We start from the raw sequence: 57,671 nt of genomic DNA on the forward strand, positions 1-57,671 counted from the left end.
TTGCCGCCGAGCACGGGGTCCTTCTCGAGCACACGGACTACGTGCAGGTTCATCCCACCTCGCTCTGGAGCGAGAAGCCCGGGCGGGCCTTTCTCATCTCCGAGTCCTCGCGCGGGGAGGGCGCGATTCTGCTGAACGATGCCGGCGAGCGCTTCACCGACGAGCTGCAGCCGCGCGACGTGGTCTCCGCAGCCATCTTTGCGGAGATGCGGCGGACGGGCGCGCGACACGTCTGGCTCTCCTTTGAGCGCGTCCCACGCGAGGTCATCGAGGGGCACTTCTCGCACATCCTGGAACGCTGCCTCGAGGAGGGCTACGACATTCGCGAGCGGCCGATCCCCGTGGTGCCCGCCCAGCACTACTTCATGGGCGGGATCCACGTGGACTCCGATTCCCAGACCACGCTGCCGCATCTCTTTGCCTGCGGCGAGACCTGCTGCAACGGCGTGCACGGCAAGAACCGGCTTGCCTCGAACAGCCTTCTTGAGTCGCTCGTCTTTGCCCAGCGCGCGGCCGACAAGATCATGCGCGACCGCTTTGCCGAGGACACCGCGGCACACCTTGCGACCGCTGCCAGGGCGCGCTCCCGCTTTGTTGCGGGCTCGCGCGACGTGACCGACGTGGCGCTGCTCACCGGCGCCGTGTAATGATGACAAGTTACCCTGTCACCTTTGTCATCATTCCGAGAGGAGAGAGCATGACCGACCCGATGATCAAGATGCAGATGGACGAGCACATCCGCGCCGCCCTGCGCGAGGACATGCCCTTTGGCGACGTCTCCACCGCGGCGGTGATGCCCGAGGCGCGGCCCGGGCGCGTGCGGCTCATCGCCAAGGCCGAGGGCGTCATCGCGGGCCTCTCGGTCTTCTCGCGCGTCTTTGAGCTTCTCGATTCCGCCACGCGCGTGGTGGCCGAGGTGGCGGATGGCGCGCGGGTGAGCGTCGGGCAGCTCGTGGCCACCGTTGAGGGAGACGTGCGCGTCCTGCTGGAGGGCGAGCGCACCGCCCTCAACTACCTGCAGCGCATGAGCGGGATTGCCACATACACCGCCGGCATTGCCGCCGCGCTCGAGGGCACGTCCACCACGCTCGTCTGTACGCGCAAGACCACGCCCGGCATGCGCCTCTTTGAGCGCGAGGCCGTGCGCCTGGGCGGGGGCAGCCTGCACCGCTACGGCCTCTCCGACGGCGTGCTGCTCAAGGACAACCACATCGACGCTGCGGGCGGGGTGGCTCAGGCCGTGGCCATGGCGCGAGCGACGGCTCCCTTTGTGGACAAGGTTGAGGTGGAGTGCGAGAGCCTGGAGATGGTCCGCGAGGCCGTGGAGGCGGGCGCGGACATCATCATGCTCGACAACATGACCCATGACGACATGGCCGCCGCCATCGCGCTTATCGACGGGCGCGCGCAGACCGAGGCCTCCGGCAACGTGGACGCCGCCAACGTGGGTCGCTACGTGGACCTGGGCGTGGACTTCGTCTCCTGCGGCGCGCTCACGCACTCCGCCCCGATCCTGGATCTCTCGCTCAAGCACCTGGAGGTTCTGGGTTGAGCGCCGGGGCGGGGGAGGACCGTCGCGAGAAGATCCTCGAGGCGCTTCGCGGGGCCGCGTCACCGCTTTCCGGGGGCGCCCTTGCCAAGAGGTGCGGCGTGAGCCGCCAGGTGGTGGTGACCGACATCGCCCTCCTGCGGACGCGCGGCGAGAAGATCGTCTCCACCAACCGCGGCTACGTCCTTTTCGCCGGCGATGCGCCCTCGCGCCCCACGCGCCTCTTCAAGTGCCGGCACACCGCGGAGCAGACCGCCGACGAGCTCACCTGCGTCGTGGATCTGGGCGGGCGCGTGGAGGACGTCTTTGTGAACCACCGGGTCTACGGCAAGGTGTCCTCCGACCTGGGCATCTCCAGTCGTCGCGACGTGGAGCGCTTCATGGCAGAGCTTGCCTCCGGCGTGTCCGCGCCGCTCTTGGAGGTCACGAGCGGCTACCACTTCCATCACGTGAGCGCGGAAAGCGAGGAGGTGCTCGACGAGGTGGGACGGGCGCTCGCTGATCGCGGCTACCTCGTTGAGCCCACCGACTACGAGGCCGTGACCTTCGCCTGACGCACGCCCGGGGTTTCCGGGCTCGTTCTCCGGCTCCGCCTGCCGCCCTTCTCCCTGTCCGTAAAAGCGGGGTTTTGGGTTTTCGTATGCCGCTGCGTTGCGGCGACGTCCCGTCCTGCGCGTTTCTCGAGGTTTTGGGGCACATTTTATATATGGACGCCCTGCTTGGTGATATGTCGTCAGCGTTTTCCCAGTTGGCGTTTGCGAGAAGGGCGCGCGGCAGTCGGTTTTGGCTCCATTTCATCAAAAGTTTTGCCCAAAACCCGTCTCCCGAGCGGTCCCGCGCTGCCGCCCCTGCGCAGCGATTGCGGCACATGCCCTACCGGGCTGTCCCGCCCCCGCGGCGGCGTGGTATGGTAGCTCAAGGAAGGGGGCGGCCATGACGCCAGACGAGAGAAGAGAGGTGCGCGAGGCCATTCTCGCGGGCCGGCGCGCGCTCGAGAGCCTCGAGGTTGCTGCCGACGCGCTCGACAGCGCCGACAACTGGGGCATCTTCGACATCTTCATGGGCGCGGGGATCACGAGCCTCATGAAGCACACGCGCCTCAACAAGGCCCAGGCGGCCCTTGGCGAGGCCCGCGCCTACCTGCGCGCCTTCACGCGCGAGCTCTCGGACGTGAGCGTCATCGATAACCTGCGCGTTGACGTTGGGCGCGTGCTCACCGCCGTGGACATCTTCGTCGACAACCCCCTCGTGGACATCTTCGTCCAGAAGCAGATCGATGACGCCCGGGACAACGTCGACGCGGCGATACGGGCCACCCGCACCGTGCTCGCTCGTCTCGAGGCGCTGTGACATACGCTGATGACTGTCGCCCGGCGGCCCATCAGTGCCCCGGCGCGACGGAAGGGAACTTCGCATGAGGGACCTCGAGCTCTCGACCCCGCGCACGCCCGCCCAGGCGGTGCTGCGCATCGTCTCGATTCTCATGGGCGGCATGGGCGCGCTCGTTCTTGTCGGCGGCCTGATCGTGCTCATCCCCAGCGTGATCGGCGGCTCGGACTTCTGGGCGGCCGTCACCTTTGGCGTGATGATTCTCGTGGTGGCGGGCCTGCTCATCCTCACGGCGGCACTTGGCATCGCCGCCTCAAACAACTCCGCGCGCGTGGGGCCCTATCGCTTCCTCTGCTACCTCGTGGGGCTGGGCGTGCTCGTTGCCATCGCCTGGGGCTGGGGCGTGGGGACCTTCATCCTCTTCGACCCGGTGGTCCTCACCACGACGATCGTCTACGTGCTCATCTGCTCCCGGCTTGCGGACAAGGTCAAGGAGGAGCATGACAACGGCGTGCGCGGCGAGACGTTCCTGCGCTCGCGCCACCAGCGCGCGCTGCACCTGCTCTCCGAGGTCATCATCTTGAAGGGCGTGCTCACCATCGTTGTGGTGGGCGTGCTCGGCGCGGCGCTCGTCGTCTACGGGGAGGGGGAGCGCGCGCTCATCTCGGGCATTCCCGTTACGGTGAGCGGGACGCTCTATGCCCTGCTCGTCGTGGGCGGCCTTTCCGCGGGGCTTGCCGTGCTCGTGGGCTGCCTGGGCATTCGCGGCTCAAACCGACCCGAAAAGATCGTGCCGTTCCTCGTGCTTGCGAGCATTGCGCTTGCCTTTGACGTGGTGCAGGTGGCGGGCATGTTCGTTGAGCGCGGCATCCAGGGGGTGACCTTTGACCTCATGCTCGACCTGCTCTTCATGGGGTCGTGCGTCTACCTCGCCGTCCGCGTCCTGCGGCAGCCCTCGCCGGAGGAGCTCATGGCCGAGGCGGTTGGCGCGGCGATGGTCTCCGCCGAGGAGTAGGGGCGCCGGGTCCTTCTCGCCGCCCCTCTGGCCGTGCCGCGGGGACCCTTGCCGACACTTTGAGGCGGAATTCTGTCGGCGGGCGTCCCCGGGGTAGAATGTGTGGACCGCGGCCGACAGATTCTCCCGACAAAGTGTCGGCGCGCGTCCCCGCATGAGTCGCACCCGCCGGAGCGCGGGCGCGTGTCACGAGAAAGGACCACATGAACGGAACCATGCTCCAGGGCTTCTCCTGGTACCTTCCCGCCGACGGATCTCACTGGCGGCGCATTGCCGAGCAGGCCCCGACCTTTGCCTACGAGGGCATCACCGCCGTGTGGCTGCCGCCCGCCTATAAGGCCGAGAAGGGCGCCGAGGACGTGGGCTACGGCGTTTATGACACCTATGACCTGGGCGAGTTTGACCAGAAGGGCTCCGTGCGCACCAAGTACGGCACGCGCGCGGAATACGAGGCCGCCGTGCGCGCCCTGCAGGCAAACGGCATCCAGGCCCTGGCGGACATCGTGCTCAACCAGCGCCTCGGCGCGGACGGCTGCGAGGACGTGCTCGCACAGGAGGTCTCGAGCGCCAATCGCGGCGAGAAGATCGGTGCGCCCCAGACCATCTCCGCGTGGACGCGCTTCACCTTCCCCGGACGCGCGGGCGCGCACTCGGACTTCACCTGGGACTGGACGTGCTTCCACGGCGTGGACTGGGACGACCGCGCCAAGCGCAAGGCCATCTTCCTCTTTGACGGCAAGCACTGGGACAACGCCGTCGGCCGCAGCGAGAACGCCAACTACGACTACCTCATGGGCGCCGACGTTGACGTCAACGACCCGCGTGTCTTTGACGAGCTCGTGCGCTGGGGCTGCTGGTACGTGGACTCCTGCGGGCTGGACGGATTTCGCTTGGACGCGCTCAAGCACATTGACCGCGGCTTCTACCTGCGCTGGCTTGACGCCATTCGCAAGCACGCGGGGCGCGAGCTCTTCACCGTGGGCGAGTACTGGGGTCGCACGGCTGACGAGCTCACGTCGTATCTGGGCACCGAGAAGTGCATGTCGCTCTTTGACGTGCCGCTTCACTACAACCTCTACCGCGCGAGCTGTTCCAACGGCGACGTGGACCTCTCCAAGATCTTCTCGGGCACGCTCGTTGAGCGCGACCCCGTGCACGCCGTGACCTTTGCGGAGAACCACGACACGCAGCCCGGCCAGGCGCTGCAGTCCTTTGTCCAGACCTGGTTCAAGCCCGCCGCCTATGCGCTGATCCTGCTGCGCGAGGCGGGCTACCCCTGCGTCTTCTACGGCGACCTTTACGGCATGCCCAACGACGGCAACATTCCCGCGGTGCGCGAGCTGCCGCTCCTGATGGAGATCCGCCGCCGCTTTGCCTACGGCGCGCAGCACGACTTCCTCGACGCGCCGGACGTGATCGGCTGGACGCGCGAGGGCGACGCCGAGCACGAGGGGAGCGGCGTGGCCGTGGTCCTCACCGACCGCGACGGCGGCGAGAAGCGCATGTTCGTGGGCGAGAGGCACGCCGGCGAGACCTGGGCGTGCGTGGTGGGCGAGCAGGACGACGTGGTCGTGGACGCCGAGGGCTGGGCCACCTTCCGCACGCTCGGCGGGCGCCTCTCGGTCTACCTGCCGGAGAGGACGGCCGACGCGCTGGAGAACGACCGCCAGCTCCACCGCATCGCCCGCGAGATCGCTGTCGACACCGAGGAGATGCGCGCGTAAACGGTCTGTGCAGACAAACCGTCCACAACTTGCCCGCATCAGAAGGGCGGGCGGCTCTCGGACGGTTTTTCTCGCTAAACCGTCCGAGAGCCGCCCGTTATGAATGAGAGATGCCGGCGCGGGCCGCTACAGCTCGAGCTCCATCAGGCGGGCGATCGAGACGATGTAGATCTTGAGCGCGCGGCGCAGGCTCTCCTCGGAGACTCCCTCGTCGGGGCCGTGCTCGCCGCCGACCCACTCGGGCAGCTTGTCGGCGGGGTCCTGCGGGCCAAAGGCGCAGGCGCGGGCAAAGTGGCGCGCGTAGGTGCCGCCGCCGATGGTGAACGCCTTGCCCTCGCGGCCCGTGTACTCGGCATACGTATCGAGAAGCGCGTGGATCTCCGGGCTCTCGGGGCTCACGTAGAAGGGCTTCTCGCCGCGTCCGGCCTCGTAGGTGCAGCCGTGGGCGGAGGCGAGCTCGGTGAGCTGTGCGGTGATCTTCTCGGCCGTTGTGGTGGTGGGGAAGCGCGAGTCCACGGTCTGCGTGAAGCGGCCGTCAACGGTGCGCACGACGCCGGCAACGAGCGTGAGGTCGCCGAACTTGTCGTCGGTAGCGGCGACGCCGGCGGCGCACCCGTACGCGTCCTCGGTGAGCGTGACGAGAAGATCGAGGAAGTCGCGCTCGCCCTCGCCTGCGAGGTCGTTGGCGAGCAGGTAGCGCGCGAGCACGCCGATGGCGTTAACGGTGCCGGCGGGCATCGACGCGTGCCCGCCAATGCCGGCGGCCGTCACGCGGGCGAGGCCGTCGCCGGCGCCCTCGACCGTGATGCGCTCCGCTGCGGGCAGCGACGCGGCGTCGGCGCGCACGAGCGCCACGGCCTTGCCGGGGATGGCGTTGGAGACCGTGCCGCCGGAAAGCTCCACGATCTTCTCGCCCGCCACGGCGCCGGACGTGAACTCTCCGCCGTAGAGGCCCTTCTCGCCGCAGATGAGCGGGAACTCGGCGTCGGGGGAGAAGCAGAAGAGGGGCTCGGGGTAGCGCTCGAGGTAGTACGGCACGTCGCCCATGCCCGTCTCCTCGTTGTTGCCGATGATGCAGCGCAGCGTGTAGGGGAGCTCGTGGCCAGCCGCGGCGAGGCGCGCGAAGAAGGCGGCAGCGTAGAGCGAGAGCACGAAGGGGCCCTTGTCGTCGGCCACGCCGCGACCTATGAGCATGCCGTCCCTGCGCGTGACGGCGAGCGCCGGGAAGCTCCAGCCCTCGCCGGTGGGAACGATGTCGGTGTGGGCGATCGTGGCAACGTAGCGCTCGGGGCCGGAGGCGCCGGGAACGTCGGCAAAGCCCAGGTAGCCGTCGAGGTCCATGACCTCGAGGCCCAGGCGCTCGGCCATGCGCTCGGCCTCGACGAGGGCGCCCCAGGCCGCAGCGCCCCAGGGCTTGCCGGGCTCGGCGGTCGCGAGGTCCTCAACGGAGTCGTGGCGCACCAGGCGGTCGATGTCGGCCACCACGTCCTCCCAGACCTCGTCCACGTATGCGTCAACGTTGCGCTTGAACTGCTCGTCTACCATGTGCCCTCCTCGGGGTCGCGGTTCTTCTCGCCGACCATCTTAGCGCCAACTGCCGCCGAGAAGGACGTGCCGCCGCTACACCACAAAGAGGAGCGCCGAGAGCGTGATGCAGACGCTGCCGGCCAGCACGAACAGGTGAAAGACAAAGTGCAGGTAGGGGACCTTCTTGATGGCGTAGAAGACGGCGCCCACGGTGTAGCTGAGGCCACCGGCCAGAAGCAGCCAAAACGCCGGTGGCGCCAGCAGCTCCCAGAGGTCGCCGATGTGAAAGACCACGAGCCAGCCCATGAGGACGTAGATGAGAGCGGTGAGCCAGGCGGGCTGGCGCTCGCGCAGCAGGCACTCGGCAACGATGCCCACCACGGCGACCGCCCAGACGGCCACGCACAGCGCGAGGCCGCCGCGCTCCGCCAGCGTCACCAGCGAGAAGGGCGCGTAGCTGCCGGCAATGAGCAGGTAGATGCCGCAGTGGTCGAGCACGCGGAAGACGGCCTTGGCCTTCTCGGGCGCGAGCGCGTGGTAGAGCGTGGAGAAGAGGTACTCGATGATGAGCGAGATGCCCATGATGAGGGCCGCGGCGAGCCTCACGCCGCCGCCGTGCGAGACCGCCATCACGATGAGCAGGACGAGCGCCGCAATGGCAAGAAGGACGCCCACCCCGTGGCTGACCGAGTTGGCGATCTCCTCCCCGAGCGAGTAGAGCCGCTTGCGCACGGTCTTGGTGGAAGTCGTGCTGAGCTTTGCCTTCGCCATGCCTGCCCCCCCAACGACCGAGTGCTTTTGCGCACGGTGGGTATAATCTCAAACGTTGCCCGTCGGGGACAGCATACCCTTCCCCGAACCAAGAGAGGACCCCATGAAGAAATCTATGTTCATCGGTAACCTAGTTGCCGCCATTGTGCTCGCTGTCATCACGACGGCGTTTCTCGCCTGGTACCACCAGTCCGACGCGGGCGCGGTGCTCGACGCCATCACCACGGTTCCCGCCGCGCAGATCGGCGTGGTCCTCGCCGCGCCGGTGCTGCTCTACGCCATCGGTATCATTCTCGGGCTCATGGTGGCCTGGTTCAAGAACATCTCTCTGGGTCGCGGCACCCGGCTCGTCTTTCGCATTGTGAGCGCGCTGGTCATCGCGCTCTTCCTCACGGCCATCATCCCCGTCTTTGCCCCCGACGCCGGAAGCGCGCTCATGGGCCCCGTCGTGGTGGTGTTCTACGTCTCGCGCCTTGCTCCGGTCTTCATCGTGCTTCTCGGCTTCCTCTATGCGATGGGATGCGTTCCCGTGAACAAGGAGAAGCGGGGCCCGTTTGCAAAGTACCTGCCGGACGACCACTTCGAGTAGCGCCGCAATGGCGGCTCGCGGGGCTGCCCTCAAGAATGCGTTGAGGAGCGCGCCCGCGTCGACGGCTATCATGAACAGGTTCTTTTCCCTGTTGAAAGGTTGCTCATGGAGCTTGTGGTCATCTATCTTCTCGTCAACGTGCTCATCGGCGCTGCGGCGTGCTTCTTTGGCAAGAAGCTCTTCTACGTCATGCTCGGCCTGCTCGTGTTTCTCGGCGTGTTTAACATCGCCCTCTCCTCGACGGACGGCTCGGCGCTCTCCTTTGTGATCGCCGCCGTGCTCGGCGTGGCCGCGGCGCTGCTCTCCAAGTATGTCTACAAGGCGGGCGTCTTCCTGGTGGGCTTTCTCGCCGGAGCGGCGCTCGGCTTTGTGGTGACGATGCTGCTCCCGCAGGAGGCCGCGGACTTCCTCGGCGTGATCATGGTTGTGGCCGGCCTGCTCCTCGGCCTTGCCGCCGCCCACTGGACCGACCTCGCCGTGCGCCTGGGCACCGCCTGGAGCGGCGCCTCCTTCCTCGTGCCCAACGTGCTTGCTGCCGTGCTCGCCTTTGGCACGCTGACCTCGATTGCCGTTGCCGGCGACGCCATGGGGAGCTTTGACGCGCTCACCTCCTACATCGGCGGCGAGTTCTCCGCGCTCCACAGCACGTCGATTCTCATCGGCACCGTGGTGTTCACCATTGTCGGCGCCGTCGTTCAGTCCCGCCTGGAGGACTAGCGAGAAGCGCGGCGCTCATTTGCTTGCGTGCGGGGTGCGCCCGGGGGCATCCGGGCGCGCCCCTTTGTGACTTTTCGAGAATGTAACGCCATTCGCGGCGTGACGCCCCTCCCGCGCGGACTCTGCTACCGTAGTCGGCATGGATTATGCTGCCGCACAGATCGCGATGATGGCCATGATGGTCATGGAGATGCCCAAGCCCGGGCACTCTGATGCGCTGTGCCTCGAGGCCGTGCGCTAGGAGACCGGGCGCCTTCACGGGTCACCTCCGGCGGGAGAGGGCCCACCCTCATCCCCACTCATCGAGCGGAGCCTTTCGCATGATTCAGATCAAGAACCTCTGCAAGTCCTACGGCGCGCAGCCGGATGCGCCGCACGCCCTTGACGACGTCTCCATCGACATCGCCGACGGAGACGTCATGGGCATCATCGGCATGAGCGGCGCCGGCAAGTCCACGCTCGTGCGCTGCATCAACCTGCTCGAGCGGCCCACCTCCGGCCAGATTCTCGTGGACGGCCAGGACGTCACCGGGCTCACGGGCGCCGCGCTGCGCGCGTATCGTCGCCGCGTGGCCATGATCTTCCAGAACTTTGGCCTTCTCGCCCAGAAGACGGTGCTCGCCAACGTGTGCTTCCCGTACCTGGCCGCCACGGGCCGCGTCACCGCGCAGAACCGCGAGCGCGCCCTCCAGCTGCTCGACCTCGTGGGCATGGCGGACCGGGCGGACTCCTACCCGAGCCAGCTCTCCGGCGGGCAGCAGCAGCGCGTCGCCATTGCCCGCGCCCTCGCGTGCGAGCCGGAGTACATCCTCTGCGACGAGGCGACGAGCGCCCTCGATCCGGCGAGCACCAACACCGTGCTCAAGCTCCTGCGCCAGATCAACCGCGAGACCGGCGTCACGGTCATCGTGATTACCCACTCGATGGGCGTGGTCGAGAAGATCTGCAAGAACGTCGTCGTGCTCGAGCACGGTCGCGTGGTGGAGCGGGGCAGCGTTGCCGACGTCTTTGCCGCGCCGCAGTCGCAGGCCGCCAAGGTCCTGCTTGAGAGGGTTGATTGGGATGCCTAGCCTTTCCGAGTTCTTTGCCGAGTACGGCGAGCTGCTGCTCCAGGGCACCGGGGAGACGCTCGTGATGCTCTTTGTGCCCACGCTCATCTCGTATGTGCTGGGCATCGCCCTGGGTGTGGTGCTCTACCTCACGGCTCCGGGCTCGCTTCGCCCCGTGCCGGCGCTCAACGCCGTGCTGGGCTGGGCGGTTAACATCTGCCGCTCGTTCCCGTTCATCGTGCTCATGGTGTCCATCATCCCGCTCACGCGCCTCATCATGGGCACGGGCTCGGGCATCCTGGGCACCATTCCGCCGCTCGTGCTCTCCGCCACGCCCTTCATCGCGCGCATGGTGGAGCAGTCCCTCGCCGAGGTCCCGCACGAGAGCGTGGAGGCCGTCGAGGCCTGCGGCGCCTCGGTGCCCCGCGTGGTCTTCTCGGCCCTTCTGCCCGAGGCCCTGCCGTCTTTGGTGCGCGGCGTTGCCGTGGTGCTCATCGCGGTTCTTGGCTACACCGCCATTGCGGGCGCCGTGGGCGCGGGCGGCCTGGGTGACATTGCCGTCCGCTACGGCTACTACCGCTACCAGTCCGACGTCATGATCGCCGCGGTGGTCATCCTCGTGGTCATCGTGCAGCTGATCCAGAGTGCGTGCGACCTCTTGGCCCGCCGCGTCGACCATCGCTCCAACAGCTAATACATCACGTCTTTCTGCAGGTCGGAGGCACCCTCCTGCAGGGTAAGGAGAAGAACCATGAAGCTCGCAGATGCCAGCGTCTCCCGTCGTGCCCTTCTTGCCAGCCTTGCCGTCGCTGCCGTCGGCTCGCTTGCTGCCTGTGGTGGCGAGGAGAAGCCCGCGCACGAGCACGGCACGCTGAGGATTGGCGCCTCACCGAGCCCACACGCGGAGATCCTGAACGACTTTGCCGCCCCGCGCCTCGAGGAGAGGGGCATCGCTCTCGACGTGGTCGAGTACACCGACTACCTCAAGCCCAACGAGGACGTGATCTCCGGCGAGCTTGACGCCAACTACTTCCAGCACATCAACTACCTCAACAACTACAACGAGGAGAACGGCTCTGACCTCGTGAACGCCGGAGCCATCCACTACGAGCCCTTTGGCATGTTCCCCGGCCGCTCTGACAGCCTCGACCCCATCGCCGACGGCGCCACGATCTCCGTGCCCAACGACCCCACCAACGAGGGTCGCGCACTGCTTTTGCTGCAAGACCTTGGCCTCATCGCGCTCGACGAGGCGGCCGGCGTCACCGCAACGGTGAACGACATCACCGACAACCCCCATAACCTGCAGTTCCTCGAGCAGGAGGCAGCGGTTTTGCCCTCGACGCTCGCAGACGTGGACTTTGCCATCATCAACGGCAACTACGCCATCGACGCCGGCCTCTCGCTCGCCGATGCCGTGGCGACCGAGAACGCCGACTCCACGGCCGTTCGCGAGCAGTACGTCAACATCATCGCCACGCGCCCCGAGCTCGAGGACGACGAGTGCGTCGTCGCTCTCGTGGAGGTCCTCAAGGGTGACGACTTTGCGGCGTACCTCCAGCAGACCTTTGGTGAGTCCGTCCAGGCGTTCTAACGCGCGACGAAGGCGTTGGCGGGCAGGAGCGTGACGCCCAGATAGATGAGCATGGGCACGCTGAGCGCGAAGAGGAGCACCGGTATGATGACGAGCTTCCCGAGCGTCCTTCCCTCTGCCCGCCGGCGCTCCGCCGTGGCGGCAAAGTAGATGCTCACGACCACGCCCGCCACGAAGAGCGTGATGGCGATACCCACCACGAGGTAGAGAATCATGCCGATCATCCCTATGCCAGCAAGGAGCAGCATGAAGGTATAGCAGCCGCTTTTGCCCGTCATGGTTGCCCTCTCGGGGAATCCCTGGCCCGTCAGTTGTCGCTGCGGGAGAAGCCGTTTCTCATGCGCATGCTCGTCTCGTAGAGGACCTTGTCGAGAAGGTCCTCGGTCTGACGGCGGCACTCGTCGGCGATTGCCTGGTTGCAGGCGACGAGGTCGCCGTCCTCGGCGTCGCAGGCGCGCACGAGCGCGGCGCAGCGGGAGGTGAGCGCCTCCTGGTAGCGCTCCACGTGCGGAAGACAGGCGCCGTAGGCGGCGTCGGCGAGTGCCCCCACGAGACGATTGGCCCAGTAGAAGTTCTCGCTCGTCACGCGCGTGGTGGTGTCCTCAAGGTACGCCGGCGTCTCGCAGACGTTGGCGTAGAGGGGGACGAGGGCGTTAAAGGCGTTGCTGCCGTAGGCGATCCACTGCAGCGCGGCGCGCTCGGGCGCGACGTGCGGGCGCAGCTGCAGCACCGCGAGCTGGCTGTTGCGGTTGATGCCAATGGGGCGGTAGCGACCGGCCTTCTCGCCGCCGGCATAGGGATCGTAGGGCGTGCCCTGGTAGTGGAGGGAGAGAACGTACTTCACGTCCTCGATGGTGAGCTTGCGCTCCGGCTCGCGGCACCAGGGGATGGTGTCGCTCTCGGGGCCAAAGTCCGCCGCAGGCGCGGCGGTGTCCCAGGGGCCGGCATGCGGGTTGAGCACGCGCTGCATGGCCCAGGCACGGGGCGTGTTGTAGACGTGGTCGGAATCCGAGTGGCTGCCAAAGGCGTCGCGCGGGTTGAAGTGCGTGCCGCGCAGCCCGATCGTGAGGTCGAGGTGATTCTCGGCCATCCACTCGCGAAGATCGGCCGAGCACATGCTCTCCACCTGCTCGCCAAAGGCATCGTCGAGGTCAAAGTCATCGATACCGAGCTGGTTGGGCATGGTGACGTAGCAGTCGTCGGGAACGCGCCTCGCAATCCAGTGGTGGCCGCCCACGGTCTCCATCCACCAGATCTCGTTGGCGTCGGAGAAGGCGATGCCGTTCATCTCGTAGGTTCCGTAGCGTTCGAGCAGCGCGCCCAGGCGCTCCACGCCGTCACGGGCGCTCGTCATATAGGGGAGGACGAGCGTGACCATGTCCTCCTCGCCGATGCCGCCGGGTGCGCCGGTCTCCTTGTCGTAGCGCACGAGCGGGTCCGCGGCGAGGACGCGCTCGTTTGAGGTGAGCGTCTCCGTGGCGCTCATGCCGACGTTGCGGGCGCTGAAGCCCGCCTCCTCCCAGAGGCCCTCCTTGAGGTCGGCGTTGGGAAGGGCGGTGTAGCGGACGCCGCCCTCGGGAAGCTCGATCCTGAGGTGGGAAATAACGCTTTCATAGACGTCCCCCGCCTTGGGCGCCTCGCGCGCGACAAAGCGCTTGGGACAGAACTCGCCGTTTGCGGAGTCCTCGTTGCGGGCCACGATGGTCGATCCGTCGTAGCTGGCCCTCTTGCCAATGAGGATGGTGGTGCAGGGCATGGTGCCTCCTCGTCTCCGTCTCGTTTTGTGGGCTAAGGTACCACAGCGGCATCCTCCACGCATGAGTCCCGCGTGCGGGAGGTCTCTTGTGGGGATTCCGCTGCGCAAAATGTGGCACGAGCGATCTTTTTTCACATCGCGTTACGGGTCGTTGTGCGCGAGGGGGCCAGGCGCGATAATGCGATGGCACGCAAGCGAGTTACACGGAGGAACGTCGCATGTCGATGAAGTTCAAGCGCCTTCTGCCCATTCCCAAGGACATTCGAGCCGAGATGCCGCTCTCGCCCGAGACGGCCGAGCGCAAGGCGAGCTTTGACGCCGCGGTCTCTGCGGTGCTTCGCGGCGAGGACGACCGCCTGCTCCTTATCATTGGTCCCTGCTCGGCGGACCGTGAGGACTCCGTGCTCGATTACGTCACGCGTCTTGCCAAGCTTGCTGAGACGGTGAGCGAGCGCCTTGTCGTCATCCCGCGCGTCTACACCAACAAGCCGCGCACCAAGGGCACTGGCTACAAGGGCCTGCTCCACAACCCCGATCCCGAGGCCGCCGACGACATGCTCGGGGGCGTCAAGGCCATTCGTCGCATGCACCTGCGCGTTGTGGAGGAGACCGGTCTCTTCACCGCCGACGAGATGCTCTATCCCACCAACTATCAGTATCTCATCGACCTCCTGGCCTACATTGCGGTGGGCGCGCGCTCCGTCGAGAACCAGGAGCATCGTCTCGTGGCCTCCGGAGTTCCCATGCCCGTGGGCATGAAGAACCCCACCGGCGGGTCCACCGACGTCATGCTGAACTCCATCTACGCGGCCCAGCAGCCCCAGACCTTCATCTTCCGAAATTGGGAGGTCCAGACCACGGGCAACCCGCTCGCGCACTCCGTCCTTCGCGGCTACGTTGGCCTCGACGGAATCAACTACCCCAACTACCACTACGAGTACCTCGAACGTCTTGCCGAGAAGTACACCGAGGACAAGTTCCGCAACCCCGCCGTGGTCATTGACTGCAACCACGACAACTCGGGTAAGCGCCCTCTTGAGCAGATTCGCATCTGCCACGAGGTGCTCGACTCCGCGCATCGTTCGACGGAGATCAAGCGCCTGGTGCGCGGCTTCATGGTGGAGAGCTATCTCGAGGACGGCAACCAGCCCGTAAACGGTGGCGTGTATGGCAAGTCCATCACGGACGCCTGCCTTGGCTGGGAGAAGACCGAGCGCCTCGTGAAGGAGATCGCAGAGCGCTCGTAGCGGATGCCGTCCGTCGGCAATGACGACGCATCCCCTCGACAACGCCCCCCGGGTACGGGGATAATCGGACGGAGAGACAGACAGGCCGTCGGAAAGGGGCTTGATGATGACTTCCGCTGTTCGCTCGCTTTGTCTGAGCGCCTGCGCCCTTGTTGCCGCCTCCTCCATGACCGTTGCCCTTGCGGGTTGCGGTCCCACGCAGTCCTCGCCCCAGGGTGAGGAGGGCTCCCAGGTTGTCGAGCCGAGCGGTCAGGGCGAGGCCGACGACGCCCCCGCAATCGCCTCATCCTTCATCGCGGAGGGCAACGGCTTTACGATCGAGGTGTTTGACCTCGCGGTCGACGAGAATGGCTGCGGCGTGGCGTCCTTCTCGCTCACCAATCCCGACGGGCTCCTTGGCACGCTGGGAGCCTCCGGCGAGTTTGTCCCGGAGGATGGCACCGCGTCCGGTCTGGATGCGGTCCAGCTCCGCGTGGGGGCGGAGGGTGCGGCAAACGCCCGCTATGCGATTGACGAGACCGCCACGACGGGCACCGCGCTGGGCGGGACGGTGTACTTTGACGCGCGCGGCCCGGAGGCTCTCTCAGACGGGTTGGCTTGGGTTCTGACCTGGCACGAGGGCGAGGGCGATGACTACGCGGGCTTTGAGGGCACCGCCGACGCCTTTGTCCCCGAGAGCGTGACGAGCTCAACAGCCCTTTCGGACGAGACGGGTGCCACGGGCTCCCTCAGCGCCCTCGGCGTTGTGATCAATGCCGGCGTGAATCCCGAGGAAGGTCAGTTTGTCGACGGGCGGGTGTCGCTTCAGCTGACGGACGGCTCAGAGGTCGTTGTCTACGGCGACGAGGGAGCCATGTCGGCCACGCAGTCAGCCCGCGCGGACGGCTCCTCGTCCTACGCGTTTGCCGAGAAGGTCGACCCCGCCTCGGTGGCGAGCGTCACCCTCGAGGGGACCCGCCTCGGGGCGAACGGCGCCGAGCAGGCGGAGACGCACGTGCTCAGGCCGAGTGCCTAGCCGCTCCTACCTCCCGCGCTCTGCGCGACGCTGGGCGCGGGCTCGCAGGGCTATCGTGCGGAGCTCCTTGGCGCGCGCGGCGTCCATGGCCTTGACGCCCTTGAGCGGATACTTGATGTCGAGCTTGTCGTATTTGACCTTGCCCATGGTGTGGTAGGGGAGAAAGTCGAGCCCTACGACGTTGTCCCAGTTTCCGATGATGCGGCCCACTGCGGCGCACTCCTCTTCCGAGTCCGTGAGGCCGGGGACGACGACATGACGGATGAGGGTGGGGATGCCCCTTCGCGCAAGCTCGTCGCCGAGCTCGAGGGCGTGGCTCGCCGGCATGCCGCAGAGCGTCTCATGCAGGGCGGGGTCAGACGTCTTGATGTCGAGAAGAACCATGTCCGTGGCATCGAGAAGGGCCGAGAACCGCTCGGCGTGCTCGGCGGAGAACATGGCCGCGGAGGTGTCCAGGCAGGTGTGAATGCGTCCGGCGGGCGCCTCGTGGGCGGCGCGGAAGAGCGCGGCAACAAAGTCGGGCTGTGCCATGGGCTCGCCGCCTGTGACGGTGATGCCGCCGCTCTTGTAGAAGGGGCGGTTGCGCTCGTAGCGCTCGAGCACCTCGCCCACGGTCATGCTGGTGCCGGGACCGGTCCCGTCGGCGCGCGCGAACTCCCAGGTGTCGGGGTTGTGGCAGTACTGGCAGCGCATCGGGCACCCCTGGCAGAACACCACGAGCCTCGTGCCGGGGCCATCCACGGTCCCAAAGCTCTCGATGGAGTGCAGTCGCCCAACTACGTCAACGTCACGAGTTCGACTCTTTATATCGACAGTCACTTTCGCACCTTCCACCCGAACCTGTATGCAACCATGATAGACAGAGCGGGCGGGGAGGTTGCTGAGCAAAGTTTCTGAGCGCCAAAGACGCGAAGCACTTTGCGAAGCAACCTCCCCGCCCGCCTTACAGACAGGTCAGGTTGACCTTACATCGCCTCGTGGAAGGTACGGGAGATGACGTCGTCCTGCTGCTTCTTGGTGAGGGAGTTGAACTTCACCGCATAGCCGGAGACACGGATGGTAAGCTGGGGGTACTTCTCGGGGTGGGCCTGGGCGTCAAGCAGGGTCTCCTTGGTGAAGACGTTGACGTTGAGGTGGTGGCCACCCTCCTCGACATAGCCGTCAATCATGCCGACGAGGTTGTCAACCTGCTCGGGAGCAACAGTGGCGCTCATGTGAGTTCCTTTCTCGTATGGGTCGCCCCGAATGGGGCGACCCTCTCTGTCTCACACAGTGTAGCCGATAATTGGCACTAATCCAGTGACAATTATCGAATTCCCCGAATGTTAGCAGCAGCCGCAGTCCGGGGCGGGGTTCTCGATCTGGATGTCCACGCCAAGGGCGTCGAGGTCAAGCTCGTCAAACATGACGGCATCGCTCTTGCCGAGGGCGTTGGGCACGATGGAGAACGTGTTGGAGATGCCGTCCTGGGCGTCCTTGAACGGAAGCTTGGCGACGGAGGCGAGCGACGCCACGGCGCCGTGGGTGTCGCGACGGTGCATCGGGTTGGCGCCCGGGGCGAAGGGCTCGCCGGCGCGACGGCCGTCGGGCGTGTTGCCGGTGGCGTTGCCGTAGACCACGTTCGAGGTGATCGTGAGGATCGAGGTCGTGGGCACGGAGTTGCGGTAGGTGTCGGTCTCGCGGACGTACTTCATGAAGACCTCGACCACGTCGTGGGCGATCTGGTCCACGCGGTCGTCGTCGTTGCCGTACTTGGGGAACTCGCCCTCGACCTCGTAGTCGGTGACCAGGCCGGTCTCGTCACGGATGACCTTGACCTTGGCATACTTGATCGCGGAGAGGGAGTCGGCCACGACGGAGAGGCCGGCGATGCCCGTGGCAAACCAGCGGTGGACGTGCTCGTCGTGCAGGGCCATCTGCAGGCGCTCGTAGCAGTACTTGTCGTGCATGTAGTGGATGATGTTGAGGGAGTTGACGTACACCTCGGCCAGCCACTGCATCATGTCGCGGTACTTGGTGATGACGTCGTCGTAGTCGAGGTAGTCGCCCTCAACCGGACGGAACCTCGGGCCGACCTGCTCGCCGGTCTTCTCGTCGCGGCCGCCGTTGATGGCGTAGAGGAGGCACTTGGCGAGGTTGGCGCGGGCGCCGAAGAACTGCATCTCCTTGCCGATGCGCATGGAGGACACGCAGCAGGCGATGGCGTAGTCGTCACCGTGGTAGACGCGCATGAGGTCGTCGTTCTCGTACTGGATGGAGCTCGTGGTGATGGAGATCTTGGCGCAGTAGCGCTTGAAGGCCTCGGGGAGACGCGTGGACCACAGCACCGTGAGGTTGGGCTCGGGGCTGGTGCCCATGTTCTCGAGGGTGTGGAGGTAGCGGAAGGCGGTCTTGGTGACCATGGAGCGACCGTCGACGCCCATGCCGCCGAGGGACTCGGTGACCCACTGCGGGTCGCCGGAGAAGAGCTCGTTGTACTCGGGGGTGCGGGCAAACTTGACCATGCGGAGCTTCATGACGAGGTGGTCGATGATCTCCTGTGCCTCGTCCTCGGTGATGACGCCGTTCTTGAGGTCACGCTCGGCGTAGATGTCGAGGAACGTGGAGTTGCGGCCAATGGACATGGCGGCGCCGTTCTGCTCCTTGACCGCGGCGAGGTAGCCGAAGTAGAGCCACTGGACGGCCTCCTGGAAGTTCTTGGCCGGCTTGGAGATGTCAAAGCCGTAGATCTTGCCGAGCTGGTTGAGCTCCTGGAGGGCGCGAATCTGCTCCGCGAGCTCCTCGCGGTGACGGATCGTGGCCTCGTTCATGGTCTTCTGCGTGCCGGCGTGCTCGGCCTTCTTCTCCTCGATGAGGCGGTCGACGCCGTAGAGGGCAACGCGGCGGTAGTCGCCGATGATGCGGCCGCGGCCGTAGGCATCGGGCAGGCCGGTGATGATGTGGCTGTGACGGCACGCACGCATCTCGGGCGTGTAGCAGTCAAAGACGCCGGCGTTGTGGGTCTTGCGGTAGTTCGTGTAGATGTTCACGATCTCGGGGTCGACCTCGTAGCCGTTCTGCTTGCACGCGGCCACGGCCATGCGGATGCCGCCGTTGACCATGAGGGCGCGCTTGAGGGGCTTCTCGGTCTGAAGGCCAACGATCTTCTCGAGGGGCTGATCGATGTAGCCCGCGGGGTGGGAGATGATCGTGGAGACGAGGTCGGTGTCCATGTCGAGGACGCCGCCCGCCTCGCGCTCCTGGGCAAAGAGGCCCATGACCTCGTCCCAAAGCTTAACGGTGTTCTCCGTGGGGCCGGCGAGGAAGGACTCGTCGCCATCATAGGGGGTGTAGTTCTTCTGGATGAAGTCACGAACGTCGATCTCGTGCTCCCAGTTGCCACCCACAAAGCCCTGCCATGCTTCCTGACTCACTGCTCACGCTCCTTAGACGTGGTCGTTGCGTAGCCGTTGGCGTAACGGCGCCCTTAAAATTACCAGACTTGTGGAGCGTTGATGGTGAGAATGAGTTAGACAGGGTTTACACCGCGCAATTTTCACAGCTCAATGTATGTGGCGAGAAGCGCATTGCGCCAAAAAAGAGAGGGCGTCACCGTACGGGTGACGCCCTCGTTGGGGGAGGCGCTAGGCGGGGAGAAGTGGGAGCGCCTACGCCTCCTTGGGCTTGGCCTCGCCCTCGGGGAAGATCTTTTTGTTGACGAAGAAGAAGACCACCATCGAGATGCCGCCGTTGAGCACCGTGGTGCCGATGTTGTAGATCCAGTCGGGCACAAACATGCCGGCCACGGCGACCCAGACGCAGTTGATGGAGTTCACGATGCAGGTGATGATGATGAACGCCACCAGGTACCAGGCGATCTGCGGGCCGATTTTGCCCTTGGAGCGGAAGACGAGGCTGCGCTGAATGGGGAAGTTGATGCACTCGCCTATCACCATGGCGACCATGTAGGCGCAGAAGTAGGCAAGACCGCCGTGCGCCTGGTCATAGCCCAGGATATTCCACTGGAAGGTCTCGCCGAACAGCGTCACCGGGATGCCGGGCCAGCCGAAGGACGCGTCGCCGAGAAAGGCAAAGGCGGAGGGCAGGAACGTGAGCATGAGGTACTTGAAGACCGTGATCACGTTGGAGACGATGACGAAGAGGCCTCCCTCGCGGATCCAGGTGGCGGCGGACGGGTGCTTCTCGGCGAAGCTGCTCCAGAAGTTCATGGGCGTACTCCTTACGTGAGGGTCTGACTAGCGCCTGCGCGAGGCGGCATCGATCTTCTTGGCGAGGCTGGCGTTCTGAATGAGGTTCATGACGAGGGCAAAGAGGATGGGCACGGCGATCCACAGCACCCAGAGCAGGATGCCGATGCCCACGCCCCAGCCCAGAGCGAGGGAGAGGGCAAGAAGGACGACGCCGCCCCAGCCAAAGCCCTTGACCTCGCGAACGAGGGCGTCAACCACCGCCATGTCCACCATGCCCCCGGTCATCTTGGCAATGGCCCTGAGCGGCATGTTCCAAATGAAGAGCACGTTGAGGTTGGGGTGGCCGGAGCGGTCGGCCACGCTCTTCATGGCGCGCAGCACCGCCCACACGAGCAAGAAGATGAGGGAGCGCCCGCGATTGAGGTCGCGGAAGCAGATGTTGCGGTCAACCTGGGTCTGGCCGTCGGGGATGGCGTGGCCGAGAAGGGCGGCGAAGTGGGCGTCGTCAACGGAGAGGACGTCAGCCTTCTCGTAGGGGGTCACGTCGACGCCCTCGTAGGGGTTCGGCGCCCCCGTGCCCGCAACCGTGACGGTGCCAACGAGGCGGATGTCGCTCGCGGACGCGCCGACGCGCAGCTCGTAGGTGCCGCCCTCGACCTCCCAGCGGTTGGTCTTGACGTTGAAGTAGCGGAAGGCCTTGTCGTCGAGCTCGATGCTGACGGTCTTGGACTCGCCGGGCTCAAGCTGGACCTTGGCAAAGCCCTTGAGCTCCTCCTCGGGGCGGAAGACCTTTGCGCCGGGCAGCGCCACGTAGAGCTGCGCGACCTCCGCGCCGGCGACCGTGCCGGTGTTGGTGATCGTGAAGCTCACGCCCTTCTCGGTGGACTTGATGCCCGAGTAGGAGAAGGTGGTGTAGGAGAGGCCGTAGCCAAACGGGAAGGCAACGTCCACGCCCGCCGTCTGGAAGTAGCGATAGCCGACGTAGAGGCCCTCGCGGTACTCCGCGCTGTGCTCGTCGGAGGGGAAGCTGGCGGAGGAGGGGACGTCCGCGAGGCGCTTGGGCCAGGTCTCGGTGAGCTTGCCCGAGGGGCACGTGCGCCCGGTCACCACGTCGAGCGCGGCGCCGGCGCCGGCCTGGCCGCCGAGGGCGCAGTAGAGCACCGAGCGCGCGTCTGCCATCCAGTCGCTCTCCACGCAGGAGCCCGCGCTGAGGAGCACCACCACGTTGGGGTTGACCTCGGCGACGGCGTGCGCGAGCTCAAGCTGGTTCTCGTTCATGCGCATGCTGAGGCGCTCGGCGCCCTCGGACTCCGCGATCTCGTCGAGGCCGAGGCAGAGCAGGATAACGTCCGCGCTCTTTGCAAGGTCGAGCGCCGCGCTGCGCTTGGAGGGGTTCTCGCCGCCGTGGCGCTCGAAGCCGGGCTCGTAGCCTACGAGGTCGAGGTCGGTCTCGCCGATGAGGTCGAGCAGGCTGTCCACGCGGGTGCAGTTGACGGCGGAGGAGCCGGCGCCCTGGTAGCGCGGAGTCTTGGCAAAGTCGCCTATGAGGGCGACCTTGGTGCGGGCGGGCAGGGGGAGGAGGTCCTGCTCGTTCTTGAGCAGGACGCAGCCGGCGGCGGCCGCCTCGCGCGCAAGCGCGTGATGGGCGTCGACGTCAAAGGTCTTGGGTGCGCCCTCCACGGCCTCACGCGTGGAGAGGGCGAGCTCGATCGCCTCGTCGACGCGCTCGTCGATGTCGCGCTCGGAGAGATCGCCCCGCTCGACGGCGGCCATGAGCTCGCGCACCGAGCCCAGGCCGGGCGCGGGCATCTCGTAGGTGGAGCCCGCCGCCACGCCGGCCGCGTGGTCGTTGGAGCCGCCCCAGTCGGTGACGACGGCGCCGTCAAAGCCCCACTCGTCGCGCAGGATCTCCTTGAGCAGATGCTCGTTCTCGTTGGCGTACGTGCCGTTGACGAGGTTGTAGGAGCTCATGATGGTCTTGGGGTCGGACTCGCGCGTGACGATCTCAAAGCCCGTGAGGTAGATCTCGCGCAGCGTGCGCTCGTCAAGGACGGAGTCGGACGCCTGACGTCTCGCCTCCTGGCTGTTGACGGCGTAGTGCTTGGGGCAGGCGCCGATGCCGTTGGACTGGACGCCGCGCACAAAGGCGGCGGCCATCTTGCCGGAGAGGTACGGATCCTCCGAGAAGTACTCAAAGTTGCGGCCGCAGAGGGGGTTGCGCTTGATGCAGAGGCCGGGCGCCAGGAGCGTGGCCACGCCCTGCGCTGTTGCCTCCTGGCCCATGGCGGCGCCCACGCGCTCCTCGAGCTCCTCGTCCCAGGTGTTTGCCATGGTAACGGCGGTGGGGAAGCACGTTGCGGGGTCGGAGCCGTTGAGGCCGAGGTGGTCGGCCGCGCCCGCCTGGTGACGAACGCCCGAGGGGCCGTCGGAGAACTCGACGACGGGGATGTCCAGGCGCTCGTTGGGCCAGGATCCAAACGTGGTGGCGCCCTGGAGCAGCGCGCACTTCTCGGCGAGCGACATCCGGGCGATCAGCTTCTCGTGTTTCATCTTCACACTCCTCTGGCCGAGTCTGTTGCGTCAGATGATACGAGGGGGCGCGATGCGCCCTGCCTGGCTGTCACAATCGGCTTCAAATGAGACACGATTGGCACTCGCCGCTACCCGGCGGTCTGTCAAATGGGGACGTGTTTTTTCTCTCAGAGATTCTGGGACAGGTCTGGGGCGCGCCGGGAGGCGTGCGCACAAAAGCCCCTCCCAAACCTTCATTTTGGCGAGAAGAACGTTGGTTTGGAAGGGGCTAACTAACGGGGGACGAGCCCGGTCGTCTACCAGACGAACGGGATGATGAGCTTGGTGCGATCGGCGTACTCGCGGTACCTGAGGTCCTTGCCGTAGCGCGCCTCGTGACCCTTGGCCATGCGCCGGGCGCCGTCGAGCATGATGAAGACGATGCAGACAAAGCCGACGAGCGCCATGGCCCACTGGCCCACACCGGTAAGGCTCGTCACTCCAGCAAGAAGAACGCCCATCCAGAAGAGCATCTCGCCCAGGTAGTTGGGGCAGCGCACGAGCCTGAAGAGCCCCTCGGTGGCGACCATGTCCGGGTGCGCGGCCTTCTGGGCACTCTTCTGCTGGTCGGCCACGGCCTCGATCACGGCACCAACGGCCATGACCACGACGCCCACCCAGAGCACCGCGTCATCGGGCGTGCCGTTTGCCAGGCGCAGGTGCAGCCCCGCGGTCTCGCAGACGTAGAGCGCGCCCATGAAGAGCCACGCGAGCGCCTTCACAAAGACGGGTGGCTCCTTGCCCACCTTGGTGGCGAGCACCTTGCGGTAGGCGGCGTTGCCCATCTCGCGCCGCCACAAAAAGACACCCAGGCGCAGCCCATAGGCAAGGCAGACGAGAAGCCCGGCGACGAGTCCCGGCGTGAGCGCGTTGCCGGCGATGCCCGCCCCGGCAACCAGGCAGGCAAGCGCGATCGCTGCCACCGCAAGACCGTAGCCGATCGACATGAACCACACGAAGCGCTTGAACCCCATGCAGCAGGCCACGAGGGCAACGCAGAAGAGCGTGCCGATAAGAACCCAGTTCATCAGCGCTCACCGCCCTTCTCGGCTGCTGCCTTGGCGGCGAGCTCGGCCTCGATCACGGGCGCGTAGCTCTTCTCGGCGATGTACTCCTTGAAGCTGCGGCCGGGAACCTCGGTGTTGCCCACACAGTCATTGAGCAGCGTGAACTTGGAGAACTTGAGCACGTCGGACTTGCCCTGCGCCTTGATCTTGGGGAGCATCCCCAGCACGTCCATCATGAATGCCGGCACGGTCTTGACCGGGCCGTTCGTGACGCCGTCGGCGTTGTAGAACATCTCGGCGATCTGGCGGTAGGTGTAGGTCTCGGTGCCGCCCACGAAGTAGGTCTTGTTCTCGTCGCGCATGGTCTTAAGGATGAAGCCCGCAAAGTCGCGCGTGTCGATGACGTTGGCGCGCGGCTCAAAGCCACCCTTGGTCTTGAGGAGCTGCACGCTCTTTGACTTGATCATGGGCCAGAAGACGTGCGCGATGTCGTAGAAGTAGCCGGTAGGACGCCAGATCACGTAGGTGAGGCCGGATGCCTTGAGCGCCTCCTCCAGCATGAACTTGCTGTGGACCATCGGGATGCCCTCGCCCTTGTTGGCGTTGATGACGGAGACGTAGCCAAAGTGCTTGACGCCCGCCGCCCGCGCCGCCTCAATGAGGTTGAGGTTTCCCTGGTAGTCGATGTCGTAGTTGGTGAAGCGCGTGGAAGCGCCGGTGAGGCCGACGGTCGTGATGACCACGTCCGCCCCGTCGCAGAGGCCCTCCAGGGTCTCCGGGCGCGTGACGTCGATCTGACGCGTCTCAAAGCGCGAGGCGTCCACGTCTGCGGGCACGCGCGTGACGGCGTCTGCGGCCGCGATCTGGTGGTCGGTCGCGCAGAGCGCGCAGGATGTCGGAGCCCAGCTTGCCAAAGGCTCCCGCGAGAACGATCCTCATCTACTTGACCTCCTTCGGGCTCGCTGCGTGGAGCATGAGGGTGCCCCAGAGGAAGCAGGCCATCGACAGTGTGTTGGTGAGCTGGGCCACCCGGTGCATGGAGCTCGAGTCGTCAAACTTCGCCCCGAGGTAGCCCATGCCGAGTATGAACACGAAGGCGAGCGACATCGCGACGGTGATGCCCCCGCCCGTTAGCGTTTGTCCTTCTCGGCGCGGCGCTTGTCGTTGATGATCTTGACGTGCTCGTCGGTGATGAGCGTGACGTCGTTCTCCTTGGCCCAGGCCACGCAGCCGTTGAGAACGGTCTTGAGGAACGGGCGCGGTACCTTGACGAAGTTCTTGAGCGCCTCGTCGGTGAACTTGACCGTATCGTCCGCGCGGTTGGCGGCGTAGCGGATGGACTCGATGTCCACCTCCTTGGGGGCGGGGATGGGCTCGGCGATGGGCTTGGCGAGCTTGGGGAAGCGCGTGTACCAGAAGTTGGTGGAGTCGCGGTAGCCGTAGTCCACGGGCACGGGCGGGAAGCTGTTCTTGGTGACGCCGTTCACGATGGCGTCGTAGTAGCGCTCCTTCATGAGAATCTTGTCGATGTGCAGGATGAAGTGGGCGCCGTACTTGGACGTGATGCCGTTGAAGTCGTTGTAGGGGCCGGGGTGGCCGTCGTCGATGTCCTCCACGCGGAACTTGTCGGCGCCCTCGAGCTCTGCCGCCCAGGTGCACTCAAAGACCTGGAACGCGGTCTTGATCACGGGCGGGCGGTTGGGGTCGTTGGGGTCCGCCTGGCCGGGCTCCATCTCAAACTTGAGGTCGCCCATCTTCTCTGACGAGGGCCCGGGGAAGCCCAGGCGCACGGCCTCCTTGAAGCTCTCGCGGTCGTCGGGGATGAAGTTGAGGGCACACTTGTGCGTGCGGAGCAGGTTTGCGCAGGTGTTTGAGGTGTTGCGGCATTCCAGCAGCATCGCGTAGCGGTCCTTGCCGGCAATGTAGTACGGGAAGCACAGCGAGTACGAGCCAATGTTGAGGCTGCCGTCCGGGTTCATGGTGGAGATGCACACGGTGGGCATGGGGAAGAAGGCGGACGTCTGGTAGAAGTTGTCCACGATCCTCAGGTCCTTGAAGCTGCTCATGAGTTCCTCCTTGTGGGGTTGGAGGCGTCCAGGGCGGACGCCAGCTTGCCAAACTGTTGCGCGCCGAGCTCGGGGTCCACCGAGCAGGCGAGAAGTGCCTCGGCAATGACGCCTGCGGCCTCAGCGAGGTCTTCGCGACCGCAGCTGGAGACGACCGTCCCTATGGGTGCCGCGATCTGGGAGCGCAGCTCGCGGTGGAAGCGGGCGACGTAGCCCGTGACGGGCACGCCGTCGTACTGCTCCCAGACGTGGCGGTAGCGTGCCGTGAAGCCATCGAGGACGCAGCAGAGCTCGGTGAGGCCGGGCGCGAGCGAGGTGGCCTCCTGGGCGGCGCGCTCCATGTCCTCGATGACGTGCCTCCAGTCGGCGAGCGTGATGGTGGCGATGATCTCGTCCTTGTCGGCAAAGTGGTTGTAGATCGTGCCGGGGGAGACGTTGCAGCGCCGCGCGAGCTCGCGCATGGAGAGGGCGCGGTAGCCCTCGGTGCGCAGCAGCAGATCGGCCTGCTCGAGGATGCGCTTCCTGAGGTTGGGGATGAGCTTGGGCATGGCGCCCTCCCGCGTCGCAGAATTTATCTGAACGCGTTCATTTTAGGGATATGACGAAATTGTGCAAGGAAAGCATGGGGATGCCGGTGTAGAAAGCCCCTCCCAAACCAACGTTTCAGCAGGTGGAATGTAGGTTTGGGAGGGGAGAAGCGCAAAAGCCCCTCCCAAACCTTCGTTTTGGCGAGAAGAACGTTGGTTTGGAAGGGGCTACTGATGACGCGGGCGGTGCGGCTCGCTACTTCCGGGCGCGCTGCTCTCGGATGGCGGGCAGGACGCGCTTGACCACCCAGACGGCGGCGATGACCACAACGAGCGCGATGATGACGTACTTGACGATATCGGACACCCACTCCGCCCGCTCCGTGACGGTCTCCCAGGCGCTGCCTGCCGCGGCGCCGAGCGAGCAGAGCACGGTGTTCCAGACCGCGGAGCCCACGAGCGTATAAAGCGAGAAGCGCACGACGTTCATCTTGGCCGTGCCGGCGGGGATGGAGATGAGGCTGCGCACGACGGGAATGCAGCGGCAGATGAGGACCGTCACCTGGCCCTTGCGGTCAAACCAGTCCACGGCGCTGGAGATATCCTCCGGCTTGAAGCCAAGCAGGCGCATGGGCTTGGTGCCAAAGAAGGCCATGAGGCGCTCGCGCGAGAGGATGCGGCCCACGCCGTAGAGGATGTAGGCGCCCGTGATGGAGCCAATCGTGGCCGCGATGATCACGCCCGGGAGCGTGAGGTCGGTCGTGGTGGTGAAGAAGCCGGAGAGGGGGAGGATGAGCTCCGAGGGAATGGGTGGGAAGACGTTCTCAAAGAAGATGAGAAACCAGACGCCAATGTAGCCAAACTGGCTGATGAGGTTGGTGAACGTAGCCTCCATGGGGCTCCTTTGTCCCGACGACGGTGCGCGTCAATTATCCCCATCTTTTTGTGTCTGCCAAGAAATCCAACTATTGCACAAAAGTTGGGGAGGGAGGGCACGTCCGGCGCCGAGTGAGGTGCTCGCTACGCCGTCACGCCCCTGCGCCTGGCAGCGCGGTCGTCCTCCTCGTCCATGCGCTCGACGAGCCACACCTTGATGAGCGACTGCCTCGTGACGCCATAGCGCGCGGCAAACGCGTCGAGACGCGCGATGGTCCCGTCGCCCATGTCAAGCGCGACGCGCCTGCACTGTTGCTTTCCAGGCTGCTCAATGGTTGTTACGTCAATGTATCTGGTGATGTCTTCGCCGGAATCGACCAAGGCATCGATATCTTCAGCGCTGGGCGTTGATTCTGTCATAGATGCCGGCCTCCTTTATGGTTGCTCGTCTCACTGAGATGATACGCGTCGCGGCGCCGCGCGGCGTCGTAGCAGCAAGCCAAATCGCGCCAGCATATCTTGCCAGGATGCCAAAACGACGCTCCCCGGAGTTGGAGAGACGAAACTCAACTCGGTCGCCGTCTCTCCAGAGCTCTCTGGCTTCGCGAAGCTAATACCGTGTTTCCTGGCGTTTGACGCGCTCTTTCTCGGGTCCCGCTCAAACTCCACTCGCGCCCTCCCAGTATATCGGATTTGATAATAATTCCGTACTGATAACGTCATTAAAAAGTGCTGAATCTATTGGCGTGCCCGGACAGAGGAGTCTGTCCGGGCACGCCGGGGGGCTACCTTCTTCTGAGGCGAGTGGAGAGAATCGCGGCAACGGAGACGAGCAGTGCCCCTCCCGCGCTCAGCGCCGGTATTGGACTTGTCGCCTGGCCAGTGTTGGGTACGCCCTCGTCTGGCTCATCAGGCTCCGGCGGCTCGTTGGGCTCTGGGGGCTCTTCGGGTGCCGGCGGCTCGTCGGGCGGAGTGTCAACGGTGATCGTTTGCCCCTCATCGGCGATGTCCGCGTGTCGCGCAATGAGTGTCCCGTCACGGCTGAGCTCCTCAAAGACGACAACGTTTCTTCCCTCGAGCCCGTGGGTGTCAAATGAGAGGCCCACGGAAACGGTACCCTCGGGGCTCTCGGGCACGAAGGTCGTGATTGCGCTCGGCGCGTTTTCGCCGTCATCCAAGAGCGCCCCCTCGTCCGCGCCGTTCTCGCCCATGAGGTGAAGCGTGCTGGAGAGCGTGTACTCGAAACCCGGCGTAAGCCCCCGATAGGACACGGCGTCCACGACCGATGCCGTTGTTGCCGCGGGGACGAGGTGGTCCCCGTCAAAGGCGTCCGTTGCCGTTGTCTCGAGGCTCACGAGCCTTACGGTCTGGCCTTCGTCGGCGATGTCCGCGTGGGCTGCGAGCGTCACGCCGTCACGGGAGAGCGTCTCAAAGGCCACCAGACCGTCATGCCCCGCGAGCGCGGCGTCAATCTCAAAGGTGACCTCAACCGAGCCGTTGGGCTCCTCGGGCACAAAGGCTGCGCTCACGGTCACGGGCTTGCCCTCGGCATCCTCGAGCATGCCCTCGTCGGTTGCGGAGCCCTCGGCGTCTTGGCTCATCTGGTGGAGCTCACCGGTGAGGACGTACTTCTCGCCGGTGCGCAGGTTTGCGTACGCGACGGTGTCCACGAGCGTGACGGGGGCGGTTCCGTCCTCGCCAAGGAGCGTCTGGAACTCGCGGAGCCCCGTTGCGGCGTTCGTGAGGGCGGTTGCGATGCCGGGCACATGAACGGTCTGATTCTCGTCCTCGATGTCCGCATGTGCGACGAGCGTGATACCTCCCGAGGAGAGCTCCTCGAAGGCTACGACGTCCGCGCCCTTAAGCTGGCTGGCGTCGAGGATGAAGGTGAGCTCCACGGTCTGAGCCTCGCCTTCGGCAACAAACGATGTGGTTGCCGTCACGACCTTTCCGTCGGCGTCCGTCAGCTCGCCCTCGTCCACGGCAACCCCATGCTCGTCCCAGCGCTTGACATGCAGCGTTCCGCTGACCACGTACGCCTTGCCCGGCAGGAGCCCGCTGAGGTCAACCGTGTCAGTGATCGTTTGCTCGGGCGCTGCCGCAATCTCGTCGTTGCCATCTGCGGCATCGAGTGCGGTCGTCTTGATGCCCGGGACAACAACGGTCTGGCGCTCGTCGTTCAGGTCCGCGTGCGAGGCGAGAAGGACCCCGTTTCGCCACAGCTCCTCAAAGACCACGAGCCTTCTGCCGCCAAGCCCTGCGGCGTCAACTTCAAGCTCGAGGGATGCGGTGCCCTGCGTCGAGGATGCCTCGTAGGTTGCGCTCGCCTTGGAGACGATGCCCTCGTACACAAGGGCACCCTCGTCGTTGGTTCCGATCAGGTGGACCGATCCCTTGATCTCGTATTGTGCCCCTGGGGCGAGATTCTCGAGCGTCACCGTGTCCACGATGAGCTGGTCGCTGAGGTTGGGAAGATTGCCGTCGCCCGTTGCGAGGGACCGTGCCGCAGTGCTCACCTTGGGAAGACGAACGGTCTGCTCCTCGTCGTTGATGTCGGCATGGACGACGAGCGTCACGTCATCTGAGGAGAGCTCCTCAAAGGCCACGAGCGTCGTGCCGGCGAGCTTGGAGGCGTCTATCACAAAGGTGAGCGCGATGTCCATCGTCTTGTCGGTTGCCGTGAAGGTGCTGGTGGCAGAGACGGGCTCGTCCTTCTCGTTAAGAAGCGGGCCGTCATCGACGCCGGTTCCGTCCTCGGTGAGCACCCTTACGTGGAGCTCACCGGATATCGTGTACTCCTTTCCCGGGACGAGATTGGTGGCATGAACAAGGTCAACGATCTCCTGGGTGCCCTGGGCGGGGACGTCATGCCCGCCCGTTGCGGTTGATGCCGCGGTGGTTGCAAGCTCGGGAACGTGAACGCTCTGCTTCTCGTCGGATACGTCCGCATGCTGAGCGAGCAGGATGCCCTCTCGTGAGAGTTCCTCAAAGACCACGATGTCGCGCTCAGCGAGAAGGGATGCATCAACCCCCTCAAACTCCATCGTTGCCGTCATGCTCGCCTCCGTTGCCTCGAGCGTGGCGTGGGCCTCAATCGGCTTGCCATCCTTGTCCTTGAGGGCACCCGCATCCGTTCCGTCCGCCCTCCTCTCATGAAGGGTGCCCGCAATCTCGTACGTCTCTCCAACGGTGAGGTTGGTGAGCAGGACCGTGTCGGCGATGGCCTGTTCCTCGCCCTGGGGGAGCTGGTGGTCTCCGGTTGTGACGGAGAGGGCTTCCGTTGAGATGCCGGGAAGGCGAACCGTCTGGCACTCGTCCGAGATGTCGGCATGTGCTGCGAGTGGGCCCTCCTCGTTTGAGAGCTCCGTCATGGCAACGACGGTCTTCCCCGCGAGCTCTGCCGTGGGCACGTCAAACTCGAGCCGGACCGTCATCTCGGGGTCCGTTGCCTCAAAGGAGCTGCTGGCAGTGAGTGCCTTGTCATCATCGTTTGTGAGGTGGCCATCGTCAGAGCCGTCTTCCGCACGCAGGTGCAGGGTGTCGGTAACCGTGTACGTCTCCCCGACGACGAGGCCCCGGAGGTGCACGGTGTCGGTCATCGCAGAGTCCGCCCAGCTGGGCGCCTCGTGGTTCGAGGTGACGTTGGAGATGAGGGTGGTGGAGATGGCGGGCACGCTGACGCTCTGGTCCTCGTCCGAGAGGTCCCTGTGGGAGGCGACCTCGCCATTCTCGTCGTGGAGCGTCTCAAAGGCGACAAGCCGCTTTCCCGCGAGCTTGCTTGTGTCAACGGTGAAGGTGACGCGCGTCTCGCCCGAGGAGACGCCCTCCCTCACCTCCGCTCGAGAGACTGCCACAACGCCCTCGTCGGCCCCATCGGAAGAGACTGCGTGGAGCTCGCCGAGAAGCACATAGTCCTTGTCAGGCTGGATGCCCTCGTAGCGAACCACATCCGTAAGGCGCACCTCCTCCCGGGCGGGGACGCTCTTTGACGAGCCGTCCCCAGAGAGGAGCTCGGTGTCCATATGCACCGTATCTCCGGTGTCGTCAAAGGTCCCCAGCTCGAGGTTCACCCCGTCACGGGTCACGTGGACGCGCGTGGAGACGAGGGACATCCCCTCGTTGGCATCGCAGCGCAGCTCCTCCACGAGGTACCAGTCGTAGGGGAGGGCGCCGAGCGAGTCGTCAACCTCGACCCCCTCGTCTGAGCGGCCGTGGAACCACGTGCCGGCGTAGGGGTCCAGCCTGGAGTCGTCCACGGTGCCGTCCGCGAGCAGCGCCGCGTCGTTGGCGTTGGTGGAGGTGGTGTGCGCGTTCCAGTCCGCGGCGGTGTTGACCATGCCGTTGTCGTCGGTCACGATGACGTGCCACTCGCCGGTGGTCTCGGAGGTCACCCTGAAGGGGATTCCCGCGAGGCGCTTACCGCCCTCGACGGACTTCTCAAGCGAGAAGTCTCCTCTCTTGACCTGCTCGGGGGTCCTGTCCGCGGGCGGGGTCAGGCTGGCCACGTCGCCCTCGCCGCGGACCTCAACGGTCTTGGACCAGCCGTCGTTGACCAGGTAGCCGGGGCTGGGGCTGGCCTCGCGCACGGAGTAGGTGCCGTAGGGCAGGAGGTGCTCGCCCGTGGCCGCGGAGCCGTCCTCGCCCGTGACCATGGTGGCGGGGGTCACGACCTCGCCGGGCTGGTACGTGACGCCGTCCACGACGACCGCGCGCTCGGACTCGTTGGTGACCTCGAAGACCGCGCCGGCGAGGCTCGCCCCGCCGAGCGGGCGCGCCGGGTCCTCGGAGCCGGCCTCGGCGAGCTCGCGGTCGACCTTCTGGACCTCGACGCCGCCGCGCTCCACGGGCTCGGGGGCGGCCTTGTCCGCGTCAAGCGGGTAGGTGGTGCCGTCGGAGCGCACCTGGACGGTCTGGGACCAGCCGTCCGGCAGGCTGTAGCCCTCTGAGGGGGTCGTCTCGGTGACCTCGTAGGTGCCGTAGGGCAGGTCGCGCGCGCCCGTGGCGGCGAGGCCGGACTCGTCGGTGGTGATCTGCTTCACGACCTCGCCGGGCTCGTGCCACGAGCCATCGACCATGACGCCGTGCCTGGAGCGGTTGGTGATGGAGAAGACGGCGCCCGCCAGCGTGGCGTCGCCCTGGGGCTCGGCCCCGGAGGTGTCGGCGTCCACCTTCTGCACGGAGATGCCCCCTCGGATGGGAAGGTCCGCAACGGAGAGCTCGACCACCTGGCCGTCCTCGCGGATCTGGAACTCCTGGGACCACCCCTCGTTGGGGAGGTAGCCCTCGGGCGAGGCGGCCTCGGTGGCGCGGTAGGTGCCGTAGGGGAGCGCGCGGGCCGCGGTCGCCGCCCAGCCGTCCTCGGTCGTCTCGATGCTCAGGCAGACCTGATTCGGCTGGTAGGTCACGCCGCCCACCACGACGGAGCCGGCGGAGAGGTTCTCGATCTCTATCACGGCGCCCGCCAGTGTGGCGTCGCCCTGCGGGCGGGCGTCCGCGAGCTCGGCGTCCTTCTTCAACACCGCGCCCTGCCCGCGCTCGGGCTCGTCCGCGAGCGGCTGGTCGTCGAGGCTCACCACCTGGCCGTCCTCGTTGACGTCAACGGTTGTGCGCCACTCCTCGTTGGGGAGATAGCCCTCGGGAGGGGTCTTCTCGAAGAGCTCGTATGATCCGTAGGGAAGCGAGCCCGCCTCGCCGCGGGCGAGTCCGTCGGCGCCGACTACTGCCTCTGCGGTGGTTACCTCCTCGCCTGGTGCGAACTTCTCGTCATCCACCACGACCGGGCCCTCGGAGCGGTTGATGACGCCGATCACGGCGCCCTCGAGCGTGGCGTCGCCCTGGGCGGCGGAGACCATGAGGTTGCCGTCGACCTTTCTGGCCGCGTAGGTTCCGCGCTCCACCTCCTCGTCGAGTGCCTCGTCCTCGGGGACGGGCACGATGACGCCGTCCTCCTGCACGGAGACCGTTGAGGTCCATTCCTCGTTGAGACGATATCCCCTGGGCGGCTCGAGCTCGCGGAGCGTGTAGGTGCCACGGGGCAGGTCGCGCTCGCCGGTGGACCCGGTGCCGTTCTCGCCCGTGACGATCTTGGTGTTCTCGATGAGCTCCCCGTCCGCGTACTCGACGCCCTTGACCACCACGCGCGCGCCCGATGCGTTGTACACGCCGATCACGGCGCCGGCAAGCGTGGCATTGCCCTGGGACACGCCTTCCTCGAGGTCGTGGTCGACCTTTGGGACGGAGATGCCGCCGCGCACGACCCTGTCCTCAACGGCCATCCCCACCTCGTCGACCTGGCCGAAGCGGTCTGACCAGCCGCCCACCTTGACAACCTTCGCACCCGATGGCGCAGAATCATCCGCAACCACCTGGGCAATGTGGACCGAGCTGTCCGAGAGCGCATAGCCCTCAGGGGGCTTGGTCTCCTGGACCGTGAGGGTTCCAAGCGGGAGTATCGCGGCGCCGCCTCCCTCGTCGATTCCGTACCAGGGGTCGCCGCCCACCTTGAACCGGTCGGCAAGCTGCGCCACGCCGTACCCCTCAAGCTCGACCGTCTCGATGATCCAGGTGCGACTGGGCATGTCGGGAAGATCGTCCTCGGACTCAGCGCTCACGCCTTCGTAGAAGCGGACGGCAAACTGCGCCCCATCGAGATGCGCGGTGCCCTGCGAGACGATCTGCTTGCCCTCTGCGTCGACCTTTTGGACGTAGAACCACGCGGGGCAGGATAGCGGCTGGTCGGTAACGCCCACCCGGGTGTTTGCTCCGGCACCGTTGACCTCAACGCGATAGGTGCCCCCGTCTCGGGCAAAGCCCCGGGGCGGATCGGTTTCCTTGAGCCAATAGGTCCCCAGCTCAAGAGGCGCGTAGGTGGCGTGGCCGGAAGCATCTGTGGTCATGGTGTCCACGAGCTGCTCGCACGCCTCGTCGCGGTAGATTCCATACACGGCACCCTCCAGGCTATATGAGGCGTTTCCGTCCGTGAGGGCGGGGTTGGCGCTTGTCTTCTGGAGCTCGATGCCGCCGTTCTTCACGGTTTGGGCTATGATGCGCTGGCGAGCGACGGTTGCCTCGCCGTAGATCCAGGAGGTTCCCGCGTAGGGGCCCTCCGCGCTCGCGTTTGCCACGGCGGCGTCGTAGAGGCGCTTGCCCTCGGGCCACGCCTGCTTGTATCGGTGGTAGCCGCTGTAGTTGAGCCCATCCTTGATCTGATACATGTGCTCCCAGATGGCGATCTGGGTCGCAGCCTGCGACCAGGCGCCCGTGCTGCCCGAGCCGCCGTAGCCGTACCAGAGGATGTAGTCGAGCACGATTCCGCCAGGCGCCGCCCCGTAGAAGGTCTCACCGGCGTGTGGGGTGCCGGCCATGCCGTCGGCGCAGTAGATGACCGTGCCGTCGGGCGCCGTCATCATGTGGGCGGTTCCGCCGTCACCGTCCATGATACCGGGCGGGTATGCCGTCACGGAGCCAACCGTGAGCGAGTCGGGCGTGTCGGCAAGCGCGGGTGACGGAAGACATGCCGTGATCTGCGTGATAAGAAGGACGCTTGCGAGCAGAAGCGCCAGGGCCCTTCTCGCCGCTCCTCTTTGTGCCTTATGCGATGACGATACTCTGTGCCGCATCTGTGCCCCTCCTTGGTCGACATGGTGGGAGGGGAGCGTAGCAGGGAGTCGCTTTCCGTTGTCTTTCCTGTGGCTGCCAGCTGTCTGCACATGCTGGTATAGGGCCCAAAGGATTGAAAAATAGGCCTATTTACTCGGTGAGCGGTTGCGTTTCGCAATTTGAGCGGATCTTGCTCATATGATTTTAAAACTGATGATAACTGCGACGTTCCGAGGGACGCTTTTCCAACATGAAATTGAGTCGGATAGACCCAGCGAGTCGAGGCTGTGTACGCAGCTTTACATCACGTGTTAGCTCTGACGGAGCCAGTCGTCGAAGCTCGCGTGCGTCCGTCGTGTCCCACCTTGCCGACCTGGCGTCAGGGGCTGATAATATACAGAGCGACCCAGGGGAAGACGGACACATTAGGGAGGCAATATGCGTGAGAAAAATGTGCCACAAAAGGGCATTGGGGCGATGGTGCTCGTCATACTCATCGTGTTTGTCGCTTGTTTGGGGAATGTGCCTTTTTCTCGTGCGACAGAGCTTGATGAAGGAGCCGGCAAGGTCGAGGGGCTCCGAGTGGTTCAGGTCGAGCTGGGTGACAATCATTCGGCTGCCATTGCTGAAGATGGTTCTCTCTGGACTTGGGGTTCTAACGATAGCGGCCAGCTGGGGGATGGTAGTTGGAAGAGCCGTACCGAGCCCGTTAAGGTCATGGAGGGTGTGGCATCGATTTCCCTCGGTGGCTATCACACTGCCGCCATCAAAACCGACGGCTCCCTCTGGATGTGGGGAAGCAACGCCTTTGGCCAGATTGGAAATGGTGGAACGGAAACCGCTCTAAAGCCCGTTAAGGTCATGGAGGGTGTGGCATCGGTCTCACTCGGCACCTACAGCACGGCTGTAATCAAGACCGACGGCTCCCTCTGGATGTGGGGAAACAACGGGACGGGGGAGCTCGGAGATGGTACCCTGATCGACCGTCACACTCCCGTGAAGATAATGGACGGAGTCGCGTCTGTTTCCTGTGGAGCGGGCAACACGGCTGCGATTAAAGCCGACGGCTCCCTCTGGCTCTGGGGCCAAACGATGACCATTATGCTTGCCGACGAATCCTGTGTTACGACGGGGCGTAATCCGACAAGGATTGTTGATGACGTTGCCGTGGCAGCCGTCGATTGGGGTCAGTTGGTAACGGTCGGGCTTGATGGGTCGGCGATGGCCTACGAGTCATACGATGAGCCCAAGAGTCTCATGGATGGCGTCAAATCAGTCTATGCATTCAACCTTACTTTTGCGATTCTCAAAAACGATGGCACTCTTTGGACGTGGGGCGGCAACGGCGCTGGTCAGCTTGGCGACGGAACGACTGTTGACAGGGACGTTTCAGCTAAGGTGATGGACAACGTTGCGTCATTCTCACTGGGTGGTGCGCATGCCGCTGCCGTTGCGACCGACGGCAGTCTCTGGCTCTGGGGAAGCAACAGTGACGGCCAGCTCGGTAACGGGACAACAGCCGAAAGCACCGTTCCAATCCGAGTTATCATCCCCGGTGACCCAGAGACCGAGACGATGTATCGCCTCTACAACCCGTACACGGGTGAGCACCTCTATACGGCAGACGGCTTGGAGCGTGACGGCCTTGTTTCCGTTGGTTGGAGCTATGAGGGCGAAGCGTGGGAGGCGCCCATCACGGGCGCGCCCGTCTACCGTCTCTTCAACCCATACTCTGACGACCATCACTACACCATGAGCGAGGAGGAATGCGACTATCTAGCCTCACTCGGATGGGATGCGGAGGGAGTCTCCTGGCATTCTGCAGGCGAGTTCGACTGGTCAGCGCAGCCTCTCTACCGTCTTTACAACCCTTACGCCATCACTGCCACTCATCACTACACGACGAGTGTTGAAGAGTGCGACAAGCTCGAGGAGCTTGGCTGGTGGAAGGAGGGCGTTGCCTGGTATGGCATAAGCTAAGAGGCCTGTGTGCCCCCCATGCTTGCAAGCCCTTTGCATTCCTCGCACCTTCAGCGCGTGCCCCCCTCGTGACGAGGGGGGCATGGCGGAAAGGAAGTCAGTTCGAGTGGCTGGGACTAGGTCTACAGCGCGGACTCGTAGATGGCGCGCGCGTCCTCCATGGTGAGGCGGCGGAACTCGCCGAACACGGGGCCCTTGTTCTTCTCGAGGGTCTCAAGGAGCGCGGGGATCTGCTCGGAGCTCACGCCAAGCTCACCGAGGGTGCGCGGCATCCCCAGGGAGACGAAGAAGCCCTGCAGCTCGTCAACGGTGGCAAGCACTGCGTCGCGCACGGCCTCCTCGGGGCTCACGTCAACGCCGTCGGCCTCTGCGTCCACGGGCTCGATGCCAAAGACGTCACGCCCGAAGGAGAGGAAGCGCTCGGGGTGCTCCTGCCACACGTAGCGCATCCAAGCGGGGAAGATGACAGCAAGGCCAGCGCCATGCGTGATGCGCGCGTCGTGCGCGGAGAGCTCATGCTCGAGGGCGTGGCTCTCCCAGCCGCCCGCACGCCCGCCCGGCGTGGCGCTGCGCCCGAGCCCCGCGAGGTCGTTGTGGGCAAGGGTTCCAGCCCACATGATGTTGGCTCGGGCGTCGTAGTCCGTGGGGTTTGCCAGCGCGCGAGGCGCCTCCTTGATGAGGGAGCGGATGAGCCCGCAGGCGATGCCGTCGGTGACGCTCACTGGTCCCACGCTCGAGAAGTAGCGCTCCATGATGTGGGCGATCATGTCCGTGACGCCCGCGGCGGTCTGGTAGGCGGGGAGGGTGAAGGTGAGCTTGGGGTCCATGATCGCCACGACCGGTCGGTGCAGCTCGCTCGAGAGCCCGCGCTTGAGCTCGAGCTCGTCGTTGCTGAGGACGCACGAGGCGCTCGCCTCGGAGCCCGCGGCGGGGATGGTGAGGACGCATGCGATGGGCGGCTTGCCCTCTGCGGTGGGGGTGGCAAGGCCGGAGAAGAGGTCCCAGACGTCCCCGTCGTAGGGCACGCCAACCGAGATTGCCTTGGCGGTGTCAATGACCGAGCCGCCGCCTACGCCCAAAATGACGTCCGCCCCGCAGCCCCGCGCCTGCTCGATTCCCGTGCGCACAAGGCCGACCTCGGGGTTGGGGCGCACGCCGGAGAGCTCGGTGTGGGCAACGCCAGCGGCGTCAAGCGACGCGAGGACGCGACCAAGCGTGCCCGTGCGCACCACGGAGCCCTCTCCGTAAACAACGAGCGCGTGCGAGAACCCAAGTGCCGCGAGCTCAGTGCCCGTGGAGTCGCAGACGCCGCGGCCAAAGACAAACTTGGTGGGGGAGAAGAACGTGAAGTCGTTCATGGGGGTCCTTTCCTCGGGGTGACGAGAAGAGCTTAGCGCACTCGTCGCCCCAAGGAGGGCCGCCGCTGGTGAAAGGGGGCGCCCCCGCCGTCAGTTGCCCTCGGATGCGCGCGAGGTCTCGATGAGTCGCTGCTCCCATCTCGCGCGCTCGTCCTCAAAGCCTGCCAGCCGCGCCCGCGTGGTCGCGTACTCAAACGGTTGGTAGCCCTTCTCGCCAGAGTCCGAGAGGGCCTTTATGAGCGTGCGCCCGTTCTCGTAGAGGCTGTTGCGAAAGTCTATGAACTCGCTTGCGGTTCTCGCCCACTCGGGAGGGGCATCCCCGGCTCCGTCCAGCAGCTGCGGACCCAGCTCGGCCATGCCTCGCTCTGTCGACTCGAGGGAGATGAGGTGAGTCCAGTCGCCCTCAACGCCGTAGCGGTAGGTGGCCGCGCGCGTGCGCGGAAAGACCTCGGCAAGCGTCAGCTTGGAGGCCCGCTCCTCCACGAGGCTCCGTTTCCCTGTCTTTGGCTGGGCAATCTCGCCGCACACCTCTTTCTCGCCGATGAGGAAGTTCTTCTTCCGGCTGTTGAGGAGAAACCCGAACGGCTGGAGATCCTTCCAGCAGAAGACAAGCTGAATCACGAGGTGCAGGTCGAGAAAGGTGAGGCCTGCGGGCACGAGGACCCTGCGCCAGCACTCGTGCCGGGGGTAGTAGTAGCTCCGGCCCTCCGAGATGGCGAGCGAGACCTTGAGGGCAAAGGAGCGGTCGTCCCCCCTGTCTCTGCCGTAGCTTGCGGGCGGATTTGCCAGCGCTGTTGGCGTGAGGGTGGGGGTGCGCGTTGCCTTGGTCTTGATGCCCGCAAGCGAGTAGACGAGCTCCGTCGTGGTGAGGGGGCCGGCGCCAAAGGCGGCCTCCTCGGCGTAGAGCGAGGGGTACGCCCGCTGGATCTCCTGCAGGCTCGCGCCCACCTGGGGGCCAAGCTGGAGCTGGAGGTACTTGATGACGCCCCGGGCCTCGCGTGCCCCCTCGTCGGTGAGCTGGATGATCTCTCCCTGCGGCGCGAATCGTACGAGCCCGTAGCTCTGAAGCCTCTCCAGGAGGTTGGGGTCGTACGTCTGGGGGCTCAGATGCGTGCCAAAGTGCCCCTCCACGGGTCTCATGTTGAGGTAGGCGAGGGCGAGGACGAACAGGCATCCGAGCTTGTCGTTGAGGTTGTTGCAGAGCATGACGCGCTCCCTTCTGCGGGGCCGTGGGCCTGTGGGGAGCGCAAGCCTAGCAGGGAGGGGACCTCCCTTGTCTGTCCGTTAGGTTTCCGGTAACTGACGGCGCAGCTCATGGGCGCGCGGGGTCTGCGACGCCGCTGAGTTGCTCGGCGGACGGCCTCGTGGGCCCGGCGAGCGCGCGCTTTTGAGGGGTCTCCGGTCGGGAGGGAGAAGCGGCGGGTGACCGCCCTGCACTAAGGCGTCCTCGAGGGGGTGTGGACAATCCTGTCAGAGCCCTTACCGCGCCTTAACCAAGCGGCCATAACCTTGACTAAAGGCGATGCGTGAGGGAGGGGTGCCATGTCTGACGAGCTGATACTTATGGGCGAGCCATCGTATCTCAGGCGTCTGGGCACGCTCTGCTCCGTGCTGTGCGGCGTTAGCGTTCTTCTCGGTGTTGTGCTCATCATGCTTGATCCGGGGGTGGAAAGCCTCGTTGCCACGCTCGTCGCGCTTGTGATGACCGTTCTTGGCCTGGCGCTCTCTCGCCGCTGACGCGTGCGACCTCAGTCAGGGGCATCGTTGCAGCTTGCGGCAAGCTATGGGTCAAAATGATGATGCTCGGTCGCGGTTTGGTGTTTCTCGCGTGACTGGGATTGCCTGTCTCTTCTCGTGGGTAGCATGACTCCAACCCAATCTACGAGGAAAGGACGTCCCCATGTGCACGGCGGTCCGCTTTACCGATTCCGAGGGAAACCTCTTCTTTGGCCGCAACCTCGACTGGACGGTCGGCTATGGCGAGCGCGTGGTGGTGACCCCGCCTGCGGCGAAGGTCCCCGCAGCGTTTGAGCGCCCGGATGACCCCGAGCGTGGCCATACCGTCATGGGCATGGGCATCGTCGTAGGCGACCTGCCGCTCTACTTTGACTGCGCCAACGACGCCGGACTCGCCGTGGCGGGCCTCAACTTCCCCCAGAGCGCGCGCTATGCCGCGGAGCCCGTCGAAGACACGGTCAACGTTGCCGCCTACGAGTTCCCCTATTGGGTGGCGAGGAACTTCTCGACCGTCGAGGAGGTGCGCGCCGCCCTCGAGCGCGTGACGGTTGTGGCGCGGCCCGTGAACGAGCAGCTTCCCGTGGCAAACCTGCACTGGATCATCTCCGACGCCACGGGCGCCATTGTGGTCGAGTGCCTCGAGCGCGGTCTCGTGGTCTGGGATGACGACGTCAACGTCCTTACCAATGAGCCGGACTTTGGCTGGCACCGCCAGAACCTGCGCAACTACCTCATGCTCACGGGCGGGGAGCCCGCTGCCGCCACGTGGGGCTCCGCGCGTCTGGCGCCCTTTGGCTCGGGCGTGGGGATGCAGGGGCTTCCCGGCGATTACGGCGGACCCGCGCGCTTTGTGCGCGCCGCGTTTGTGAACGCCCACTACCCGACCAAGTCCGGCGAGAAGGACAACGTCACGCGTCTCTTCCGCACGCTCGGCGCGGCTGCCGTGCCCGAGGGCTGCGCGGAGATGGCGGACGGGTCCGAGGAGCGCACCCTCTACACCTCCGGTTACTCGGTCGCCACGCGCACGTACTATCACGCCGCGTACGATGCTCCCGCGATTTGCGCCTACCCGCTTGACGCGTGCGATCTGACGGGCGACAAGCCGTTCTTTGCCGAGGCTGCCGCGTAGCTCGCCCCAACTGCCCTCCCTCCCTTGCGACCCCGGCTCGCTTTCCGCGAGTCGGGGCCGCCCGCGTTTGACAGGTACCCCCTTGGGGTATACAGTCATCAGTATCAGAAACCCGTGAGGGGTATGCGCGCAGAGGAGGACGAATGACCGAGAAGAACAGCTGCCCGCACTGTGGCGCGCTCAAGCACACGCCGCGCTCGCCGGAGCTCAAGGCCGACGTGACGCGGAGGATCAACCGCGCCGTTGGCCAGCTGAACGGCATTCGGGCGATGGTGGAGGAGGACCGCTACTGTGGCGACGTCCTCACGCAGCTCGCCGCCGTGGAGTCTGCGGTCAAGGCCATCTCGCGCGAGGTCATGCGCGACCACCTGGAGACCTGCGTCGTGGAGCGCATCCAAGCGGGAGACACCGAGGTGACCGACGAGGTCATGGAACTCTTCCGCAAGTTCATGTGATTCAAAGGGGGACAGAGCCCTTTTGAATCACTCGGGAGGCAACAATGAGAGAGACCTTTGACATAACGGGCATGACCTGCGCGGCGTGCTCGGCGCGCGTTCAGAAGGCAGCGGGTGAGGTGCCAGGCGTGACCTGTGCGAACGTGAACCTGCTCAAGAACTCGATGGAGCTTGACTACGACGGCTCGCCCGAGACGGCGGCGGCCGTGGTCGAGGCCATCGAGAAGTCCGGTTACGGCGCTGCGCGACGGGCGAAGGCGGGCGAGAAGGACGCGCACGCCGCGTCGGAGCGCCCCGGTGCCGCCGCCGAGCGCGCAGTCGCCGAGAAGCGTAACCAGCTCGTGATCTCCGCGATCTTCTCGGTGCCGCTCTTTTACGTGGCCATGGGACCGATGTTTGGCTGGCCGCAGCCGCCTGCGCTGGCGGGCGAGGCAAACCTCATGGCGCTCGGCCTCACGCAGTTCCTGCTCTGCGCGCCCATCCTCTTTGTTAACCGGCACTACTTCATCACCGGCTTCAAGACGCTCTGGCACCGCGCGCCCAACATGGACTCGCTCATTGCCCTGGGCTCTGCCGCCTCCGCCGCATGGTCTGTGGCGCAGCTCTACCGCATGGCGTGGGCCGTTGGGGCTGGTGACGCGGCCACGCTTCACGCTGCCGCCCACAATCTCTACTTTGACTCGGCGGGCATGATTCTTACCCTCATCACGCTCGGCAAGTTCTTCGAGGCGCGCGCCAAGGGCCGCACGACCGACGCCATCTCCGCCCTCATGGACCTCGCGCCCAAGACGGCCACGGTCGTGCGTGACGGTGCGGAGGTTGGGGTTCCGGTCGAGGATGTTGCGGTGGGGGAGCGCGTGGTCGTGCGCGCGGGCGAGTCCGTGCCGGTTGACGGTGTGGTGCTGGAGGGCTCTGCGGCCGTGGACGAGTCCGCCATCACGGGCGAGCCCGTGCCTCGTGAGGTTGCCCCCGGTGACCGCGTAACAGGAGCGACGGTATCTACCAGCGGCTGGTTTGCCATGGAGGCGCGCGCCGTGGGCGATGACACCACCCTTGCCGGCATCATTCGCCTCGTGGATGAGGCCACGAGCTCAAAGGCCCCCATCGAGCGCATGGCCGACAAGATCGCGGGCGTCTTCGTCCCGGTGGTCATCGCCATCGCCGCGGTGACGTTTGTGGCGTGGCTCGCGCTTGCGGGCGACGTTGCCACCGCGCTCACGCATGCCATCTCGATCCTGGTGATCTCCTGCCCGTGCGCGCTCGGCCTAGCCACGCCCACGGCGATCATGGTGGGTACCGGACGCGGCGCCGCCAACGGCATCCTCATCAAGTCTGCCGAGGCGCTTGAGACGGCCTGCAACGTGGACGTCGTTGTTCTCGACAAGACCGGCACCGTTACCGCGGGAGCGCCGCGCGTGACGGACGTCCGCCTTGCCGCGGGCGTCTCCGAGGAAGAGCTGCTTCGTGTTGCCGACACCCTGGAGCGCAAGAGCGAGCACCCGCTCGCCTCCGCCATCTGCGCCTATGCGGACGAGAAGACCCAAAGTGTCCAGAATGTACCCGGTGCAAAGTGGACATGCGAGAAGTTCGAGCAGGTTGCCGGCGGCGGTCTTTCCGCCCTTGTGAACGGCGTGCCGGCGCTTGCGGGCAACGCGCGCCTGATGGCAGCACATGACGTGGAGCTCGGTGAGCTCGCGGACGCGGCCGTGACGCTCGCGGATGACGGCAAGACCCCGCTGTTCTTCTCGTGGCGCGGCCGCGCGCTGGGCATGATTGCCGTGGCTGATCCCGTGAAGCCCACGAGCGCCTCTGCCATCGCGCGCCTGCGCGCGATGGGCGCCCGCACGGTCCTTCTCACGGGCGACCAGGAGCGCACCGCCGCCGCCGTGGCGCGCCGCGTTGGTGTTGACGAGGTCATCGCCGGCGTGCTCCCCGCGCAGAAGGAGGCTAAGGTCCGTGAGCTGCAGGAGGCGGGGCGCACCGTTGCCATGGTGGGGGACGGCATCAACGACGCGCCGGCTCTTGCCCGCGCCGACGTGGGCATCGCTATTGGGGCCGGAACCGACGTGGCCATTTCCTCCGCCGACGTTGTGCTCATGCATTCGGACCCGGCCGACGTTGCCACCGCGATGGAGCTCTCGCGTGCCACGATGCGCAACATCAAGCAGAACCTCTTCTGGGCGCTCTTCTACAACGCCATCTGCATCCCCGTGGCGGCCGGCGTGCTGACGCCGTTTGGCGTGACGCTCAACCCGATGATCGGTGCGGCGGCCATGGGCTTCAGTTCCGTCTTTGTGGTGAGCAATGCCCTGCGCCTGCGTACCTGGAGGCCAAGTGAGCGCTCGACATCCGAGGCAATCCCGGTCACCGAGGTGACCGTGACCGTTGAGAGCGTCGCCGGCGCGCCTGCGCCCGCGGTTAAGAGAAAGGACCAGACCATGACCAAGACTCTGAACGTGACCGGCATGATGTGCCAGCACTGCGTCGCTCACGTGAGGAAGGCGCTCGAGGGCGTTGAGGGCGTGAGCGCCGTCGACGTGAACCTCGAGGCAGGCACCGCGACCGTCGAGGCCGTCGACTCCGTGACCGACGATGCCCTTGTGGCTGCCGTCGTTGATGCCGGCTACGAGGCTGCTGTCGCGTAGGTCTACAATTGGTCGGTTTCCTAACGCACGTTGAGAAGGACCGACCCATGGAACTCACCACCGAGCAGAAGCGCGTTGTCTACACGCTCGGCTTCTGCGGCCTTGTGTCTGCCGCCGACAACTGGTTTGTCTCGCCGGCGCTGCCTGCCATCGCCAACGGCCTGGGGGTGGCGGCTTCGGCGGCCGCCATCGTGCTTACCGCCTACATGCTCCCGTATGGCATGCTCCAGCCCGTCTGCGGTGCGCTCGGCGACCGCTTTGGCAGACTACGCGTGCTGCGCGTGATCGTTACCGGGCTCGTCGTGGGCACGTTCCTTTGCGCCGCTGCCCCCACGCTTCCCACGCTCGTTGCCGCGCGTGTGGTCACCGGCTGCTTTGCTGCCGGCATCATCGCCGTCTCCCAGGCATACGTTGGCGACGTCGTTGGCGCTGAGCGTCGCGGTGCCGCGGTGGGCGTCCTCATGGGCATCACGTTCACCGGGCAGGGGCTCTCCTCCGGCCTTGGTGGCATCATCACTGACCTCATGAGCTGGCGCGCGGCCTTTGCGTGCTTTGGCGCGCTCGCGCTTCTCGCTCTCGCGCTGCTGTGGCGCCTTCCGGCGGTTGGCGCGCAGGGCGAGAAGAACCCCGAGCCCTCTGCCGTTTCCGCTGTGACCGGCTCGTTCTTCTCACGCGCGGCGCGCATCTTCTTTGGCAGCCACCGCGCAATCTTCTTTGTTGCCTGTACGACCGGCTTTGTTTTTCTTGGCGTGTATGGCTTTATGGGAACGTTTCTCTCTGAGCGCTGCGGTCTCGGCTCAACGCAGGCGGGTCTCATCATGATGCTCTACGGCATCATGTGTCTGGTTGGCGGGACCGTCTCCGGGCGCATAGGGACGCGCCACGGTGCGCTTGGCGTCATTCGAGTGGGCGAGACCTCGGGGCTCGTTGCCATCGCGGCGCTTCTTGTTGTTGCGTCGACGGGCGCGTGGCAGCCTGCGCTGCTCGGTGCCGGGGCGCTTGGGTTTGGCTACATCCTTACGCAGCCAACGCTTGTCTCGCTCTCCATGGGAGCTGATCCCACACAGACGGGTCTTTGCACGGGTCTCATTGGCCTGGGCGTCTTTGCGGGAGGTGGCGTGGGAAGCGCCGTTGGCGCTATGCTGATCTCGCTCGGCGGATATGCGCTGCTGTGGGTTGTTGCCGCCGTGCTTCTTGTGTGCCAGCTGGTGATTGGCGGCCGCGCGCTCGGCGTGTTGCTTGTGAGGCATACCGCCAGACGATAGCGGGGTCGTCGGTCGAAAAATGCTCTCTCGTGTAGCGCGGAGGGTTTCTGCTGGGAAAAATCGTCGCTCGTGTAGCGTGGCTAGCCCGCCAAAACGGTCCCTGCCGATTGACTACTTCAAGAAAGCCCAGGTAACTAAATCAAGATTCAAACCTAATACTGCTGTGCGCCTAAAATGACGCTACACGAACGAGCTTTTTTCTTTTGACGCTGCGGTGGCGCTACACGAACGACCTTTTTTCGGACTCATCCAAGCGCGTCACTCCGCGTGAACCTCACACCCTTGCGCTACCATGGTGAGCCGAGAAAGCCGCGATTCCGTCAAAGGAACCCACATGCCCAACGAGAAGAACGCGCCGGTCCAGGCGTCGCTGTTTGGTGACGAGCCCATCCACGAGCCCGTTCGGGATGCCGTGACGTCCCCGCGCGCCCGTCATGCGGAGCTCAACCGCATCCTCAATCACGCTGCCTATGCGTACTACGCGCTCGACAACCCCGAGATGACGGACGCCGAGTTTGACCGCCTGCTCCAGGAACTCCTTGCCCTTGAGAAGGCCCATCCCGAGCTCGCGGGCCCCGAGTCCTACGCCCAGCGTGTGGGCGGCTACGTCTCCGAGCAGTTTGAGCCCGTGGCCCACGCCGCGCGCATGTACTCGATGGACGACGCGATGGACCTCGCCGAGCTTGACGAGTGGCTCGCGCGCACCGACGAGACCCTCGGCGCCACGCCGGAGCACCCGGTCGCCTATACCTGCGAGCTCAAGATTGACGGCCTCGGTGTGGCGCTTACTTACACCGATGCCCAGTTCGTGCGCGCCGCCACGCGCGGCGACGGCACGACGGGGGAGAACGTCACAGCCAACGTCCTCACGATCGGCGACATCCCGCGCGCGCTGGCCCAGGCCGGCCTCGCGCGGCTGGCGGACGGCGGGCTCGGCCGCTCCGTTGAGGTTCGCGGCGAGGTCTACATGCCGCGCCATTCCTTCGCGCGCCTCAACGAGGATGCGGACGCCGCTGGTACCGCACCCTTCGCCAACCCGAGAAATGCCGCCGCGGGCAGTCTCCGCCAAAAGGACCCCAAGGTCACGGCCCACCGCGACCTCGAGACCTTCATCTACGCCGTTGCCGATGAGGCGCCTATTGACGTCCACACCCAGCACGACTTCCTCCAGTGGCTCATCGACTGCGGCTTCTCCGTGAACCCTCACTTCAGGCGCTGCACCTCTGCCGCCGAGGTCCACGCCTATTGCGAGAACGCCCTCGCTCATCGCGACGACCTGGACTACGACATCGACGGCGTAGTGGTGAAGGTGGACTCCTTCGCGTCCCAGGATGCGCTCGGCTTCACCGCGCGCGCCCCGCGCTGGGCCATCGCGTTCAAGTTCCCGCCCGAGGAGAAGCGCACCGTCCTGCGCGAGATTCGCGTGCAGGTTGGGCGCACCGGCGTCCTCACGCCCGTCGCTGAGTTCGACCCCGTGACCGTTGCCGGCTCCACGATCGCTCGCGCAACGCTCCACAACGTCGACGAGATCGCCCGCAAGAACGTCCGCGTGGGCGACACGATCGTGGTTCACAAGGCCGGTGACGTCATCCCCGAGGTCGTGGGCCCCGTGCTCGAGCTCCGCCCCGAGGGTGCGCCCGAGTTCCACATGCCCGCGACCTGCCCCTCCTGCGGCAGCCCCGTCGTGCGCGAGGAGGGCGAGGTGGCCTACCGCTGCGTCTCCATCGACTGCCCCGCGCAGGCCGTGGAGCGCCTCATCCACTGGGGCAGCCGCACGGCCATGGACATTGACGGCCTGGGAGATGAGATCGTCGCTCGCATGGTCGAGCAGGGGCTGCTCGCCGATGTGGCGGACTTCTACGACAAGCTCACCGAGAAGGACCTCGCAGAGGTATGGACCGGCCGCCAGACCGTGGACGGCGAGGACATCGTGGTGGGCCCGGTCATTGCCGCAAAGATCATGGCTCAGGTCGTGGAGTCCAAGGGCCGCGGCCTCGCGCGCGTCCTCTTTGGCCTGGGCATCCGCCACGTGGGCGCCACGGTGGCGCGTCAGCTCGCGGAGCACTTTGGCTCCATGGAGGCGCTCGCCGCTGCTACCGAGGAGGACATCGCGCAGGTGGACGGCATCGGTCCCAAGATCGCGGCCAGCGTCCGCGGGTTCTTCTCCGTCGAGAAGAACGTGGCGGTCGTTGAGCGCCTGCGCGTGGCGGGCGTCGTGCTGGAGGAGGAGCGCCTTGAGCCCGAGCGCCCGCAGACGCTCACCGGCCTCACCTTCGTGCTCACGGGCACGCTCGAGCGCCACACGCGCGACGAGGCAAAGGCCGCACTCCAGGCCCTCGGCGCCAAGGTCACCGGATCGGTCTCCAAGAAGACGAGCTTTGTCGTGGCGGGCGAGGCTGCGGGCTCCAAGCTCGCCAAGGCCGAGAGCCTGGGCGTTCCCGTGCTCGACGAGGCCGCCCTCGACCATATTCTTGAGACCGGTGAGCTGTAATTGGGGACAGTCTACAATTTGCCGGAGCCGCACCTTACGCGCGCATGACGCCGACCGCGTATACTGGGGCGCCGGATTCAACGCCTGCAACGAAAGGCTCGCATGCAGCTTACAGATGTTCGACCCAACTACGGCCGTATTGACTTTGAGGGTCTGCCCAACACACGTGACCTCGGTGGGCTTCTCGGCGCCGAGGGCAGGTGCGTGCGCCGCGGCCTGCTCCTGCGCTCGGGGACGCTCTACTTTGCCACCTCTGCGGACTGCGAGCGGCTCCAGGAGGACTACCACCTCCAAGCCGTGGTTGACCTGCGCGGCGATGACGAGCTCGTGGAGTACCCCGACGGCATGGGGCGCCTTCCCGGCGTGCGCTACGTTCACGCCGACGCGCTCAAGGGCACCGTTGCGGGAATCTCCCAGAACGCGGAGGCGCGAGCCCAGCTCGAGGCGGCCCGCGCCAACAACGACGACCCCGCGAGCTTCATGGAGATGGTCTACCCGCACATCCTGCTGGGGGAGTCCGGCATCGCGGCCTACCGCGCGCTCCTGCGTACCATCCTCGAGACCACCGACGGCGCCGTCCTCTGGCACTGCCATTTTGGACGCGACCGCTGCGGCATGGCGAGCATGCTTGTGGAGGCTGTTCTCGGCGTGCCCATGGCGGCGATGGAGGAGGACTACCTCGCCACCAACCGCTTCAACCCTGATCCGGCAGACGAGCGCACGGACGCCAACCTGCGCTTCATTCGCGCTGCGGTGGCTGCCGTCACGCGCGAGTTCGGCGGCGTTGATGGCTACGTGCGCGACGCGCTGGGCATCACGGACGCGGAGGTCGCCGAGCTGCGCAGCCGCTACCTCGAGCCGGCGGCGAGCTAGTTACCTCGTCCCGCCGGGCGGGGACGGCCCCAGTTTGCGGATGGGCTACGCCTGTGCGTTCTGCCGCCGCCAGTCGCGTGGCGAGATGCCAAACGCGTTCTTGAACGCACGCGAGAAGTGCAGCTGGTTGGGATAGCCCACGGCCCGTCCCACCTCGGCCACGGGTAGCGCGGTGAGCTTGAGCAGCTCGGACGCCTTGGACATGCGGTATCCGATGAGGTACTGCTGCGGAGACTTGCCCGTCGCCGCCTTGAAAACCTTGCCGAAGTAGCTCCGGTTGAGGCCGGTACGCTTGGCGATGTCCTCAACAGTGATGTCCGCCTGGTAGCTCTCCTTGATGAAGTCGATGGCCTCGCGGATGTAGAAGCCCTGAATCTTGCTCGTGGGCAGCTCGGAGGGTCGGTCAACGGAGCTGAGGAGATAGTCGAGGAAGAGGTAGGTGTGCCCGATGAGGTGGAGCGCCGAGGCGTCGCTGTGCGCCACGAGGTAGCGCATCTCCTCGACCATGCGGGAACAGCGGTCGCTTGAGAGTGAGCGATAGATGGGCGAGGTGGGCGTCATGCCCACCTGCTCGAGCTCGTCGGCAACGTGGATGCCGTCAAACTCCACCCAGATGTACTCCCAGGGGTCGTCCAGATCGGCAACATAGGTGTTGACCTGGTTGGGGAAGATGAGAAATCCCTCGCCCTCCGAGAGGCGGTGGTCGCTCTTCACACCGTTCTCGTCAGTTGACATGAGCAGACCGCGCCCCGAGATGATGTAGTGAAAGAGGAAGTGACTGCGCCGCGCGGGGCCAAAGGCGTGGCCGGGCTCGCATGCCTCGCGGCCGTATTGGTAGGGCATCAGGTCGACGTAGTGGCCGTGGGGAAACGTTGAGAACTCGAGCTCGTGTGCCGGCATGGGGACCTCCTGGATCCTAACGCCTGATTCGCTCCTTACAAGGAATGACGCATTTCGTATAGTTTAGCGCATTCCAGACATATCTAATTCGATAAAAGAACGCATAAAGCTAAATTAAAAATCCCAAAAATGGAATCGATTACACATCTGGGCAAATGACCAACAATCCAACTACCTGCGGAAATGAAAATCGATAAAACCGTTTGTCCGAGAAAAACAACCGTCCGGCGAAACAGCTTATCTTGGGCAAATAGATAGCACAAGCGTAATACCAGCAGAAACAAGAGAAAAGATATAGCGCATACCAAAGCAGGTATATTTTTGCGCAAATACGTCAACCTACAATTAAGCGCAACGTAAGGTGGGGCCCGAGCCGCCGTGTGCGCGCGGCGGCGGGGCAGGGAGAAAGGTTGCGCAATGGCGAGCCTCACACTCGAACACGTAGGGAAGAAGTACCCCAACGGCTATGAGGGGGTGAAGGACTTCAACCTTGAGATTGCCGACAAGGAGTTCATCATCTTCGTCGGCCCGTCCGGCTGCGGCAAGTCGACGACGCTGCGCATGATCGCCGGCCTCGAGGACATCACCTCCGGCACCCTCAAGATCGACGGCAAGGTCGTCAACGACGTCGAGCCCAAGGACCGTGACATTGCGATGGTCTTCCAGACCTACGCCCTCTACCCGCACATGACGGTCTACGAGAACATGGCCTTCCCGCTCAAGCTCCGCAAGGTCGATGCCGACACCATCGACAAGGCCGTCCGCGAGGCTGCCCGCATCCTCGACCTCGAGAAGCTCCTCGACCGCAAGCCGTCCGCCCTCTCCGGCGGCCAGCGCCAGCGCGTCGCCATGGGCCGCGCCATCGTCCGCGCCCCCAAGGTCTACCTCATGGACGAGCCGCTCTCCAACCTTGACGCCAAGCTGCGCGTCCAGATGCGCGCCGAGATCTCCAAGCTGCACGACCGCCTCGGCGCCACAATCATCTACGTCACGCACGACCAGACCGAGGCCATGACGCTCGGCACCCGCATCGTCGTCATGAAGGACGGCGTCATGCAGCAGGTGGACACCCCCACCAAGCTCTACAACGAGCCCTGCAACCTCTTCGTCGCGGGCTTCATCGGCTCCCCGCAGATGAACTTCATCGACGTGGCGGTGGCCGAGAAGGGCGAGGGCGTGACCCTTACCTTTGGCGCCAACACCATCACCCTCACCGGCGCCAAGGCCAAGGCCCTCAAGGACGGTGGCTACGTGGGCAAGGTCGTCGTCATGGGCATCCGTCCGGAGGACGTCGTGGAGGAGCACGAGTACGCCGAGGGCCGCATCCTCTCTGAGGCCTTCCCGGCCGAGGTCACGGTCTACGAGCTCCTTGGCTCCGAGGCCATGATCTACGCGGACGTTGACGGTGGCCAGATCTCCGCGCACCTCTCCGCCTCCAGCGCCGTCCGCACGGGCTCCAAGATCAAGTGCTCCGTGGACCTTGCCAAGATTCACCTGTTCGACAAGCAGACCGAGCTGGCCATCGCCCACTAGGGAAGGAGGGCCTCACCAATGCAGAAAAGAGCACTCACGCGTCGCTCGTTCCTTTCGCTCTCGGGCGCTATCGCCGCGGGCCTTGCGCTCACGGGATGCGAGGGGCAGCGCTCCGACGGCAAGACCGAGATCGAGTTCGTCTCGTACAAGCGCGAGGCAGTGAGCATCTTCGAGGCGCTCATGGCCGAGTTCAACGAGTCCAACGACCACATCTACCTCAACTTCACGAGCCCCAACGACGCCGTCACCATCATGAAGACGCGCTTCGTCCGCGAGGACTACCCCGACGTCGTGGCCATCGGCGGCGACGCCTCCTATGCGGACTTCGTCGACTCTAACATCCTGGCTGACGTCTCTGGCTACCCCGGCATGGCCAAGGTCCAGCCGGCCTACCAGGAGATCATGAAGAGCGTCACCTACGTCCCGATGGACGGCATCTATGGCGTTCCCTACATCGCCAACGCCGCGGGCATGCTCTACAACAAGGACATGTTCGCCGAGAAGGGCTGGGACCTCCCGGAGACCTGGGACGAGTTCATCGACCTCTGCGAGAAGATCAAGGCCGAGGGCGAGGTTCTGCCGCTCTACCTTGGCTTCCTTGACACCTGGACGATTCTCTCGCCGTGGAACTCCATGCTCGTGGAGCTTGTGCCGTCCGATCACATCCGCAAGGTCAACGCCGGCGAGGCAACGTTTGCCGACTACTACCGCGAGCCCGCCGAGAAGCTCCTCAAGCTCCTCGACTACGCCGAGGACGGCCCGATGGCCTACAGCTACGAGGACGCCTGCACCGCCTTTGCGCGCGGCCAGTCCGCGATGTTCCCCTGCGGCTCGTTTGCCGTCCCGCAGATTCTCTCCGCCAACCCGGAGATGAACATCGGCCTCTTTGCCATGCCCGCCTGCGACGACCCCGACGACCGCATCATCGTCTCCGGCGTGGACCTCTGCTGGAACATGCTGACGGCCAAGGAGGACCACCGCGAGCAGATCTATGAGGTCATCGACTTCCTCAACGAGCCCGAGAACCTCCAGACCTACTGCGACGACCAGAAGGCCATCCCCTGCATCGAGGGCGACTTCACGCTCGATCCGCTCTTCGACGACATCCAGAGCTTCCTGGACGAGGGCAAGGTCATCGACTACCCCGACCACTCCTACCCGTCGGGCATGGCCTGCGACGCCCAGCTCCAGGCGTTCCTTCTCGAGAAGGACGTCGACGCGTTTCTCGCCAACTGGGACAACCTCTGGCAGCGTTACAACAAGACCGTCATCCGCAAGTACGCCGAGTACATGGCGAATCAGGGATAAGGAGGGAGACACATGGCAAGCATCGCCGCTTCAAAGGCGGGATCTGACAGGAACCGCACCTTCCTCGCAATCCTGATTCCTGTCCTCATCCTGTTCATCGCATTCAACACGATTCCGCTGCTCACGGGCTTCTTCTACAGCTTCACGGACTCCAAGGGCTACGGCGCCTTCGAGATCGTGGGCCTGCAGAACTACATCGACCTGTTCCAGGACGCGCGCGTGGGCAACTCGTACCTGTTCACGTTCAAGATCTCCGTCGTCTCGACGATCCTCGTCAACGTGATTTCGCTCATGCTGGCTATCGGCCTCTCGAGCAAGATCAAGTTCAAGAGCGCCCTGCGCGGCATCTACTTTGTGCCCCGCATCCTCGGCGGTCTCGTCGTTGGCTACGTGTTCAGCTACTTCTTCACCTACATCGTCCCGGCGCTCACCGGCACCACCTCGATGCTGGCGAGCAAGGAGTGGGCGTGGGTGGCCATCGTCGTGGTTCTCGTCTGGCAGGCGTGCGCCCAGACCACGATCATCTACATCACCGGCCTCTCGTCGGTGCCCGAGGATGTCTACGAGGCGGGCGCCCTTGACGGTGCCACGGGCTGGGACAAGTTCCGCTACCTCACGTTCCCGCTCATCATGCCCTCCATCACCACCAACATGGTCCTGGTCATGAAGGACATGCTCATGACGTTCGACCAGATCGTGGCCATGACCTCCGGAGGCCCGGCGCAGTCCACCGAGTCCATCTCGTACCTCATCTACCAGAACGGCCTCAACAACAGCCAGTTTGGCTTCCAGTGCGCCAACGCCGTCATCTTCTTCATCGTCATCGCCGTGATCTCAATTGCCCAGACCAAGTTCCTGAACAGTAAGGAGGAGCAGCTCTAATGGCTAACAACACTGTTCCTGCCAAGGTCAAGGAGCGGGTCAACTGGCCCATCACCATCCTGCTCATCGTCGGCCTCATCACCATCATCTTCCCGCTCTACATGGCCGTGGTCATCGCCCTCAAGGACCCCTCCGAGATGACCAACGACATAGCGGGCATCCTGTCGCTGCCGAGTACGTGGTCCCTCGACAACTTCATCGAGGCCATTCAGGTCACCGACTTCTTCAACTCGTTCATGAACTCGCTCATCATCACCGTGGCGGCCGTCGTGATCTCCGTCCTGGTGCACAGCCTCGCCGCCTACGCCATCGGGCGCAACATGGACAAGAAGAAGCTCTTCAAGGCGTCCTACTACTTCATCGTGGCCGGCATGTATGTGCCCTTTGCCATCCTGATGATGCCGCTCGTCAAGCAGACCGCCGTCCTGCACCTGGACAACATGGTCGGCGTCATGATCCTCTACGTTGTGTTCTACATGCCCATGAACATGATGCTCTACACGGGTTACCTGAGGAACATCCCCACCGCCCTCGAGGAGGCCGCCCGCGTTGACGGCGCGTCCACCTGGACCACCTACTGGAAGGTCATCTTCCCGCTCATGAAGCCCATGCACGCCACCGTCGCCGTCATCACCGGCCTGGCCGTGTGGAACGACGTCATGACCCCGCTCGTCATCATGGGCGGCTCGGGCGTGAACACCCTGCCGCTCGCGCAGATGAACTTCCAGACCGCCTTTGCCACGAACTACAACCTGGCCTTCGCCTCCTACCTGCTCGCCATGCTCCCGATGATCATCTTCTACATCGTGGCGCAGAAGCAGATCATCGGCGGCGTCACCAACGGTGCCGTGAAGTAGCCCGGGTTTCACAGGCACGCTTCGAGTTCCCCCTGGCGCCCGGAATCCATCTATTTTGTGATGGGTTCCGGGCGTCCCCCCGGACGGAGCGAATGCGCTACACTCTGCCCGGCCTTTTCAGCTGCGAGAGAAACTGAGGAGCAGATGTCCCTTACGTACAACGCCTCCGCCTCTACCTTCACCCTCTCGACGGAGCGCTCCACCTACCAGATGAAGGTCGACCAGTACGGATACCTCCTTCACTTGTACTACGGCGCTCGCACGGAGGGGGATCTGTCCTACCTCATCACCTACGCCGACCGCAGCGGCATGTGCGGCTGCCCGCATGACGTGGCGGACCGCACCTACTCGCTCGACGTCCTCCCGCAGGAGTTTCCCTTCCAGGGCGAGGGCGACATGAGAAGCCCGCTGCTCATGGTGCGCGGCACGGACGGCACCTTCGGCTGCGACCTGCGCTACAAGTCCCACGAGATTCGCCCGGGCAAGTACGGCCTTCCCGGCCTGCCCGCCGTCTATGACGAGGGCGAGAAGGACGCCGCGCAGACCCTCTCGATCACCCTTGCCGACGAGCGGCTGGGTCTTGAGGTCGAGCTCCTCTATGGCGTCATGCCCGCCTACGACGTGATCACCCGCGCCGCGGTGGTCAGAAACGTCGGCAGCGGTCGCCTTACCGTGGCGAAGCTCCAGTCCGCCTGCCTCGACCTCGTTGCCGGCGACTTTGACGTCATCACGTTTGACGGCCGCCACGCGATGGAGCGCCGTCCTTCTCGCCGTCCGGTCACGAACGGGTCCTTTAGCGTGGGCAGCCGCCGCGGCATGTCCTCCAACCAGTACAATCCCCTCATGATCCTCTGCGACCGCGACGCCACGGAGACCGCCGGGCGCTGCTGGTCCATGAGCTTTGTCTACAGCGGCGGCTTTCTCGCCGAGGCCGAGCGCGACCAGTTTGAGCAGACGCGCATGCAGATGGGCCTGGCCTCCGACCTCTTCTCCTACCCGCTGGAGCCGGGCGAGAAGATCGTGGCACCGGAGGTCATCATGTCCTTCTCGGCCGCTGGCCTTGAGAAGATCTCTCACAACCTGCACCGCTGCATCCGCGAGCGCGTGTGCCGCGGCCCCTGGCGCGACAGCCCGCGCCCCGTGCTCATCAACAGCTGGGAGGCGTGCTACTTCGACTTCACGGGCGACAAGCTCGTGGAGCTGGCCAAGAAGGCCGCCGAGCTGGGGCTTGACATGCTCGTCATGGACGACGGCTGGTTTGGCGCGCGCAGCGACGACCACCGCGGCCTGGGCGACTGGAAGCCCAACATGGAGAAGCTCGGCGGCACCGTGGCCGACCTCGCACGCCGCGTGAACGAGGTGGGGCTTGGCTTTGGCATCTGGGTGGAGCCCGAGATGGTCAACGAGGACTCCGACCTCTTCCGCGCGCACCCGGACTGGGCGCTCACCGTCCCCGGCAAACCGCCGGTGCTCGGGCGCGACCAGCTGGTCCTGGACCTCTCCCGCGCCGACGTGCGCGACAACCTCTTCGAGCAGCTCTCCGCGGTGCTTGACCAGGGCGGCGTTGACTACGTGAAATGGGACTACAACCGCTCGATCGTTGACGTGCACTCTCGTGCGGCGAGCGACCAGGGCAAGGTGCTCTACGACTACGTCCTTGGCCTCTATGACCTGCTCGAGCGCGTGCGCACGCGCTACCCCGAGCTGCTCATCGAGGGCTGCTCGGCTGGTGGCGGCCGCTTTGACGCCGGCATGCTCTACTACACGCCGCAGATCTGGACCTCGGACAACACCGACGCCCGCAATCGCATGGAGATCCAGTACGGCACCTCCTTCGGCTACCCGTGCTCGGCGGTGGGCGCGCACGTCTCCGCCTGCCCCAACGAGATCACCGGCCGCACGATCCCCCTGGGGGCGCGCGGTACCGTTGCCATGGCGGGTGGCGCCTTTGGCTACGAGCTCGACCTCATGGAGCTGAACGACCGCGCCTGCGAGATTATCAAGACGCAGGTCAAGACCTATCGCCAGATCGAGGGGCTTGTTCGCGAGGGGCTGCTCTACCGTCTCTCCGACCCCAAGGACGCCGACGTCTCTGCCTGGGAGTTCGTCTCCGAGGACGAGCGCGAGGCGCTCGTCTGCGCCGTGGTCACGCGCGTGGACGGCTACGGCAAGGCCAACTACGTCGTGCCGCGCGGCCTCACGCCGGGGGCAACGTATCGCATGGTGAGCAACGGGACGGAGTTCTCTGCCGATGCCCTCATGAGCATGGGTCTGCCGCTCACCGTGCCCGCAGGGCCGTACGAGAACTTCATGTACCGCTTCGAGCGGGTCGACTAACCGTTCATCTGCGGATCGTGACAAAGGTGACAGGGTAAGTTGTCATCATGGCGCTCCATGATGACAACTTACCCTGTCACCTTTGTCAACCCTGTTGATGACAACTTACCCTGTCACCTTTGTCAGCAATACGGGCAAGCTGCGGACGGTCTGGACGAGAAGAACGTCCGGAAGTTGCCCCTGCTTGCAAGAGGGGCGGGGTGTGGACGGTTTGGTCGTGAAAACCGTCCACACCCCGCCCGTTCTTCTCGGTGCGTAGGCTAGGCAATCACCCAGGCGGTGGCGTCGGTGGGAAGCTTGCCGTCAACAAGCGCAGCGCTGGCGAGAAAGACCTCACCGGCGGGCAGCTCCGCGGCGGCTGCGCCGAAGTTGGTTACGCTCGTGAGCGTGCGGCCGTCGGCGGTGGGACGGCGATAGGCGATGACCTGGTCGTCGTAGCCGTCCACCCACGTGAGCGACGTGTCGCCGGTGGCCGTGAGCAGCTCCGCGCGCGCGGCGAGCGCGCGGCGGTAGAACTTGAGCATGGAGTCCTTCTCGGTCTCCTCGATGTCAACGGCATGCTGGGCAAACCACTCGGGCTGGGGCAGGTGCGCGGGCTTGTGCTCGGCGGGTGCGGAGAAGCCAAAGTCGCCCGTCTCGTCGACGGCCTTCCAGGGGAGCGGCACGCGGCAGCCGTCACGGCCCTTGATGGCGTCGCCGTGGCTTGTCATGGACGCCTCGGGGTCCTCGAGCGCGCCCCAGGGGATGTCCGCAACCTCAAAGAGGCCCAGCTCCTCACCCTGATAGAGGTAGACCGAGCCGGGAAGGCCCAGCTCCATGAGAAGGGCGGCGCGGGCGCGGCGGGTGCCGAGGTCGCGGTCCTCGTAGTAGGTCGTGCCGTCGCGGAGCAGCCAGTCGTTCACGAGCTGGTGGTGCACCGCGGAGCGGACCTGCGGCAGGCCGTAGCGCGTGGGGTGACGGGGCATATCGTGGTTGGAGAGGACCCAGGTGGTGGTGGAGCCGGAGCGCTCGGCCGCGGCGAGGCCCTCCTCGATGGCCAGGTGCAGTTCGTCGGCAAACCAGCCGGCCTTGGAGAGCTCGAAGTTGAAGACCTGGCCGAGCTCGTCGGTGGAGGCGTACATCCACTGGTGCTCGGGGATCACCCACGCCTCGGCCACGGCAAATCGCGCGGGCTCGTACTCGTTGAAGACCTGGCGCCACTCG

Annotated in this window: 47 protein-coding genes and 1 pseudogene (1 of these 48 running past the window's edge); 26 read left to right on the forward strand and 22 right to left on the reverse strand. The window is 65.2% G+C overall.

The features are described 5' to 3' along the window. The 6 genes from QUW25_RS07420 to QUW25_RS07445 form a co-directional block, all read left to right on the forward strand. On the forward strand, positions 1-647 hold a 647-nt coding region (locus tag QUW25_RS07420; protein ID WP_289511573.1), incomplete at its 5' end, for an FAD-binding protein. 50 nt (positions 648-697) lie between these two features. Continuing rightward, on the forward strand, positions 698-1,552 hold the full coding sequence (nadC, locus tag QUW25_RS07425) for a carboxylating nicotinate-nucleotide diphosphorylase (RefSeq protein WP_289511574.1): 855 nt from the start codon (positions 698-700) through the stop codon (positions 1,550-1,552). After that, positions 1,549-2,103, forward strand: coding sequence for a transcription repressor NadR (locus tag QUW25_RS07430; RefSeq protein ID WP_289511575.1), 555 nt, complete (start codon positions 1,549-1,551; stop codon positions 2,101-2,103). Before nadC ends, QUW25_RS07430 begins: the two co-directional genes overlap by 4 nt. Before the next feature lie 379 nt (positions 2,104-2,482). Further along, entirely contained in the window at positions 2,483-2,899 is a 417-nt protein-coding gene (locus QUW25_RS07435) for a hypothetical protein (RefSeq protein WP_289511576.1), read from the forward strand. 64 nt (positions 2,900-2,963) lie between these two features. Further along, a complete protein-coding gene (locus QUW25_RS07440; RefSeq protein ID WP_289511577.1) occupies positions 2,964-3,893 on the forward strand; it encodes a hypothetical protein in 930 nt (309 codons plus the stop codon). 203 nt (positions 3,894-4,096) lie between these two features. Beyond that, positions 4,097-5,617 carry an alpha-amylase gene (locus tag QUW25_RS07445; RefSeq protein WP_289511578.1) on the forward strand — a complete coding sequence of 507 codons (1,521 nt, stop codon included), beginning with the start codon at positions 4,097-4,099 and terminating at the stop codon, positions 5,615-5,617. A gap of 126 nt (positions 5,618-5,743) precedes the next feature. Here QUW25_RS07445 and QUW25_RS07450 read toward each other — a convergent pair whose 3' ends face one another. Both QUW25_RS07450 and trhA read right to left on the reverse strand, forming a co-directional pair. Then, positions 5,744-7,162, reverse strand: a complete 1,419-nt coding sequence (locus QUW25_RS07450) for a Sapep family Mn(2+)-dependent dipeptidase (protein WP_289511579.1) — start codon at positions 7,160-7,162, stop codon at positions 5,744-5,746. Between the two features lie 75 nt (positions 7,163-7,237). After that, entirely contained in the window at positions 7,238-7,915 is a 678-nt protein-coding gene (gene trhA, locus QUW25_RS07455) for a PAQR family membrane homeostasis protein TrhA (protein ID WP_289511580.1), read from the reverse strand. A 103-nt stretch (positions 7,916-8,018) separates the two neighbouring features. Here trhA and QUW25_RS07460 point away from each other — a divergent pair, with 103 nt between their 5' ends. The 5 genes from QUW25_RS07460 to QUW25_RS07480 all read left to right on the forward strand — a co-directional run bounded on the left by QUW25_RS07460 (position 8,019) and on the right by QUW25_RS07480 (position 11,864). After that, the gene (locus QUW25_RS07460; RefSeq protein ID WP_289511581.1) at positions 8,019-8,504 is read left to right on the forward strand and encodes a hypothetical protein; all 486 of its coding nucleotides are present in this window, start codon (positions 8,019-8,021) and stop codon (positions 8,502-8,504) included. Between the two features lie 105 nt (positions 8,505-8,609). Then, positions 8,610-9,221, forward strand: a complete 612-nt coding sequence (locus QUW25_RS07465) for a TM7S3/TM198-like domain-containing protein (protein WP_289511582.1) — start codon at positions 8,610-8,612, stop codon at positions 9,219-9,221. Between the two features lie 320 nt (positions 9,222-9,541). Beyond that, the gene (locus QUW25_RS07470) at positions 9,542-10,291 is read left to right on the forward strand and encodes a methionine ABC transporter ATP-binding protein (RefSeq protein WP_289511583.1); all 750 of its coding nucleotides are present in this window, start codon (positions 9,542-9,544) and stop codon (positions 10,289-10,291) included. Further along, on the forward strand, positions 10,284-10,964 hold the full coding sequence (locus tag QUW25_RS07475; RefSeq protein WP_289511584.1) for a methionine ABC transporter permease: 681 nt from the start codon (positions 10,284-10,286) through the stop codon (positions 10,962-10,964). Before QUW25_RS07470 ends, QUW25_RS07475 begins: the two co-directional genes overlap by 8 nt. 57 nt (positions 10,965-11,021) lie before the next feature. Continuing rightward, positions 11,022-11,864 carry a MetQ/NlpA family ABC transporter substrate-binding protein gene (locus tag QUW25_RS07480; RefSeq protein ID WP_289511585.1) on the forward strand — a complete coding sequence of 281 codons (843 nt, stop codon included), beginning with the start codon at positions 11,022-11,024 and terminating at the stop codon, positions 11,862-11,864. On the opposite strand, the gene QUW25_RS07485 is transcribed toward QUW25_RS07480, so the two are convergent. Then, a complete protein-coding gene (locus QUW25_RS07485; protein ID WP_289511586.1) occupies positions 11,861-12,142 on the reverse strand; it encodes a hypothetical protein in 282 nt (93 codons plus the stop codon). The two genes, QUW25_RS07480 and QUW25_RS07485, sit on opposite strands and share 4 nt — an antisense overlap. A gap of 29 nt (positions 12,143-12,171) precedes the next feature. Continuing rightward, on the reverse strand, positions 12,172-13,620 hold the full coding sequence (locus QUW25_RS07490) for a C69 family dipeptidase (protein ID WP_289511587.1): 1,449 nt from the start codon (positions 13,618-13,620) through the stop codon (positions 12,172-12,174). Positions 13,621-13,838: 218 nt separating this feature from the next. On the opposite strand from QUW25_RS07490, the gene QUW25_RS07495 reads away from it, so the two are divergent. Both QUW25_RS07495 and QUW25_RS07500 read left to right on the forward strand, forming a co-directional pair. Continuing rightward, positions 13,839-14,867, forward strand: a complete 1,029-nt coding sequence (locus tag QUW25_RS07495; RefSeq protein ID WP_289511588.1) for a 3-deoxy-7-phosphoheptulonate synthase — start codon at positions 13,839-13,841, stop codon at positions 14,865-14,867. Positions 14,868-14,970: 103 nt separating this feature from the next. Beyond that, entirely contained in the window at positions 14,971-15,882 is a 912-nt protein-coding gene (locus QUW25_RS07500) for a hypothetical protein (protein WP_289511589.1), read from the forward strand. Between the two features lie 6 nt (positions 15,883-15,888). On the opposite strand, the gene pflA is transcribed toward QUW25_RS07500, so the two are convergent. The 14 genes and pseudogenes from pflA to QUW25_RS07565 form a co-directional block, all read right to left on the reverse strand. Further along, positions 15,889-16,701: a pyruvate formate-lyase-activating protein gene (pflA, locus tag QUW25_RS07505; RefSeq protein ID WP_289511590.1), complete on the reverse strand. Its 813-nt coding sequence runs from the start codon at positions 16,699-16,701 to the stop codon at positions 15,889-15,891. 146 nt (positions 16,702-16,847) lie between these two features. After that, on the reverse strand, positions 16,848-17,096 hold the full coding sequence (gene grcA3, locus QUW25_RS07510; RefSeq protein WP_289511591.1) for an autonomous glycyl radical cofactor GrcA3: 249 nt from the start codon (positions 17,094-17,096) through the stop codon (positions 16,848-16,850). A 111-nt stretch (positions 17,097-17,207) separates the two neighbouring features. After that, positions 17,208-19,295, reverse strand: a complete 2,088-nt coding sequence (pflB, locus tag QUW25_RS07515; protein WP_289511592.1) for a formate C-acetyltransferase — start codon at positions 19,293-19,295, stop codon at positions 17,208-17,210. Positions 19,296-19,529: 234 nt separating this feature from the next. Beyond that, positions 19,530-20,090: a GtrA family protein gene (locus QUW25_RS07520; protein ID WP_289511593.1), complete on the reverse strand. Its 561-nt coding sequence runs from the start codon at positions 20,088-20,090 to the stop codon at positions 19,530-19,532. A 27-nt stretch (positions 20,091-20,117) separates the two neighbouring features. Continuing rightward, positions 20,118-22,622, reverse strand: coding sequence for a glycoside hydrolase family 3 C-terminal domain-containing protein (locus QUW25_RS07525; protein WP_289511594.1), 2,505 nt, complete (start codon positions 22,620-22,622; stop codon positions 20,118-20,120). A 278-nt stretch (positions 22,623-22,900) separates the two neighbouring features. Beyond that, complete coding sequence (locus tag QUW25_RS07530) at positions 22,901-23,671, reverse strand: DUF1295 domain-containing protein (RefSeq protein ID WP_289511595.1); 771 nt, start codon at positions 23,669-23,671, stop codon at positions 22,901-22,903. Beyond that, the gene (locus QUW25_RS07535) at positions 23,671-24,564 is read right to left on the reverse strand and encodes an SDR family oxidoreductase (protein ID WP_289511596.1); all 894 of its coding nucleotides are present in this window, start codon (positions 24,562-24,564) and stop codon (positions 23,671-23,673) included. Before QUW25_RS07535 ends, QUW25_RS07530 begins: the two co-directional genes overlap by 1 nt. A gap of 25 nt (positions 24,565-24,589) precedes the next feature. Further along, the gene (locus QUW25_RS07540; RefSeq protein ID WP_289511597.1) at positions 24,590-24,757 is read right to left on the reverse strand and encodes a hypothetical protein; all 168 of its coding nucleotides are present in this window, start codon (positions 24,755-24,757) and stop codon (positions 24,590-24,592) included. Between the two features lie 23 nt (positions 24,758-24,780). Beyond that, on the reverse strand, positions 24,781-25,716 hold the full coding sequence (locus tag QUW25_RS07545) for a flavin reductase (protein WP_289511598.1): 936 nt from the start codon (positions 25,714-25,716) through the stop codon (positions 24,781-24,783). Continuing rightward, positions 25,713-26,264 carry a TetR/AcrR family transcriptional regulator gene (locus QUW25_RS07550; RefSeq protein WP_289511599.1) on the reverse strand — a complete coding sequence of 184 codons (552 nt, stop codon included), beginning with the start codon at positions 26,262-26,264 and terminating at the stop codon, positions 25,713-25,715. The genes QUW25_RS07545 and QUW25_RS07550 overlap by 4 nt, the downstream gene beginning before the upstream one ends. Before the next feature lie 235 nt (positions 26,265-26,499). After that, positions 26,500-27,138: a DedA family protein gene (locus QUW25_RS07555; protein WP_289511600.1), complete on the reverse strand. Its 639-nt coding sequence runs from the start codon at positions 27,136-27,138 to the stop codon at positions 26,500-26,502. A 125-nt stretch (positions 27,139-27,263) separates the two neighbouring features. Next, the gene (gene brnA / locus QUW25_RS10015) at positions 27,264-27,539 is read right to left on the reverse strand and encodes a type II toxin-antitoxin system BrnA family antitoxin (RefSeq protein WP_436317683.1); all 276 of its coding nucleotides are present in this window, start codon (positions 27,537-27,539) and stop codon (positions 27,264-27,266) included. Next, positions 27,514-27,714, reverse strand: a pseudogene (locus tag QUW25_RS09990) (BrnT family toxin); the annotation flags it as partial. The gene brnA and the pseudogene QUW25_RS09990, both read right to left, overlap by 26 nt. 190 nt (positions 27,715-27,904) lie before the next feature. Beyond that, positions 27,905-34,738 (reverse strand): VaFE repeat-containing surface-anchored protein, encoded by a 6,834-nt coding sequence (locus tag QUW25_RS07565; protein WP_289511602.1) that lies wholly within the window; start codon positions 34,736-34,738, stop codon positions 27,905-27,907. Between the two features lie 418 nt (positions 34,739-35,156). Here QUW25_RS07565 and QUW25_RS07570 point away from each other — a divergent pair, with 418 nt between their 5' ends. Then, a complete protein-coding gene (locus tag QUW25_RS07570; protein ID WP_289511603.1) occupies positions 35,157-36,698 on the forward strand; it encodes a hypothetical protein in 1,542 nt (513 codons plus the stop codon). Positions 36,699-36,820: 122 nt separating this feature from the next. Here QUW25_RS07570 and QUW25_RS07575 read toward each other — a convergent pair whose 3' ends face one another. Further along, on the reverse strand, positions 36,821-38,056 hold the full coding sequence (locus tag QUW25_RS07575; protein ID WP_289511604.1) for an iron-containing alcohol dehydrogenase: 1,236 nt from the start codon (positions 38,054-38,056) through the stop codon (positions 36,821-36,823). Positions 38,057-38,146: 90 nt separating this feature from the next. Next, entirely contained in the window at positions 38,147-39,262 is a 1,116-nt protein-coding gene (locus QUW25_RS07580) for an IS1096 element passenger TnpR family protein (protein WP_289511605.1), read from the reverse strand. Positions 39,263-39,598: 336 nt separating this feature from the next. On the opposite strand from QUW25_RS07580, the gene QUW25_RS07585 reads away from it, so the two are divergent. The 7 genes from QUW25_RS07585 to QUW25_RS07615 all read left to right on the forward strand — a co-directional run bounded on the left by QUW25_RS07585 (position 39,599) and on the right by QUW25_RS07615 (position 48,651). Beyond that, positions 39,599-39,793, forward strand: coding sequence for a hypothetical protein (locus tag QUW25_RS07585; RefSeq protein ID WP_289511606.1), 195 nt, complete (start codon positions 39,599-39,601; stop codon positions 39,791-39,793). Between the two features lie 163 nt (positions 39,794-39,956). Next, positions 39,957-40,922 carry a choloylglycine hydrolase gene (gene bsh, locus QUW25_RS07590; protein ID WP_289511607.1) on the forward strand — a complete coding sequence of 322 codons (966 nt, stop codon included), beginning with the start codon at positions 39,957-39,959 and terminating at the stop codon, positions 40,920-40,922. 143 nt (positions 40,923-41,065) lie between these two features. Further along, positions 41,066-41,377, forward strand: a complete 312-nt coding sequence (locus QUW25_RS07595) for a metal-sensing transcriptional repressor (RefSeq protein WP_289511608.1) — start codon at positions 41,066-41,068, stop codon at positions 41,375-41,377. Positions 41,378-41,421: 44 nt separating this feature from the next. Then, the gene (locus QUW25_RS07600; RefSeq protein WP_289511609.1) at positions 41,422-44,022 is read left to right on the forward strand and encodes a heavy metal translocating P-type ATPase; all 2,601 of its coding nucleotides are present in this window, start codon (positions 41,422-41,424) and stop codon (positions 44,020-44,022) included. Positions 44,023-44,069: 47 nt separating this feature from the next. Further along, positions 44,070-45,287, forward strand: a complete 1,218-nt coding sequence (locus QUW25_RS07605; RefSeq protein ID WP_289511610.1) for an MFS transporter — start codon at positions 44,070-44,072, stop codon at positions 45,285-45,287. A 334-nt stretch (positions 45,288-45,621) separates the two neighbouring features. After that, complete coding sequence (gene ligA / locus QUW25_RS07610) at positions 45,622-47,778, forward strand: NAD-dependent DNA ligase LigA (protein WP_289511611.1); 2,157 nt, start codon at positions 45,622-45,624, stop codon at positions 47,776-47,778. 102 nt (positions 47,779-47,880) lie between these two features. Further along, positions 47,881-48,651, forward strand: coding sequence for a tyrosine-protein phosphatase (locus QUW25_RS07615; RefSeq protein WP_289511612.1), 771 nt, complete (start codon positions 47,881-47,883; stop codon positions 48,649-48,651). Positions 48,652-48,696: 45 nt separating this feature from the next. Here QUW25_RS07615 and QUW25_RS07620 read toward each other — a convergent pair whose 3' ends face one another. Further along, positions 48,697-49,551 carry an AraC family transcriptional regulator gene (locus QUW25_RS07620; protein ID WP_289511613.1) on the reverse strand — a complete coding sequence of 285 codons (855 nt, stop codon included), beginning with the start codon at positions 49,549-49,551 and terminating at the stop codon, positions 48,697-48,699. Between the two features lie 417 nt (positions 49,552-49,968). Between QUW25_RS07620 and QUW25_RS07625 the strand changes: the two genes are divergently transcribed. The 5 genes from QUW25_RS07625 to QUW25_RS07645 all read left to right on the forward strand — a co-directional run bounded on the left by QUW25_RS07625 (position 49,969) and on the right by QUW25_RS07645 (position 56,468). Then, positions 49,969-51,084, forward strand: coding sequence for an ABC transporter ATP-binding protein (locus QUW25_RS07625; RefSeq protein WP_289511614.1), 1,116 nt, complete (start codon positions 49,969-49,971; stop codon positions 51,082-51,084). Between the two features lie 18 nt (positions 51,085-51,102). Further along, entirely contained in the window at positions 51,103-52,392 is a 1,290-nt protein-coding gene (locus tag QUW25_RS07630; protein WP_289511615.1) for an ABC transporter substrate-binding protein, read from the forward strand. A gap of 12 nt (positions 52,393-52,404) precedes the next feature. Further along, positions 52,405-53,274, forward strand: coding sequence for a carbohydrate ABC transporter permease (locus tag QUW25_RS07635; protein ID WP_289511616.1), 870 nt, complete (start codon positions 52,405-52,407; stop codon positions 53,272-53,274). Further along, a complete protein-coding gene (locus QUW25_RS07640; RefSeq protein WP_289511617.1) occupies positions 53,274-54,131 on the forward strand; it encodes a carbohydrate ABC transporter permease in 858 nt (285 codons plus the stop codon). The genes QUW25_RS07635 and QUW25_RS07640 overlap by 1 nt, the downstream gene beginning before the upstream one ends. Positions 54,132-54,275: 144 nt before the next feature. Then, a complete protein-coding gene (locus tag QUW25_RS07645; protein WP_289511618.1) occupies positions 54,276-56,468 on the forward strand; it encodes an alpha-galactosidase in 2,193 nt (730 codons plus the stop codon). A gap of 260 nt (positions 56,469-56,728) precedes the next feature. Here QUW25_RS07645 and QUW25_RS07650 read toward each other — a convergent pair whose 3' ends face one another. Next, on the reverse strand, positions 56,729-57,671 hold the 3' portion of the coding sequence (locus tag QUW25_RS07650) for a glycoside hydrolase family 13 protein (protein ID WP_289511619.1). It continues 749 nt past the right edge of the window; only the last 943 of its 1,692 coding nucleotides appear in the window; the start codon falls outside the window, past its right edge — the gene reads right to left on this strand; the stop codon is at positions 56,729-56,731.

It is taken from the genome of Thermophilibacter provencensis (assembly GCF_030372065.1).
GTDB classification, from domain to species: domain Bacteria; phylum Actinomycetota; class Coriobacteriia; order Coriobacteriales; family Atopobiaceae; genus Thermophilibacter; species Thermophilibacter provencensis_A.

Bases quoted from the DNA above. Each gene is read 5' to 3' on its own strand.
- nadC (WP_289511574.1), top strand. From the start codon at position 698: ATGACCGACCCGATGATCAAGATGCAGATGGACGAGCACATCCGCGCC.
- QUW25_RS07435 (WP_289511576.1), top strand. From the start codon at position 2,483: ATGACGCCAGACGAGAGAAGAGAGGTGCGCGAGGCCATTCTCGCGGGC.
- QUW25_RS07440 (WP_289511577.1), top strand. From the start codon at position 2,964: ATGAGGGACCTCGAGCTCTCGACCCCGCGCACGCCCGCCCAGGCGGTG.
- QUW25_RS07445 (WP_289511578.1), top strand. From the start codon at position 4,097: ATGAACGGAACCATGCTCCAGGGCTTCTCCTGGTACCTTCCCGCCGAC.
- QUW25_RS07450 (WP_289511579.1), bottom strand. From the start codon at position 7,162: ATGGTAGACGAGCAGTTCAAGCGCAACGTTGACGCATACGTGGACGAG.
- trhA (WP_289511580.1), bottom strand. From the start codon at position 7,915: ATGGCGAAGGCAAAGCTCAGCACGACTTCCACCAAGACCGTGCGCAAG.
- QUW25_RS07460 (WP_289511581.1), top strand. From the start codon at position 8,019: ATGAAGAAATCTATGTTCATCGGTAACCTAGTTGCCGCCATTGTGCTC.
- QUW25_RS07465 (WP_289511582.1), top strand. From the start codon at position 8,610: ATGGAGCTTGTGGTCATCTATCTTCTCGTCAACGTGCTCATCGGCGCT.
- QUW25_RS07470 (WP_289511583.1), top strand. From the start codon at position 9,542: ATGATTCAGATCAAGAACCTCTGCAAGTCCTACGGCGCGCAGCCGGAT.
- QUW25_RS07475 (WP_289511584.1), top strand. From the start codon at position 10,284: ATGCCTAGCCTTTCCGAGTTCTTTGCCGAGTACGGCGAGCTGCTGCTC.
- QUW25_RS07480 (WP_289511585.1), top strand. From the start codon at position 11,022: ATGAAGCTCGCAGATGCCAGCGTCTCCCGTCGTGCCCTTCTTGCCAGC.
- QUW25_RS07485 (WP_289511586.1), bottom strand. From the start codon at position 12,142: ATGACGGGCAAAAGCGGCTGCTATACCTTCATGCTGCTCCTTGCTGGC.
- QUW25_RS07490 (WP_289511587.1), bottom strand. From the start codon at position 13,620: ATGCCCTGCACCACCATCCTCATTGGCAAGAGGGCCAGCTACGACGGA.
- QUW25_RS07495 (WP_289511588.1), top strand. From the start codon at position 13,839: ATGTCGATGAAGTTCAAGCGCCTTCTGCCCATTCCCAAGGACATTCGA.
- QUW25_RS07500 (WP_289511589.1), top strand. From the start codon at position 14,971: ATGATGACTTCCGCTGTTCGCTCGCTTTGTCTGAGCGCCTGCGCCCTT.
- grcA3 (WP_289511591.1), bottom strand. From the start codon at position 17,096: ATGAGCGCCACTGTTGCTCCCGAGCAGGTTGACAACCTCGTCGGCATG.
- QUW25_RS07520 (WP_289511593.1), bottom strand. From the start codon at position 20,090: ATGAACTTCTGGAGCAGCTTCGCCGAGAAGCACCCGTCCGCCGCCACC.
- QUW25_RS07525 (WP_289511594.1), bottom strand. From the start codon at position 22,622: ATGAAACACGAGAAGCTGATCGCCCGGATGTCGCTCGCCGAGAAGTGC.
- QUW25_RS07530 (WP_289511595.1), bottom strand. From the start codon at position 23,671: ATGAACTGGGTTCTTATCGGCACGCTCTTCTGCGTTGCCCTCGTGGCC.
- QUW25_RS07540 (WP_289511597.1), bottom strand. From the start codon at position 24,757: ATGTCGCTCGCCTTCGTGTTCATACTCGGCATGGGCTACCTCGGGGCG.
- QUW25_RS07545 (WP_289511598.1), bottom strand. From the start codon at position 25,716: ATGAGCAGCTTCAAGGACCTGAGGATCGTGGACAACTTCTACCAGACG.
- QUW25_RS07550 (WP_289511599.1), bottom strand. From the start codon at position 26,264: ATGCCCAAGCTCATCCCCAACCTCAGGAAGCGCATCCTCGAGCAGGCC.
- QUW25_RS07555 (WP_289511600.1), bottom strand. From the start codon at position 27,138: ATGGAGGCTACGTTCACCAACCTCATCAGCCAGTTTGGCTACATTGGC.
- brnA (WP_436317683.1), bottom strand. From the start codon at position 27,539: ATGACAGAATCAACGCCCAGCGCTGAAGATATCGATGCCTTGGTCGAT.
- QUW25_RS07565 (WP_289511602.1), bottom strand. From the start codon at position 34,738: ATGCGGCACAGAGTATCGTCATCGCATAAGGCACAAAGAGGAGCGGCG.
- QUW25_RS07570 (WP_289511603.1), top strand. From the start codon at position 35,157: ATGCGTGAGAAAAATGTGCCACAAAAGGGCATTGGGGCGATGGTGCTC.
- QUW25_RS07575 (WP_289511604.1), bottom strand. From the start codon at position 38,056: ATGAACGACTTCACGTTCTTCTCCCCCACCAAGTTTGTCTTTGGCCGC.
- QUW25_RS07580 (WP_289511605.1), bottom strand. From the start codon at position 39,262: ATGCTCTGCAACAACCTCAACGACAAGCTCGGATGCCTGTTCGTCCTC.
- QUW25_RS07585 (WP_289511606.1), top strand. From the start codon at position 39,599: ATGTCTGACGAGCTGATACTTATGGGCGAGCCATCGTATCTCAGGCGT.
- bsh (WP_289511607.1), top strand. From the start codon at position 39,957: ATGTGCACGGCGGTCCGCTTTACCGATTCCGAGGGAAACCTCTTCTTT.
- QUW25_RS07595 (WP_289511608.1), top strand. From the start codon at position 41,066: ATGACCGAGAAGAACAGCTGCCCGCACTGTGGCGCGCTCAAGCACACG.
- QUW25_RS07600 (WP_289511609.1), top strand. From the start codon at position 41,422: ATGAGAGAGACCTTTGACATAACGGGCATGACCTGCGCGGCGTGCTCG.
- QUW25_RS07605 (WP_289511610.1), top strand. From the start codon at position 44,070: ATGGAACTCACCACCGAGCAGAAGCGCGTTGTCTACACGCTCGGCTTC.
- ligA (WP_289511611.1), top strand. From the start codon at position 45,622: ATGCCCAACGAGAAGAACGCGCCGGTCCAGGCGTCGCTGTTTGGTGAC.
- QUW25_RS07615 (WP_289511612.1), top strand. From the start codon at position 47,881: ATGCAGCTTACAGATGTTCGACCCAACTACGGCCGTATTGACTTTGAG.
- QUW25_RS07620 (WP_289511613.1), bottom strand. From the start codon at position 49,551: ATGCCGGCACACGAGCTCGAGTTCTCAACGTTTCCCCACGGCCACTAC.
- QUW25_RS07625 (WP_289511614.1), top strand. From the start codon at position 49,969: ATGGCGAGCCTCACACTCGAACACGTAGGGAAGAAGTACCCCAACGGC.
- QUW25_RS07630 (WP_289511615.1), top strand. From the start codon at position 51,103: ATGCAGAAAAGAGCACTCACGCGTCGCTCGTTCCTTTCGCTCTCGGGC.
- QUW25_RS07635 (WP_289511616.1), top strand. From the start codon at position 52,405: ATGGCAAGCATCGCCGCTTCAAAGGCGGGATCTGACAGGAACCGCACC.
- QUW25_RS07640 (WP_289511617.1), top strand. From the start codon at position 53,274: ATGGCTAACAACACTGTTCCTGCCAAGGTCAAGGAGCGGGTCAACTGG.
- QUW25_RS07645 (WP_289511618.1), top strand. From the start codon at position 54,276: ATGTCCCTTACGTACAACGCCTCCGCCTCTACCTTCACCCTCTCGACG.